The organism is Parendozoicomonas sp. 209JJ7-1 (assembly GCF_058147085.1).
Genome location: NZ_JBYVJU010000019.1, coordinates 1 through 57,671 on the forward strand (window position 1 = coordinate 1; position 57,671 = coordinate 57,671).

Annotated in this window: 52 protein-coding genes and 1 pseudogene (1 of these 53 running past the window's edge); 33 read left to right on the forward strand and 20 right to left on the reverse strand. The window is 50.0% G+C overall.

Annotation, left to right across the window (positions count from 1 at the left end):
- Positions 1-235 precede the first annotated feature (235 nt).
- Positions 236-526 (reverse strand): hypothetical protein, encoded by a 291-nt coding sequence (locus tag ACY2RQ_RS16705; RefSeq protein WP_490114134.1) that lies wholly within the window; start codon positions 524-526, stop codon positions 236-238.
- Positions 527-734: 208 nt separating this feature from the next.
- Between ACY2RQ_RS16705 and ACY2RQ_RS16710 the strand changes: the two are divergent.
- From ACY2RQ_RS16710 to ACY2RQ_RS16725, 4 genes and pseudogenes are all read left to right on the forward strand, one after another.
- Positions 735-1,057 (forward strand): annotated as a pseudogene (locus tag ACY2RQ_RS16710) (DUF808 family protein); the annotation flags it as partial.
- 1,161 nt (positions 1,058-2,218) lie between these two features.
- Positions 2,219-2,725 (forward strand): hypothetical protein, encoded by a 507-nt coding sequence (locus tag ACY2RQ_RS16715; RefSeq protein ID WP_490114135.1) that lies wholly within the window; start codon positions 2,219-2,221, stop codon positions 2,723-2,725.
- Positions 2,726-2,795: 70 nt separating this feature from the next.
- The gene (locus ACY2RQ_RS16720; RefSeq protein ID WP_490114136.1) at positions 2,796-3,749 is read left to right on the forward strand and encodes an AEC family transporter; all 954 of its coding nucleotides are present in this window, start codon (positions 2,796-2,798) and stop codon (positions 3,747-3,749) included.
- Between the two features lie 119 nt (positions 3,750-3,868).
- A complete protein-coding gene (locus ACY2RQ_RS16725; protein ID WP_490114137.1) occupies positions 3,869-4,510 on the forward strand; it encodes a thiol:disulfide interchange protein DsbA/DsbL in 642 nt (213 codons plus the stop codon).
- Positions 4,511-4,584: 74 nt separating this feature from the next.
- Here ACY2RQ_RS16725 and ACY2RQ_RS16730 read toward each other — a convergent pair whose 3' ends face one another.
- The 5 genes from ACY2RQ_RS16730 to lpxL all read right to left on the reverse strand — a co-directional run bounded on the left by ACY2RQ_RS16730 (position 4,585) and on the right by lpxL (position 8,377).
- A complete protein-coding gene (locus tag ACY2RQ_RS16730; protein ID WP_490114138.1) occupies positions 4,585-5,037 on the reverse strand; it encodes an Hsp20 family protein in 453 nt (150 codons plus the stop codon).
- A gap of 142 nt (positions 5,038-5,179) precedes the next feature.
- Positions 5,180-5,689: an 8-oxo-dGTP diphosphatase gene (locus ACY2RQ_RS16735; protein WP_490114139.1), complete on the reverse strand. Its 510-nt coding sequence runs from the start codon at positions 5,687-5,689 to the stop codon at positions 5,180-5,182.
- A 113-nt stretch (positions 5,690-5,802) separates the two neighbouring features.
- Entirely contained in the window at positions 5,803-6,501 is a 699-nt protein-coding gene (locus ACY2RQ_RS16740) for a hypothetical protein (protein WP_490114140.1), read from the reverse strand.
- Between the two features lie 21 nt (positions 6,502-6,522).
- Positions 6,523-7,194 (reverse strand): hypothetical protein, encoded by a 672-nt coding sequence (locus ACY2RQ_RS16745; protein WP_490114141.1) that lies wholly within the window; start codon positions 7,192-7,194, stop codon positions 6,523-6,525.
- 166 nt (positions 7,195-7,360) lie between these two features.
- Entirely contained in the window at positions 7,361-8,377 is a 1,017-nt protein-coding gene (lpxL, locus tag ACY2RQ_RS16750; RefSeq protein WP_490114142.1) for an LpxL/LpxP family Kdo(2)-lipid IV(A) lauroyl/palmitoleoyl acyltransferase, read from the reverse strand.
- Positions 8,378-8,495: 118 nt separating this feature from the next.
- Here lpxL and ACY2RQ_RS16755 point away from each other — a divergent pair, with 118 nt between their 5' ends.
- Positions 8,496-8,651 carry a hypothetical protein gene (locus tag ACY2RQ_RS16755; protein WP_490114143.1) on the forward strand — a complete coding sequence of 52 codons (156 nt, stop codon included), beginning with the start codon at positions 8,496-8,498 and terminating at the stop codon, positions 8,649-8,651.
- Positions 8,652-8,678: 27 nt separating this feature from the next.
- Here ACY2RQ_RS16755 and ACY2RQ_RS16760 read toward each other — a convergent pair whose 3' ends face one another.
- Entirely contained in the window at positions 8,679-9,968 is a 1,290-nt protein-coding gene (locus ACY2RQ_RS16760) for an NCS2 family permease (RefSeq protein ID WP_490114144.1), read from the reverse strand.
- 165 nt (positions 9,969-10,133) lie between these two features.
- Entirely contained in the window at positions 10,134-11,279 is a 1,146-nt protein-coding gene (locus ACY2RQ_RS16765) for a hypothetical protein (protein WP_490114145.1), read from the reverse strand.
- 157 nt (positions 11,280-11,436) lie between these two features.
- Between ACY2RQ_RS16765 and gorA the strand changes: the two genes are divergently transcribed.
- Positions 11,437-12,795, forward strand: coding sequence for a glutathione-disulfide reductase (gorA, locus tag ACY2RQ_RS16770; protein WP_490114146.1), 1,359 nt, complete (start codon positions 11,437-11,439; stop codon positions 12,793-12,795).
- A gap of 68 nt (positions 12,796-12,863) precedes the next feature.
- Here gorA and ACY2RQ_RS16775 read toward each other — a convergent pair whose 3' ends face one another.
- Positions 12,864-13,919, reverse strand: coding sequence for a class I SAM-dependent methyltransferase (locus ACY2RQ_RS16775; protein WP_490114147.1), 1,056 nt, complete (start codon positions 13,917-13,919; stop codon positions 12,864-12,866).
- A 359-nt stretch (positions 13,920-14,278) separates the two neighbouring features.
- Between ACY2RQ_RS16775 and ACY2RQ_RS16780 the strand changes: the two genes are divergently transcribed.
- Positions 14,279-15,298: a LysR family transcriptional regulator gene (locus ACY2RQ_RS16780; RefSeq protein ID WP_490114148.1), complete on the forward strand. Its 1,020-nt coding sequence runs from the start codon at positions 14,279-14,281 to the stop codon at positions 15,296-15,298.
- Between the two features lie 94 nt (positions 15,299-15,392).
- On the opposite strand, the gene ACY2RQ_RS16785 is transcribed toward ACY2RQ_RS16780, so the two are convergent.
- Both ACY2RQ_RS16785 and ACY2RQ_RS16790 read right to left on the reverse strand, forming a co-directional pair.
- On the reverse strand, positions 15,393-15,590 hold the full coding sequence (locus ACY2RQ_RS16785; protein ID WP_490114149.1) for a hypothetical protein: 198 nt from the start codon (positions 15,588-15,590) through the stop codon (positions 15,393-15,395).
- A gap of 134 nt (positions 15,591-15,724) precedes the next feature.
- Positions 15,725-16,807 (reverse strand): hypothetical protein, encoded by a 1,083-nt coding sequence (locus ACY2RQ_RS16790; protein ID WP_490114150.1) that lies wholly within the window; start codon positions 16,805-16,807, stop codon positions 15,725-15,727.
- A gap of 255 nt (positions 16,808-17,062) precedes the next feature.
- Between ACY2RQ_RS16790 and ACY2RQ_RS16795 the strand changes: the two genes are divergently transcribed.
- Complete coding sequence (locus ACY2RQ_RS16795; protein ID WP_490114151.1) at positions 17,063-17,200, forward strand: hypothetical protein; 138 nt, start codon at positions 17,063-17,065, stop codon at positions 17,198-17,200.
- A gap of 71 nt (positions 17,201-17,271) precedes the next feature.
- Positions 17,272-18,096, forward strand: coding sequence for a hypothetical protein (locus ACY2RQ_RS16800; protein ID WP_490114152.1), 825 nt, complete (start codon positions 17,272-17,274; stop codon positions 18,094-18,096).
- A gap of 62 nt (positions 18,097-18,158) precedes the next feature.
- Here the strand turns inward: ACY2RQ_RS16800 and ispB are convergent, their stop codons facing one another.
- Entirely contained in the window at positions 18,159-19,151 is a 993-nt protein-coding gene (ispB, locus tag ACY2RQ_RS16805; RefSeq protein WP_490114153.1) for an octaprenyl diphosphate synthase, read from the reverse strand.
- Between the two features lie 373 nt (positions 19,152-19,524).
- On the opposite strand from ispB, the gene rplU reads away from it, so the two are divergent.
- From rplU to ACY2RQ_RS16830, 5 genes are all read left to right on the forward strand, one after another.
- The gene (rplU, locus tag ACY2RQ_RS16810; protein ID WP_490114154.1) at positions 19,525-19,836 is read left to right on the forward strand and encodes a 50S ribosomal protein L21; all 312 of its coding nucleotides are present in this window, start codon (positions 19,525-19,527) and stop codon (positions 19,834-19,836) included.
- A gap of 32 nt (positions 19,837-19,868) precedes the next feature.
- Positions 19,869-20,126, forward strand: a complete 258-nt coding sequence (gene rpmA / locus ACY2RQ_RS16815) for a 50S ribosomal protein L27 (protein WP_490114155.1) — start codon at positions 19,869-19,871, stop codon at positions 20,124-20,126.
- Positions 20,127-20,210: 84 nt separating this feature from the next.
- On the forward strand, positions 20,211-21,413 hold the full coding sequence (gene cgtA / locus ACY2RQ_RS16820) for an Obg family GTPase CgtA (RefSeq protein ID WP_490114156.1): 1,203 nt from the start codon (positions 20,211-20,213) through the stop codon (positions 21,411-21,413).
- Positions 21,414-21,431: 18 nt separating this feature from the next.
- Positions 21,432-22,574, forward strand: coding sequence for a glutamate 5-kinase (gene proB / locus ACY2RQ_RS16825; protein WP_490114157.1), 1,143 nt, complete (start codon positions 21,432-21,434; stop codon positions 22,572-22,574).
- A 121-nt stretch (positions 22,575-22,695) separates the two neighbouring features.
- Entirely contained in the window at positions 22,696-23,292 is a 597-nt protein-coding gene (locus tag ACY2RQ_RS16830) for a hypothetical protein (RefSeq protein ID WP_490114158.1), read from the forward strand.
- A 173-nt stretch (positions 23,293-23,465) separates the two neighbouring features.
- On the opposite strand, the gene rpsT is transcribed toward ACY2RQ_RS16830, so the two are convergent.
- Positions 23,466-23,732, reverse strand: coding sequence for a 30S ribosomal protein S20 (gene rpsT, locus ACY2RQ_RS16835; protein WP_490114159.1), 267 nt, complete (start codon positions 23,730-23,732; stop codon positions 23,466-23,468).
- Between the two features lie 415 nt (positions 23,733-24,147).
- On the opposite strand from rpsT, the gene ACY2RQ_RS16840 reads away from it, so the two are divergent.
- Both ACY2RQ_RS16840 and murJ read left to right on the forward strand, forming a co-directional pair.
- Positions 24,148-25,302 carry an iron-containing alcohol dehydrogenase gene (locus ACY2RQ_RS16840; protein ID WP_490114160.1) on the forward strand — a complete coding sequence of 385 codons (1,155 nt, stop codon included), beginning with the start codon at positions 24,148-24,150 and terminating at the stop codon, positions 25,300-25,302.
- Between the two features lie 66 nt (positions 25,303-25,368).
- Complete coding sequence (gene murJ / locus ACY2RQ_RS16845; RefSeq protein WP_490114161.1) at positions 25,369-26,946, forward strand: murein biosynthesis integral membrane protein MurJ; 1,578 nt, start codon at positions 25,369-25,371, stop codon at positions 26,944-26,946.
- A gap of 48 nt (positions 26,947-26,994) precedes the next feature.
- Here the strand turns inward: murJ and ACY2RQ_RS16850 are convergent, their stop codons facing one another.
- Together ACY2RQ_RS16850 and ACY2RQ_RS16855 are read right to left on the reverse strand one after the other, a co-directional pair.
- On the reverse strand, positions 26,995-28,101 hold the full coding sequence (locus ACY2RQ_RS16850) for a P-loop NTPase family protein (protein WP_490114162.1): 1,107 nt from the start codon (positions 28,099-28,101) through the stop codon (positions 26,995-26,997).
- Positions 28,102-28,239: 138 nt separating this feature from the next.
- Positions 28,240-28,650 carry a Spy/CpxP family protein refolding chaperone gene (locus ACY2RQ_RS16855; RefSeq protein ID WP_490114163.1) on the reverse strand — a complete coding sequence of 137 codons (411 nt, stop codon included), beginning with the start codon at positions 28,648-28,650 and terminating at the stop codon, positions 28,240-28,242.
- Positions 28,651-28,799: 149 nt separating this feature from the next.
- Here ACY2RQ_RS16855 and ribF point away from each other — a divergent pair, with 149 nt between their 5' ends.
- Positions 28,800-29,732 carry a bifunctional riboflavin kinase/FAD synthetase gene (gene ribF / locus ACY2RQ_RS16860; protein ID WP_490114164.1) on the forward strand — a complete coding sequence of 311 codons (933 nt, stop codon included), beginning with the start codon at positions 28,800-28,802 and terminating at the stop codon, positions 29,730-29,732.
- 108 nt (positions 29,733-29,840) lie between these two features.
- The gene (ileS, locus tag ACY2RQ_RS16865) at positions 29,841-32,705 is read left to right on the forward strand and encodes an isoleucine--tRNA ligase (RefSeq protein WP_490114165.1); all 2,865 of its coding nucleotides are present in this window, start codon (positions 29,841-29,843) and stop codon (positions 32,703-32,705) included.
- 68 nt (positions 32,706-32,773) lie between these two features.
- Here ileS and ACY2RQ_RS16870 read toward each other — a convergent pair whose 3' ends face one another.
- Positions 32,774-33,601, reverse strand: a complete 828-nt coding sequence (locus ACY2RQ_RS16870; RefSeq protein WP_490114166.1) for a hypothetical protein — start codon at positions 33,599-33,601, stop codon at positions 32,774-32,776.
- Positions 33,602-33,793: 192 nt separating this feature from the next.
- Complete coding sequence (locus ACY2RQ_RS16875; RefSeq protein ID WP_490114167.1) at positions 33,794-37,240, reverse strand: hypothetical protein; 3,447 nt, start codon at positions 37,238-37,240, stop codon at positions 33,794-33,796.
- A gap of 139 nt (positions 37,241-37,379) precedes the next feature.
- On the opposite strand from ACY2RQ_RS16875, the gene lspA reads away from it, so the two are divergent.
- From lspA to ACY2RQ_RS16925, 10 genes are all read left to right on the forward strand, one after another.
- On the forward strand, positions 37,380-37,895 hold the full coding sequence (lspA, locus tag ACY2RQ_RS16880; protein WP_490114168.1) for a signal peptidase II: 516 nt from the start codon (positions 37,380-37,382) through the stop codon (positions 37,893-37,895).
- Between the two features lie 24 nt (positions 37,896-37,919).
- Positions 37,920-38,402 (forward strand): FKBP-type peptidyl-prolyl cis-trans isomerase, encoded by a 483-nt coding sequence (locus ACY2RQ_RS16885; RefSeq protein ID WP_490114169.1) that lies wholly within the window; start codon positions 37,920-37,922, stop codon positions 38,400-38,402.
- A gap of 125 nt (positions 38,403-38,527) precedes the next feature.
- Positions 38,528-39,085 carry a GspH/FimT family pseudopilin gene (locus tag ACY2RQ_RS16890; RefSeq protein WP_490114170.1) on the forward strand — a complete coding sequence of 186 codons (558 nt, stop codon included), beginning with the start codon at positions 38,528-38,530 and terminating at the stop codon, positions 39,083-39,085.
- Positions 39,085-39,660, forward strand: coding sequence for a type IV pilus modification protein PilV (gene pilV / locus ACY2RQ_RS16895; RefSeq protein WP_490114171.1), 576 nt, complete (start codon positions 39,085-39,087; stop codon positions 39,658-39,660). The genes ACY2RQ_RS16890 and pilV overlap by 1 nt, the downstream gene beginning before the upstream one ends.
- A gap of 19 nt (positions 39,661-39,679) precedes the next feature.
- A complete protein-coding gene (locus ACY2RQ_RS16900; protein ID WP_490114172.1) occupies positions 39,680-40,825 on the forward strand; it encodes a PilW family protein in 1,146 nt (381 codons plus the stop codon).
- 1 nt (position 40,826) lies between these two features.
- Positions 40,827-41,366 carry a pilus assembly PilX family protein gene (locus ACY2RQ_RS16905; RefSeq protein WP_490114173.1) on the forward strand — a complete coding sequence of 180 codons (540 nt, stop codon included), beginning with the start codon at positions 40,827-40,829 and terminating at the stop codon, positions 41,364-41,366.
- Between the two features lie 676 nt (positions 41,367-42,042).
- Positions 42,043-45,108 carry a pilus assembly protein gene (locus tag ACY2RQ_RS16910; protein WP_490114174.1) on the forward strand — a complete coding sequence of 1,022 codons (3,066 nt, stop codon included), beginning with the start codon at positions 42,043-42,045 and terminating at the stop codon, positions 45,106-45,108.
- Positions 45,109-45,110: 2 nt separating this feature from the next.
- Entirely contained in the window at positions 45,111-45,416 is a 306-nt protein-coding gene (locus tag ACY2RQ_RS16915) for a hypothetical protein (protein ID WP_490114175.1), read from the forward strand.
- Positions 45,417-45,481: 65 nt separating this feature from the next.
- Positions 45,482-45,949, forward strand: coding sequence for a type IV pilin protein (locus ACY2RQ_RS16920; protein ID WP_490114176.1), 468 nt, complete (start codon positions 45,482-45,484; stop codon positions 45,947-45,949).
- A 135-nt stretch (positions 45,950-46,084) separates the two neighbouring features.
- A complete protein-coding gene (locus ACY2RQ_RS16925) occupies positions 46,085-47,698 on the forward strand; it encodes an EAL domain-containing protein (RefSeq protein WP_490114177.1) in 1,614 nt (537 codons plus the stop codon).
- Between the two features lie 32 nt (positions 47,699-47,730).
- Here ACY2RQ_RS16925 and ACY2RQ_RS16930 read toward each other — a convergent pair whose 3' ends face one another.
- Positions 47,731-48,660, reverse strand: coding sequence for a LysR family transcriptional regulator (locus ACY2RQ_RS16930; RefSeq protein ID WP_490114178.1), 930 nt, complete (start codon positions 48,658-48,660; stop codon positions 47,731-47,733).
- Positions 48,661-48,819: 159 nt separating this feature from the next.
- Here ACY2RQ_RS16930 and metE point away from each other — a divergent pair, with 159 nt between their 5' ends.
- Positions 48,820-51,111: a 5-methyltetrahydropteroyltriglutamate--homocysteine S-methyltransferase gene (gene metE / locus ACY2RQ_RS16935; RefSeq protein ID WP_490114179.1), complete on the forward strand. Its 2,292-nt coding sequence runs from the start codon at positions 48,820-48,822 to the stop codon at positions 51,109-51,111.
- Between the two features lie 96 nt (positions 51,112-51,207).
- Here the strand turns inward: metE and ACY2RQ_RS16940 are convergent, their stop codons facing one another.
- Both ACY2RQ_RS16940 and ACY2RQ_RS16945 read right to left on the reverse strand, forming a co-directional pair.
- Positions 51,208-52,281 carry a hypothetical protein gene (locus ACY2RQ_RS16940; protein WP_490114180.1) on the reverse strand — a complete coding sequence of 358 codons (1,074 nt, stop codon included), beginning with the start codon at positions 52,279-52,281 and terminating at the stop codon, positions 51,208-51,210.
- Positions 52,282-52,436: 155 nt separating this feature from the next.
- Entirely contained in the window at positions 52,437-52,892 is a 456-nt protein-coding gene (locus ACY2RQ_RS16945) for a Z-ring associated ZapG family protein (protein ID WP_490114181.1), read from the reverse strand.
- A gap of 256 nt (positions 52,893-53,148) precedes the next feature.
- Between ACY2RQ_RS16945 and zapE the strand changes: the two genes are divergently transcribed.
- The 4 genes from zapE to ACY2RQ_RS16965 form a co-directional block, all read left to right on the forward strand.
- Positions 53,149-54,246, forward strand: a complete 1,098-nt coding sequence (zapE, locus tag ACY2RQ_RS16950; RefSeq protein ID WP_490114182.1) for a cell division protein ZapE — start codon at positions 53,149-53,151, stop codon at positions 54,244-54,246.
- A 67-nt stretch (positions 54,247-54,313) separates the two neighbouring features.
- A complete protein-coding gene (locus ACY2RQ_RS16955; RefSeq protein WP_490114183.1) occupies positions 54,314-54,643 on the forward strand; it encodes an ArsR/SmtB family transcription factor in 330 nt (109 codons plus the stop codon).
- Positions 54,644-54,763: 120 nt separating this feature from the next.
- Positions 54,764-57,076 carry a zinc/cadmium/mercury/lead-transporting ATPase gene (locus ACY2RQ_RS16960; RefSeq protein WP_490114184.1) on the forward strand — a complete coding sequence of 771 codons (2,313 nt, stop codon included), beginning with the start codon at positions 54,764-54,766 and terminating at the stop codon, positions 57,074-57,076.
- Positions 57,077-57,154: 78 nt separating this feature from the next.
- A protein-coding gene (locus tag ACY2RQ_RS16965) for a DsbA family protein (protein WP_490114185.1) crosses the window boundary here: on the forward strand, positions 57,155-57,671 show its 5' portion. 506 nt of this gene lie beyond the right edge of the window; the window shows 517 of its 1,023 coding nt (coding positions 1-517); the start codon lies at positions 57,155-57,157; the stop codon falls past the right edge of the window.

Genomic DNA, 57,671 nt, shown 5'->3' on the forward strand with positions numbered 1-57,671 from the left:
CAGGAATACCTGCCGGGGTTTTATTCTTTTTTGGCTATAGGAATTGTCTGGCAGAACCACCTGAATCACTGACTGAAAGCAGCCTTAACGCAACTTCTCAGAATTTTTAGGCCGGTTGGCTACAGCCCAGTAATATCAGGGATGCTGTTCATGAAATATGCACTTCTGCCTACGAAAAATGAGTAGTTACGCCTTAACTCTCGTTCCCAAACTGGAGCATGGGAACGAGTTATCCTCATGAACTTTCGGGAACACACCAAAGGGTGTCTCCCCAGTTACCCGCTTGCCACTGGCAATCAACGACGCCTGCCGCATAAGTATCGCAGTTTGCGAAGCACTCTTTATCAAACACCGGAGTGAAGACACCCGTGATATAGGCACAGGAAAAACCGACACTCATTTGGCCCCCTCTTTTCTTAATCATCCCATTCATCTCGGCAGCATCCTGGTCACACTGGCCACCGTAACAAACGATTGCGGCTGACGATAAGGCCAGAGAAGCAGCGATCAAGTATCTCTTTTTCACCACAGGACTCCTTCTTTTTTTGAAAATAACGCGAGATAAATGCATGGCTGTCAAAAGCCAACGCTAATGACATAACTCGTATAATCCTAGATTCAGCAGTTGGCCGCTCTGAGGTTTTCCAGAAAATCCGCATCCAACTGCTGAATCTAGGATAATAGCTTGCCTGCCGTGTAACGGCTTAAAAACCGCAGGCAGAATTATCTATAAGCTGAGCAACTTTCACTCTCGTTCCCACGCAGAGTCTGGGAACGAGTTATTAATGACTGATAAAGTCGCGGCTAAGAAGACCGCGGGGGTTCTTGGTGATGACCTGGCGCTGAATGCACAGCAAGTGACTGGTGTCAGCGCAGAACGCGAACTGCCGTTGTCTGGGCGGTGGCGAAAGGCTCTTTCATAAATAAGCTGATTCTTGTGCCGCTGGCGCTTCTGATTAGTGCCTTTATTCCCTGGCTGATTGTACCTTTGCTTTTACTGGGCGGGCTGTATCTCTGCTTTGAAGGGGCGGAGAAAGTGATAGAAAATTTGTTTCATCATGAACAGGGGAAAGGGTTTATGCATAGCCTGTGGCAGGCTGGGGAGTTTCAGGTACGGTTCTGGCAGCTCTTGTTCCAACGCTGGGACAGATGGTTATCGGTGTTGTTTCCGGCCTTATTGTTCTGGGCGCTGTTCACTGTAATTTCAGAGTTACCTGAATTGATCTGTATTCTATATCTGCAGACGCTCAGCAGTGCGCCGTTCCCAGGCATCCTGCCTTTCACGGCATTTGTGCATCATGCACGGCAATGAAGCATCATCGCTGCCTGTTCCGAAGGTGCAGAAGAATAAAAACAATCTAAGCTTGTGTCTCCGGTTCTGCTTTACGGAGGAATGTTATGTGGAAGCAGCTTATAACCTGTTTAGCTACAGTTCCTTTTCTTCTGCTTAGTCATGCTTGTGTGGGAGAGTACAGAAATGTGACGGAAACAGTCACAGTCACTGACGACGCAGATTATGGGAGCGATACTCAGCTATTGCTTGATACCTGTCTTCCGGATGGGGCAAAGTGTGATTACAATGGAGCGCCCCCATGTTCAAACTGTTGTCATAGCTCTAAATTTCATATCGGTACTTTTTCAAGTGAATGCACATCGGATTGTCAGCACGCCACCGGATGCTATTGTCACGGCAGTTCTGAGTGTAATAGCAGGCACTGTTGTGCAGATGGGCATTGCTGTTGAAAATTTATATCCTAAGTGCAAGTGCCTCGCCGTCAAAACTGTGGGGCAATTATAAATTTGTAATTGTGCAGATTAGATCATTCCAGCCCTGTTAATTGCTTAAAAGCTCGTAGTACTGATGATGGGGGGATTATTCTCCCCCGTTCTTTCAACGGACTCAAATAGATGTTTATCGATACTGCTCCGATGTCCAATTATAAATTCGCTATGATCGTTTTTTCCGGGCTATTCCTCGTCTGAGGCAAGACAAGTTCAGGAAATCTCAGGACTGGGGCAGGATATCATACCTTATTCTGGACTGAATCCATGTCCTCCGGCTCGGCGTTATGGCTGGATACTGTTCCCATTTTCTATTCGCCATGAAGCTGGTGCTCAGGGTAAATACCTGATGCATTGCTATATCCAGGCGTAATTTATTTGGGCCGGGTGATCTTGCAGTTTTCCTGATATTAACCCTGTACCAGATGGAGGTTATGTGCTGCTGTTACTTGCCCCTTTGTACAGCGTCTGTTCTCTTACCGTACTGATGTTTATGCCATATTTAGTGCTGGCTGAGGGGCCAGGAGGGGGAGAGTATGATGTGAAATATCTGTTGAGTACCAGTCTTTACACAAGACACTGGAAGCCCTGTCGGGAACATAATAACCATCAAAATCTTATTGGGCTTGAGAGGCAGTCAGGACATTCTTTCTGGGGGATAGCCTTCTTCAAAAATTCATTCAATCAGGATTCCCAGTTTGCTTACTGGGGAAAAGAATTTCATTTTGACAACCTGATTAAGGGATTGCGCTGCAAGGTGGATTTAGGGCTGCTTCATGGTTACAAAGACGAGTACAGGAATAAGATTCCCTTTAACCGTTATGGAATCGCGCCCGTTATTCTTCCGTCCATAGGATTTTCGGCGCGGTATCTTGATGTGGATTTTATCTTTTTGGGGACAAATGCTTTCACTGTCACAGCAGGTCTGCCATTGCGTTTTTGATGCCCGGCAGGACGGAGAGGCGCTATCAGTGCTATAGTGCCGCGCCGTCATCGCCGTCAGATGAGATCATATGCTGGAAACCCTGCTTTATACCGCAAATATTACCCTGCCCGTTTTTATGATGGTTTTTCTCGGGGGGGTACTGAAGCGAACCGGGTTTATTAATGAGGAGTTTGTCGGCGTAGCCTCAAGGCTGGTGTTTAATATCAGCATGCCAGCACTGCTTTTCAGCAGTCTGAGCCGGTTGGATTTGAACTCTGGCTTTCAGCCGGATCTCGTTCTTTTCTCTTTACTGGCGACTTTATTCAGTTTTTTCTGTGCCTGGTTGCTGGCTATTTTTATTGTTAAAGAACGCAGTGATCGGGGCATATTTGCCCAAGGGGCTTTCAGGGGTAACCTGGCGATTACCGGGCTGGCGTTCGCCAGCAGTATGTATGGGCCGGAAGGGCTTGGTATAGCGTCTCTGCTGATCTCTTTTATCGTGATTTGTTACAACATATTGTCCATCGTTGTTCTGGAATTTTATGCTTCTGGTTCAGGTGCATCAAAACTCACTGTGAAAACCCTTCTTCGCAGTATTTTTTCAAACCCTTTGATCCTGGCCATTATGATCAGCATGGCAGTGAATCTGGTTAAGCTGCCCGTGCCTGAGCTGGTGTATAACGTTGCGGGCTATCTTGCCAGTATCGCCTTGCCCCTGGCGTTGCTCAGTGTGGGCGCTACGGTCAGTTTAACAGCCATGCAGCAGGCCAGCTTAGAATCATTTGGTGCAGTGCTCTATAAAATACTTCTGCTGCCACTTGTTGTCACAGTAGCCGCTGTTTTCTGGGGATATCAGGGTAAGGTGCTTGGAGTTCTGTTTGTGCTGTTTGCCAGCCCAACAGCCGCGGCAAGCTTTGTGATGGCAAAAGCTATAGCGGGTAAGGGAATACTGGCGGCAAATATTATCGCCATTACAACCGTAGGTACGGTGTTTACCAGTAGTCTGGGTATTTTTCTGCTGAAGTATTATCAAATGATTTGAGCTTTTCCCTCATAAATTCTTTGTCATAAGGGGGCTGCTTTTCACCCCGTTGCTCTGGGAGCTTCCGGTCATTTCTGACACAATACGGTTTTTCTTGGAGCGAGACTGGAGTGACATTTGTGTTAAAAACTATAAAAGCTATTTTCCTTTTGGCACTTGTTATGCCGATGGCTGCTTTTGCGGCTGACAACTACCAGGAAGGTAAGCACTATTTTTTACTAGATAATCCGGTTCCCACTAAAAGTAAAGACAAAGTCGAGATTGCTGAAGCTTTCTGGTATGGCTGCCCCCACTGTTTTTCGCTGGAACCTGCCATAGAAGCCTGGAAGAAAACTCTGCCGGAGTACTCTTCATTCCGTAAGGTTCCTGCACTGTTCAGTGGTGAATGGAAAACCCATGGACAGCTTTATTTCACTATTGATGCCCTGAAACTGGCGCCATCTGTTCATGACGATGTATTCAATTCTATTCACAAGCAGGGCCGTCGCTTGAATAACCGTAAGGATATGGTGGCGTTTGTGGCTGATTATGGTGTGTCCGAGGAGGCTTTTGATAAGGCATTCAAGTCTTTTGGCGTACGCAACCAGATGCGTCAGGCTAACGCTGTAGTGCGTGGTGCAAAGCTGGTTTCTGTGCCGGCTCTGATTATTAATGGTAAGTACCGGACTTCCGCCAGGGATGCAGGCAGTAATGCCGAGATGTTTAAGGTGGCGGAATTCCTGATGGAGAAAGAACGTAAGCTGATGGCTGACAATAAGTAACAGCTTACCAATCAGTGCTCTTTTTTGACAAAGAGCACTGATTTTCAAAGATCATTCTGATGTCCAGGTACTTATCAGGCTGATTCGTTTTCGATCAGCTTGCCAGTGCTGATATTGATTTTACGGGGCTTCATTGCTTCGGGAACTTCCCGCTCAAGATCAATGTGGAGCAGGCCATTTTCCATGGTAGCGCCAGTTACACGAACATAGTCGGCTAATTGGAAGCGGCGTTCAAAATTACGTTCCGCGATACCCTGGTAAAGGTACTGACGCTCAGTTTTGCCTTCCGCTTTTTTTCCTTTTACCGTCAGCATGTTTTCCTGACTTTCGATATCCAGTTCGCTTTCCTGAAAACCGGCGGCAGCCATGGTGATGCGGTAGCTGTTCTCGCTCATTAGTTCAATATTGTAGGGCGGGTAGCCATTCTGGTTGCCGGAGGTGTTGATGTTTTCCAGCATATTGGCAATACGGTCAAAACCGATGGCGGAGCGATACAGGGGAGACAGGTCGAAATCGATAGTACGCATGTGCATATCCTCAATTGAGCAATATGTTTTAACTATGACCTTCCGAAGACAGGTCGTGTAGAGCGATCCTTTTATAAGCAATCGCCTTCAAGAACTTATATGGGGATGGAATCTTTCATATCAAGAGGGAGCAAAGAAAAATTCAGTTTTTTTCTTTTATCTGATAATCAAGCATTGTGTCACCATCAAAAAGGTAACGGCCAGAAAACTGTTTTCCCGCCAGTACCAGAGGCAGCCAGAGTTTATCATCAGCCCACATTTCTTTATAGGGAATCTGGTCCAAGGGGAACCACAGGGGAACGGCTTCATCGGTTTCTGTAGGTTCTCCCCGGTATTCGCTTGTAGAGTACACATGTACATGCACGGAGTAACCATCGGTAAACTGGAACAGATTTTCTCCATGATAATTAAGTGGTCCGGGGGTGATATGCAGCTCTTCCTGTACTTCCCGTATGGCACACTGTTCAGGTGTTTCTCCCGATTCCAGCTTGCCTCCCGGACCGTTGATTTTGCCTTCGCCCAGTCCGCGTTTTTTGCGAATAAGCAGAATCCGATCATTTTTAATAACAAAAACAAGAGTGGCAGGATCTTTTGCCTGCCAGTTGTTCCAGTTGATATCATCCAGACAGGCAGAGGGTATTGTGACGTTCATAGACATTTTATTTTCTGACGCAAATCTGGAAGATTGACCTTTGTGGGGTGGAATGTCCAGTCACAAGCCGAGAGTCAGAAGCTGTCTGAAAAGTAGAACTGAACGGCTAATGTCTAACCCTGACAAAGTGCCCCGTACCCTAAAGTGCAGCCACAGGTTGCCTGGTCGCTTATCAGAATGTCCTGCATCTTGTCTAAGGGAATCTTATTCCAGGTAAATCGCCATATACCCGGTGAAAAAGGCCCGAAGGATATATGTCTGGTCTGTCCCTCGTAGGTTAATGTTGCATTATTGCCACAAAATCCATTAGTAAAATGCATAGATAACCGGGCAATCAGACACTGTGCTGCGCTGCCGTTACCGGGCTTCGGGTTAATGGTATGCAAAAAAGGTAACTCCAATACTGTTTTATGGGGTTGCCCTCCTGGTAGTATTCCAGCAGTCACGCGCACCTTATCCCAGCCATCGTAAATATAGGAGTCATCAAAACCGGGGATACAACTGACTGTGATATTATATTCACCGGAGGGCAGTGTAATATCTTTTTTATCGTCCCGGGCAATATTAACTGTGGTTGCTTTTGTATTTTTACCTGAAACAGGCGTTAGCGTTACTGTTACTGTATGGGCCCGTGTTTCAGGAAAGGAACGATCTGGCTTTTGGGATACAAAAATAGTAACTTTTCCCATCTCCTGCAATTCGTCATTCTGTAACCCTTCATTGCTATGCCCTTTAACGGGTAACAGGAAGAGAGAACAGAAAAACACCATGTTATAGGACCATAGACGGATATTATCTTGACAGAAGTTCATGGAGTGCAACCATAAGTGTTGTTAATGACATGGACAGGTGTAACCTGAAGAACAGGGAGCCAGCATATTATTAATATTGTCAATTGAGCACGTTTTGCTTAAGGGGTAGGCTTTTTTATCCACATTGTAATTGATATAGCCCCAAGTGCATGTGTGCAGTGGTCCGCAACTTGTATCAGGAAAGGACGCATCTATATTTAACCAGCAATCTTTGTCGGCCTCTGCGTTTAATTTTTCTTTTATACAATTATCCAGCATCCCGCTTAAACCGGCTTCTTCGCGCGTATAGTCACACCAGCTCACAAGTTCAGTACCATGTACGTTGATGGTTATCAGGTCATCTGTCCCCACATGGATGTTTCCGTCACTGTCAAATCCATTTGAACTTCGACAAGTCGCAAAGTTTGCAATTCCGTGGTAAGGGTGAAATTTAAATGACATACCGGCCCTGCCTCCGCAGGCTGCTTTGGTAGAGCTAATCCCGGACAGAGCACTATCTGTTCCGGCTGTTTTTGGTGATGTATCGAAAATTGAGCCGGCTGCAACAACACTTGCACGATTGACGATACAGACATATCCCCCTTCAGCCTTCAAACAGAAAAGCAGCAGTGGCAGTACCAGATATACGGGCGATGTGCCGTTGCAGTTGGTCCAGCAATACAGCACAGCCTTTTTTAAAAGCATAAATAACATGTTCAACCTTGCGTTAGACCGATACAGGAGTATGGAAGTATAGATGAGGGGAGGTGTTATAAGCGTTGCTGCGGAGGAAAAGTAGACGGCTTCCTTCTATGGGAGAGCCTGACTTCCAGAGCGCGATTCTAAAAGCCAGGGGGCAGGATCTGAAACCAGTGAGGTTTTATGGCTTCTTTTTCTTCTTCTTTTTCTTCTGTTTTTTACCGTACAGGGAAGGTTCACCCTCAGGCCGGGTTTTAAAGCGACGGTGCTGCCACAGGTACTGTTCGGGGTGACGGCGAATAAACCCTTCGGCCAGCTGATTGATGCGCAGAGTATCGGCTTTGTTATCGTCTGAAGGGAAATTCTCCAGGGGGTCTGAGAATTCCACCACATAACGATTATCTTCGCCAATGTAATAGTTACCGGTAACTACTATGGACTCTGACAGTTTGGCGAAGTCTGAGGTGCTGGGAATGGTCGCGGCAGGAATGCCAAAAAATGGAAGAAAATAACTGCGTCGACGGCCCAGATCCTGGTCAGGCAGAATAATGCCAATTTCTCCCTGATTGAGGAAGTAGAGCAGGTCTTTCACCTGTTTACGGGGAATAAAACGGCTTTTGTGACGATAGCGATTCCGGCAGACGCCACTGATATATTCGTAAACAGGGTTGTCGTGTACCCGGTACAGGATATTAAAGGCAAAACGTTCGCCGGCAATACGGCAGGCCATTTCCACACAGGTCATATGCAGGCAGGTAATCAGTACGCCCCTGCCGCTGTCGATACACTTCAGTGTCTGGGACCAGCCCATGAAGCGGGTAATTCTTTTGATGCGCTTGCGGGATGAGAACCATGCGACACCGGGTTCCAGCAGGGCAATGCCAATCGCCTCAAAATTTTTCATCAGAAGCTGCTGACGTTCTTTTTCTGTTTTCTCAGGGAAACAAAGCTCCAGATTGCGTTTGGTCACGGCAACCCGGGAGCCGCCCAGTTTGAGAAACTGTCGGCCAATAAAGCGCCCGAGGGCCAGTACCCAGGGGAATGGCAGGCACCCAATCAGGAACAGCATGAACAGCAGAAGCCATAGCGGCCAGTGCTTCGGGTGCAGGTAGGTCAGCTTGAACTGATAAGACGTTGTGTAATCCCGTTCGCTGAACGGAATATTGTGATCAATCTCCGGATTCAAAACTGCACTCAAGTCTGAAAAATCATGAAAAGAACATTATACCGTAAGGATTGTCGTTGAGAGCCGTGAGTTCTGGGGATTTTGTATGTTCGTGTTACCGGTTTACTCTGTATTCCCTGACAGGAAATAGTTGCTCACTCCTTCGGAGAACATGGATACCCCTCCGGCAAAGGCGGAAACAATCATGGGCGGGCATCCGGGCGAAAGGCATGGCGGGAAGAAGGTGCTGGAGGTTGGAAAAGCCAGCCATGGTTCATCCAGAAATATTATTGGAATCTCTGGTTAAACCATGACTGCCAGGGGTCGTGTACTCTTAGACAATCATAAATTTGATAGCGAACAGAACGGACAGAACGATCATTGCCGGGCTGATCTCTTTATGGCGACCGGAGAGCAGTTTAATAGCAGTCCAGGACAGAATACCCAGGGTAATGCCGCTGGCAACGGAGTAAGCCAGGGGCATGGTCAGGGCCGCGACACCAACAGGGGCTACATCGGTGATGTCATCCCAGTTGATGGTCGCCAGACTGTGGGTCATCAGCACAGCCACAAAAATCAGTGCCGGTGCTGTAGCGTAAGCGGGAATAGCCGCGGCCAGGGGAGAGAAGAACAGGGCACAGAGGAACAGTACGCCGACAACAACCGCAGTCAGGCCGGTACGACCACCAACGGCGATACCCGCGCCACTCTCTATATAACTGGTGGTTGTGGAAGTACCCAGCATGGAGCCTGCAACTGTGGCGGTACTGTCAGCCATCAGGGCCTTGCCGATACGGGGCAGAGAACCATCTTCGTTCAGCAGTTTACCTTTCTGGGCGACGGCAATCATAGTGCCCGAGGTGTCGAACATATCCACAAAAAGGAAGGAGAACACGATGGTGATCAGGCCCACATCCAGAGCGCCGGCCAGGTCCAGTTCCATAAAGGTGGGGGCCAGGCTGGGGGGCATGGAAGTGATTCCGTTCAGCTCCACTTTACCGGCGGCAATGCTGATCAGGGCAACGGAGAGAATACCGATCATCACCGAGCCGGTAATGCCGCGGTAGTAGAGCGCGGCAATAATAACAAAGCCGAGACTGGCCATCATCGGGCCCCAGCTGGTCATATCACCCAGGGCCACCATGGTGGCAGGGTTATCCACAACAATACCGGCGTTCTGCAGGCCGAGGAACCCCAGGAACAGGCCGATACCCGCGCCAATACCACCCCGCAGGGAGAGGGGGATGCTGTTGATAATCCATTCCCTGATGCGGAACACGCTCATCAGGAAGAAGCAGATACCGGACAGGAATACCGCGCCCAGGCCAACCTGCCAGCTGTAACCCATCTGGCCAACAACGGTAAAGGCAAAGAAGGCATTCAAACCCATACCCGGGGCCAGGGCTACCGGATAGTTAGCGTAAAGTCCCATAATAAAACAGCCGATAGCGGCCGCCAGACAGGTGGCTACAAACACCGCCCCATGGTCCATCCCGGCAGCGGACAACAGGCTGGGGTTAACAAAAATAATGTACGCCATGGTCAGGAACGTGGTTATACCTGCGATAACTTCTGTTCGGACGTCCGTGCCGTTTTCTTTTAGTTTGAATATTTTTTCCATCATAGTGAGAGAGTTTCTAAGCGAGCCAAAAGATTCCCGGTGGGTGCCGGATTCACAATTCTGTAACTAAGAGAGTGCATAGAAAGAGAGTGTATAGAAGTCGTATATATAATGGTATCTGTTGTTATACCACTTGGTTTTACAGGTTTTTATAATCTGATGCGCTGTTCAGTTTGTGGCAGTGCTTACGGATTGTTCAGGTGTGGTGGGTAAAAACAGTTTTTCGCCAAGGGCAACAGACTGTGAAATAAGGGAATTTCCCAATGCGGAAACGGTGTTGGTTGTTAACCTCCAGCCTGCCATAGTGACCGCGCCCCATTCGGGAGCCGCTTCATCCAGGGACTTTAAAAGCTGCCAGCTGTAGTAGCCAGCTATCCCGGAAAGAACACCACCGGCAAGGGTGTGGGTAAACAGGCTGCGATTCACAATTAACTTGAGGAAAAGATGGCGGCGACTGGCCGGCGGCATAATCCAGTGTCCGACAAATCCAAGCAGCATACCGGTTAGTACATGGCTGACGACAGGGGCCATGCAATCAGGAACAGAAAACTGTTGGCCGGAGTTTAAAATTTCTGCTGCTTTTCCTGTCGAAAATGTATGCAGGCGATGATCCCTGTGAGTAATGTCCTTCTGCATTTTCTGCTCTTCAGACAGGTAGCTTTCCAGCGCGGTTGAGGGAACCATTACAGGTGCGTCTGACTGACGGGTATCCCCCAGCCAGATGTTCTGTGTGTCGTATTCCAGCCCCAGTTTCCGAATACCCTGGGCGGCATCTTTACGTCCGTGGGGGCTGAAAGCCACTGAATGCTGCCCATCAAAGCGGATATAACCCAGACGTTCATCCCGGTAGAGCAGGCTGTAGGGGGACGTGTTCAACTGTTGTTGCTCCAGCCAGTATTTCAGACCACTGTAGCCGGAAAAGCTGGCTACCCCGCACTGCAGATACAACCCGGATTTCAGCGGCAGTGCCGCTTTCAGGCAGGAGAGGGTTTTGCACTGGCTCAGGGTTCTTAACCACAGAGGGTTATCCGGAGGAAGGTAATCGGACAACCCGCCGAGAAATACCAGCAGCACTTTTTGCCAGCGCCTGTTTTTTTCATTGTTACCTTCTTCGGTTTGCGCCCTTTTCAGACTTTTGGCATCTGAAATAATATGTGTGTATGAGACAGTATGACTGTCGGATGCCAGTAGTCGCCTGGCCTCTGGAAGTGTTCTTGCTCCCACACATAATACGGTGGAATATTCCGCAAACCCGGCTGTTACCCAGATTCCTGATATCAGCAGGGCAGCAAGGGCTGTGTAAGCGGATTTCAAGGGAGAGAATCCATACTGGCTTCGGGACAGTAATATATAGGCGATGAATATTTACTCTGCCGACAGACACACCTTGGGGTTACAAAAGAGTATGATTGCAGCCAGAGGGGAAACATACTGTCATTGGTAAATCAGATTAATATCCGGGGGAAAAAGAATGAGTGATTTTGATTTCGACCTTTTTGTGATCGGAGCTGGTTCCGGTGGCGTGCGTGCCAGCCGTATGGCTGCGGCAACAGGTGCAAAGGTAGCTGTTGCGGAAGGTCGTTTTCTGGGTGGAACCTGCGTCAATATTGGTTGTGTACCCAAAAAGCTGTTTGTTTACGGTGCCCACTTTGCTGAAGATTTTGAAGATGCCCGTGGCTATGGCTGGACTGTAGAAGGCACCAGCTTTGACTGGCCCACTCTGCGGGATAACAAAACCAAAGAGATTGAGCGCCTGAACGGCATTTACGACAACCTGCTGAAAAATGCCGACGTGGATCTGATTAACGGCTACGCCAAACTGGTGGATGCCAACACCATTGAGGTTGAAGGCAAGCAATACAGTGCTGAGCGTATTCTGGTGGTGCCCGGTGCGAAACCATTTGTACCTGAATTTCCCGGACGTGAGCATGTGATCACTTCTGATGAAGCTTTCTATCTAGAAACCTTTCCCAGGAAAGTCGTTGTTGTGGGTGGCGGTTATATAGCTGTGGAATTCGCCGGTATTTTCCAGGGTCTGGGGGCGGAGACTGTTCTCTCCTATCGCCGTGATCTGTTCCTCCGTGGTTTTGATAATGATCTTCGGGAAACCCTGCGGGATGAGATGAAGGCCAAGGGTGTTGATCTGCGCTTTAACAGTACTCTAGAGAAGGTAGAAAAGGAGCGTGACGGTTCACTGACTATTGTCTGGGCGGATGGTTCCACCGAAAGTTGTGACACTATTCTGTACGCCACTGGACGTGTACCCAATACCGGCAATCTGGGCCTGGAAGAGCTGGGTGTGGAAATGGCCGGCAATGGCGCGATTAAAGTGAACGATAACTTTCAGACATCCGTACCCAGCGTCTATGCCCTGGGTGATGTGATTGACCGCTTACAGCTGACACCTGTGGCTCTTTCCGAAGGAATGGCTCTGGTGAATCATCTGTATGGTGATAAAGAACCTGTGAATATGGATTATGAGTATATTGCCTCAGCGGTATTCAGCCAGCCCAATATTGGTACTGTTGGCCTGACAGAAGAACAGGCCCGTGAACAGTACGGCAATGTGGTGATCTTCAAATCCCGTTTCCGTCATATGAAGCACACCCTGAGCGGTCGCCAGGAAAAAACCTTTATGAAACTGGTAGTGGATGGTGATACCGACAGGGTTCTGGGCTGTCATATGGTGGGTGCTGAAGCCGGTGAGATTCTGCAGGGGCTGGCCGTGGCCCTGAAGGCCGGTGCTACCAAGAAGATCTTCGACAGCACTATCGGTATTCACCCGACAGCGGCTGAAGAGTTCGTGACTATGCGTACGTCTTCTGCATAATCAACTGTGTTATTAAACGGGCGCAGTCAGTATTTGCTGACTGCGCCCGTTTTGTTTCTCAGATTCAATTAAGGCCGGGCTTCAAAAATCATATTAAATGGTGTTTCCGTAACCCGTTTAAAGCGTGTGAAGCCGGCTTCCATCACCACATCCTTCAATCGCTTTTCTCCCGCCTGAGCCCCCAGCCCCAGGCCCACTTCCTGGCTTAAGGATGCAGGTGTGCACACCAGAGTGGAAAAACAATAAAACAACCGGCTAACCGGGGTTAGATTATTTTCCAGAAAATCTCCGGCCTGGGGTTCAACAATCATCATGGTGCCATCAGTCTTAAGAGCATTAAGGGCGTGGGCTGCGGCACCCACCGGGTCACCCATATCATGGAGACAGTCAAAGAAGGTGATCAGGTCATAACCTTTGTCGGGTACATCTTTGGCGCTGGCAATATTGAAGCGAACATTACAAAGCCCGGATTTCTCTACCAGACGACCCGCTTCCTGTATGGATGGGGCATGCATATCAAAACCGGTAAAGGATGAGCGGGGGAAAGCTCTGGCCATTATCAATGTGGAATAACCATAGCCACAGCCAACGTCAGCGACTTTTGCTCCCCGGTTCAGCTTCCCGACAACCCCATCAAGGGCTGGCAGCCATTCCTGCACAAGGTGCCCTGAATAGCAGTTCCGCAAAAATTTTGCCGTTCCACAAAACAGGCAGTTACTGTGCTCGTTCCAGGGAATGCCGTCACCGGTTTTAAAAGTCTGTTCAGCTCTGTCGGTATCAGACGAGAGAACACTGATATTCTGAAATGCACCGATCATGCAGGTCGGGCTGTTCTCATCGGCAAACACGGCTTCCTGTTCATCGCTCAGGCTGAACATGGCACTTTCCGGATGATAGCTGATATACCCGGAACCAGCTTGGGCCGCGCACCACTCGCGGACATACCGCTCTGTGGTGTCGGTTCTTTGGGCGAGAACATGACTGGTGAGAGGGCCATGCTCCGCCAGGGTTTTGTAAAAGCCCAGTTTATCTCCTAAAACGACCAGGGGGGCGACAGCTGCGGCCCCCAGGTCATTAATCATTCTGTCCGCCAGAGTGTTCTTTTGTTGGTGGTTCTCGGCCATACAGGTACCTCCGGTAATGAGGATTTTCTGTTATCTGATCGTGTAAGATAGTGGCCGCTGAAGAAAGTGCCTGCCTGACGGGGAAATTTATTGTCCGTTGGCGTACAGGGGTCAGTGAACACACTGTGGGAGGCATTATCATCAGAGGTTTTTTGGGGCAGTTTCAGGGTGGATTCGAAAGTCATAACTTCAGCTTGTGCGCCTGATTCCGGATTATTCACCTACATGTTTATATGCTCACATCATTTGGGAGAGTGTCACTATGCGTAGAACTGATACTTATACGGATAGTACGGTGTCCTTATTGATGAATAGAATGAGGGTATACGCCATATTGATGTACGATGACGGAATTTTTTATGAAAACTGCACACAGGGACGCAATGGGTGGTCGAATGCCCCCAACAGACGACACCATAAGTTTGAATCGTCTGAACCTGAACCTGCTCCCAAGCCTTAAGGCGTTACTTGATACCCGCAGTGTGACAGAGGCTGCAAAACTGTTGTGTGTAACCCAGCCAACCATGAGCAGGAACCTGGCTCAACTGCGGGAGAGCCTGTGCGATCCTTTATTAGTCCGTACCGGAAATCGCACAACCCTTTCTGAAATGGCTACTCATATTCAGCCTCGAATTAACCGGCTGGTTATAGAAGCCGCCACTATTTTTGAAAATGCCACTTTTGATCCTGCGACCACCCACAGGCATTTTCGTCTGGCCGGAAACTACGGCTCGGTAGAAAATATTTTCTCGGATGCGATATGTGATCTGCACCGGCAGGCACCGAACTTCACATTTGAGATTGAGCTGCTGAATGAACATGTGATTGACAAGCTCCATAGCGGAGAGGTTGATCTGGCTCTGGGGTATGCCGGTATACCACCTTTGGGGTTGCGCAGTCAGGAATTTTTCCGCTATCGGGTGGCTTGCCTGATGGGTAAAGATCATCCCCTGGCGGACCGGGTATTTACCATGGAGGAGCTGAAAGAGTTCCCGTTCCTGATGCTGACATCCGGTTGTATGATGGCTCCCCAGATTCAGGATTTTCTTGATCGCTGGGGAATCTCTCCCAGGTTGATCAGCCCCAGTATGACTTCGGCCAGATCAATTCTGGCGAACAGTGACTATATTTGTTTGCACTGGTCCTTTAAGCATTTGATAGATGAGAGACTGGTTTTGCGTCAGGTGCCGGATTATGCCCCGGAAGTGGACTGTCGAATGGTTTGGCCGGAATACTGGAATGCCAATCGTTCCCACCGTTGGCTAAGGGACTGTATCTATAAAAGTGTCAGCGAAACCATGAATGGTTTCAAAGATTTTGTTCCAGTTGCAACTCATACCTGGAGCGCGGTAGATCATTATCAAATGGGGATGGTGTAGTCGTTAGATGGTGTAGTCGTTAAAAGACATGTCGGGTGAACAGAAAAAAGCGGGCTTCAAGAATAAAGCTCGCTTTTTTAAATTGAGGGGAGATTTATATTTGCCGGGGCTTGCGAGCCGGGAGTGACTCTTGAAGCTGTTTCATATCGGAAACGACTTTCTGGCAGCGGGCATTCTGTCTGGCCAGGTTTTCTTCAAGCTTAACCATTTGGGCGTTGAGTCGCCCAAGCTCTTTTAGTGCGCATTTTATCTTTTCTGTAGAAGTCAGCGGAGCATCCATACCCGGTTCCATAGCTGAACCCTTTTTCTCTGGCAGTTATTACAGCTTAGACCGGGATTGGATATTGCGGGTTAAAGGAAGGGACTGAACTATCAGGCTGAAGAGTAATATCTGGCAGCCTGACAATATAGAAAAGGCAGGGCTGATTAGTGGTAGTTGGGCTGGGTTTGTACCGGCATAGCGGACACCCGGTTGTTCAATTCACTAAGAAGCTTCTGAATACGGACTTTCTCAGCATTAATAATATCGCTGGTGCGGTTGGCACGGGCCTGCCGGTGACGCTCAACGGCTTTCATAATACGGAGCTCTTTTCCTGAAATAGCTCGGGATACTTCACTGAGGGTTGGTTTGACTTCACCCAGCTCCGACAGGCTTGTGTTGTGAGTGCTGTTGGCTTTGGATGCTGCCTTTTGCTCTTTAGCAGGCTGTTTTACCTGGTGGGGTTGGGCTTCCAGCTGGCTGGCAGCATCTGCATCGCCGGCAAGGACACCATCAACAGCTGCTGTGATGGCGGCCAGCTGGGCATTAATAGTGTCATCAATGCTCAGTTCCAGTTTGACAGTACCGGTTGTGCGGGAAGCTCGTTTACGATCATAGGAAGTGACCTTCTCAATGCTTTTTTGTTTTTCCTCTTTTGTAGCAGCAGTCAGATTGGCGTTGGCTGCGGCAGCTGCATGGATTTTCGTGGTGGTCTTATCGGCAGGCTTCGGTGTCGCTGGCTTGGGAACGGCGGTCTGAGGCCTGGACTCTGCCTTGATAACCTGGCCTTTTTCACCCCTTTTCTCGTTCTTTTCAGTTGACTCTTCCGGTTTACTCTGGGGGGAAGAGGTTGGCGTGTCGATAATGGAGTCATCATCAACATCGTTGTCAGAGGCAAAACCATCCAGTAGAGACAGCAGCTCTTTTTCGCTATCGGATTTACGACGGCGTACCGGTTTTTTCTTTTTAATAACAACGGTACTGGTTTTATGGCCGCGCAGGCTGATGGCGTTCAGGGTCTGAATGGCATCCTGCTCGAGCTCTGCAAGCTCGGCACGGCTTTCAGCCATATCATAGATTTCCCGGGTAAAGGAATCTTCGCCGTTGATGCGAATATCACAGTACAGCGGGTAATCAAGATTCTGTTCGGCAGCAGCCAACATTTTTTCCCATTGGACATCCAGGTCATTGCGGGTGGAGCCGACATAAACCTGGTTGGTAACAGTGTTGGTGACGGTGAAGATAATCAAGAGGCAGCAACCCGTTTTAACTGACAGAGAGACGCGAGCGGAGGAACTCGAGGCGCGACATTATAACGACCTCGCCGGGAGTTGGTAGCGTGGAATTCTTAGTATTTCACGAATTTTTTATCCTGACGCTTTTTGTGTGACTTTGATGCGGTCTGTCGTATAGAAAGTAAAGCGTTATGCAAGAGTGGAAGGGTTCGTTGTGCGACCTGTAGCAGCCAGGGTGACCTGATCTGCAAGGTGGTTGTGGAAACGCCTGTGAAGCTGACTGAGCACCAGAAAAAGCTTCTCAAGGAGCTACAGGGCACTTTCGATAAAAACGATGACAGGCACTCACCGAAGAAACGCAGCTTCTTTGATGGGGTGAAGCAGTTTATTGATTCCATGACTTCCTGAACGCGGCGGGTCTTTATTCAGTACAACAGGTGCCAGTGAGCTTGGTGCCTTTTTTTATGTGTCCCCTATAGGTGCTGTTATCTGGCTCTTTTACACACCAGCTACTATGTATGCCTTATCACTTAGCCTCTGAGTTAATTGATATGAGGTTTTTTTCTTCTATTGCTCTTGTGGTTTTTCTGGGTTTTTCGTCTTGTTCTTATGCGTCTTGGGAGAAAATGGCTGAGGTCATCAGAGGGTTGATTGCAGACGGAAAAAATGTCGCCATTATGACAATCAATATGCTTCGATACCCTCCCGGCCTTTATGAAAACAGCGAGATTAATCAGCGAATGCTTCAGGCCCAAGTGCACCTGATTGAAGCTTTTCATGACAACCCTCATGTGCAGTTTATTAATGTTAATGCCAAGCCTGCTCCCATAGGAGAGGAGCCACCTCTGTCATCTGTTGGAAAGTGGCTCAAGAAAATAGATACCGCCAGAATTTTGTTTACCCGGGGTTATGAAATTAATAACTATACTGAAATTTTTACTGATGTTCTGACTGAGCACGGGCACTTACCGAAAGGTTCAGACATGGAAGTGAAACTGGACGATGTTCTTGTGCCAAAGGATTTGAAGGATATAGTTCTGATGGGGTGCTCGGATAGTGCATGCCGCTCTGTTGCAGTGGATGCACTCATCTTCGATCAAAGCGGAAGACATATTTATGCTGACCCGGAGCTCAATATTTCTCAGACTGTTTTTGATGTCAGGAGAAAAACCCCTGTGCCTAAACGCATGAAAGAGTCGCGAGAAGACTGGGAGTCTCTTGCAAAGGACTACCCTGAACTGACAGTTATAAAAAATTCACAGGGGCCATATGCCACCTACCCTCTGGCCTGTGATCTTGATTAGTTTTTTATCTATTCTATTGTTTTCATTCATTGCATAATGTGGTATTTCGCGCAAAATAAGAGTCAGGACAGGCGGGTCACAGAGTATTCAGCCAGATCAATCAGTGCCTGACGGTGAGCGGAGTCGGGCAGAATCTGGGCAACGGTAATGGCCTTGTCTGCTTCTTCTCTGGCACGTTTTGAAGTGTAATCAAGGGCACCGGAATCTTTAACGGCCGCCATTACGTCATCAATGACATTCAGGCCACCTTTGCGGATGGCTGTGCGAACCAGTGCAGTCTGCTCTTTGGTTCCGTTTGCCATTGTATAAATAAGCGGCAGGGTGGCTTTGCCTTCCGCCAGATCATCGCCGACATTTTTGCCCATGGTCTCGCTGTCGCCGGTGTAGTCCAGCAGGTCATCAACCAGCTGGAAGGCCAACCCCAGATGGTTACCGTAAACCTGCAGGGCTTCGGTTTGCTCTTCTGATGCTTTGGCCAGCAGAGCAGCGGTATGGGTTGAGGCTTCAAACAGCATGGCGGTTTTGCAGCGAATCACTTCCATATAACGCTCTTCGCTGAGATTCGGGTCCCGAATATTCATCAGCTGCATGACTTCGCCCTCCGCAATTACGTTGGTGGCGTTGGCCAGCACAGACATAACGCCCATATCACCGATATCCACCATCATCTGGAAAGCGCGGGAATAAAGGAAGTCTCCCACCAGAATGCTGGGGGCATTGCCCCACTTGGCATTGGCTGTATCGCGGCCACGACGCAGGTCTGAAGAGTCCACAACATCGTCATGTAGCAGGGTCGCAGTATGGAGGAACTCAATAATGGCAGCCAGAGGGATCTGTTTCCTGTTCCCACTGTCCAGTGAGTAGCCACAGGCGCCGGCACTTAGCAGTACCAGCAGGGGGCGCAGACGCTTGCCCCCGGCGTCGATAATATAGTGGCCGATCTTTTCAACCAGCGCGACGTCTGAGTGCAGTTGATCCATAATGCATACGTTTACGGCTTGGAAATCCTTTTTGACCGTATCGTAGATACGTCGGACAGCGTCGTTCTGGGGCATTATTGAGTGTACTTATTGGCGAGTTGGGCGAAATCACTAACTTCGGGCGAATCGTATGGGGTGGTCACAGGGGTGTCAAGGAAATCCCCTATCGAGGGAGCCAGGGTACGGATTTATGGTGACTTATCCCCTTGGGCAGGAGTATGAGGGGGGCGGATGGCTTGTTTCATGGGCTTGCATTCTCTACAATATGCGGCCCGTTCTGAAAGTCCTGATAGTTGCCATTTTGTTATGGTCGGGTACAAGGGGCAGGTATCCCCAGACCCTGAAGGTTCCGGCCATGGGTGCTATCAACAGGAATACAGTCGGTTAACAGAAAACTCCGCACTAGCGGATGCCTTTGACAAAAAGGCCAGGATTTTCGGAGAGAAAAATGTACGCAGTTATTAAAACTGGTGGCAAGCAGTACCGTGTGACCGAGGGTGAAACCCTGAAGGTCGAGAAACTGGAACTTGCTACCGGCGAAACCATCAACTTCGACGAAGTGCTGATGGTTGCTAACGGTGAAGACGTCAAGATTGGTGTTCCTGTTGTTGAAGGTGCCAAGGTTAACGCTGAAGTCGTTGCTCATGGTCGTGGCAAGAAGGTAACTATCGTTAAGTTCCGTCGCCGGAAGCACCACCGCAAGCAGATGGGCCACCGTCAGTGGTTCACTGAAATCAAGATCACTGGCATCAGCGCCTGATACTGTTTGGTTCCTTAAGGGGAGATTGACTCATGGCTCACAAAAAAGCTGGCGGTAGTACTCGTAACGGTCGCGACTCGGAAAGTAAACGTCTTGGCGTTAAGCGTTTCGGTGGTCAGGCCGTTCTGGCTGGTAACATCCTGGTTCGTCAGCGTGGCACCAAATTCCACGCAGGTGAAAACGTTGGTATTGGCAGGGATCATACCCTGTTCGCCAAGGCTGACGGCAAGGTTGTTTTTGAAGTGAAGGGCCCGAAAAATCGCAAGTATGTTCGCATCGAAGCGGCCTAAAGGCACATAGCTTTAAAAAAAAGCCCCGCTTGCGGGGCTTTTCTGTTTATAAGGGGGTTTTAAAACTTCCTCGTGGAGGTAGAGATGAAGTTTGTTGATGAAGCCCATATCCGTGTCGAAGCCGGCAAGGGCGGTAACGGTTGCGTCAGTTTCCGCCGGGAGAAATACATTCCCAAGGGCGGCCCTGATGGTGGCAATGGTGGTGTTGGCGGCAGCCTGTATATGGTTGCAGATAATGACCTGAATACTCTGGTGGATTACCGCTACACCCGTCATTACAAAGCCAAGAACGGCGAACAGGGCCGTGGCGGCAACTGCAGCGGTGCTAAAGGTGAAGACACAATTCTTCGTGTTCCTGTGGGCACAACTGTGGTGGATGAAGACACCCAGGAAGTGATTGGCGATCTGACCAGGGTTGGCCAGAAGCTGCTGGTGGCCAAGGGGGGGCATAACGGTATTGGTAACACCTGCTTTAAATCCAGTACTAACCGTGCCCCCCGTGTCTGTACTCCGGGTAAACCTGGTGAGATTCGCAATATCAAGCTGGAGCTGAAGGTCATTGCCGATGTCGGTCTGCTGGGCATGCCCAATGCCGGTAAATCAACCTTTATTCGCTCAGTGTCCCATGCCAAGCCCAAGGTGGCGGATTATCCCTTTACCACCCTGGTGCCGAACCTGGGTGTGGTGAGTGTGCAGAAACACCGCAGCTTTGTGGTGGCGGATATTCCCGGCCTGATTGAGGGTGCCGCGGAAGGTGCCGGCCTGGGGATTCGCTTCCTTAAGCATCTGGCTCGCTGCCGTATTCTGTTGCACCTGGTGGATGTGGCACCGGTGGATGAGAGTGATCCGGTGGAATCAGCGAAAGCCATTATCCGTGAGCTGGAAGAGTTCAGTGATGCTCTGGCCCAGCGTGAGCGCTGGCTGGTGCTGAACAAGCTGGATCTGATTCCGGAAGACGAGCGGGAAGCCCTCTGTCAGAGTATTGTCGATGAGTTGGACTGGGAAGGGCCGGTTTACCATATTTCCGCAATCAGCAGTGATGGCACCATGAAGCTGTGCCAGAACATTATGACGTATATTGAAGAGCGCAATCTTCAGGAATCCCGGGACGAGAGCTTTGCCGAGGCGGAAGCCGAGCAGCGGGAGCGTATGGAAGAAGAAGCCCGGGTTCGTATTCAGGAGCTGGCGGAAGCCCGCCGTGCCCGTCGCCAGGCTGAAAAACTGGCAGCGATGGAAGATGACGATGATGATGACGATCACGATGTAGAAGTGTTTTACGTGCCCTGATCGGGAGAGGGAAAGGGTTTGAGTTCTCAGGATAAATCTTCGGAAAGAGCCCGTCTGTCCAAAGGCCGGCGCTGGGTGGTGAAAATCGGCAGTGCTCTGTTGACCGATAATGGTCGCGGGCTGAATGAAACCGGCATTCGCAACTGGGTGGCCCAGATGGCTGCCCTGCGGACCGCGGGTATTGAACTGGTGCTGGTGTCCTCCGGTGCTGTGGCCGCCGGTATGAGCCGCCTGGGCTGGAAAGCCCGCCCGTCGGCCATGCATGAGCTGCAGGTTGCCGCTGCCGTTGGTCAGATGGGTTTGGCCCAGACCTGGCAGAGTGCTTTTGCTGCGCATGATATGGAGACCGCCCAGGTTTTGTTGACCCATGCGGATTTATCTAACCGCCAGCGTTACCTCAATGCCCGCAGCGCCCTGACCACCATGCTGGGTCTGGGCGTGGTGCCCATTATCAATGAGAACGATACCGTTGTGACCGACGAAATTCGTTTTGGTGATAACGATACCCTTGGCGCCTTGGCGGCCAACCTGGTGGACGCTGATGTGCTGGTGCTGCTGACAGACCAGGATGGCCTGTTTACCGCCGACCCCCGTACAAACCCCGATGCCACCTTGATTGATGAGCGTCAGGCTTCTGATCCTTCACTGGATGATATGGCCAGTGAAGGAAAAGGCAGCCTGGGACGTGGTGGTATGTTTACCAAGCTGCGGGCGGCCCGTCTGGCAGCCCGTTCCGGTGCTTCCACCGTGATTGTTGGCGGGGCTATCGATGGCGTAATTGAGCGTCTGCATGCTGAGGAGACTTTGGGAACCCTGCTGCTGCCCGATGAGGAGCGTACCCTGGCCCGCAAGCGCTGGCTGGCGGGTCATTTGCAGATGAAAGGCCGTCTGGTGCTGGATGCCGGCGCTGTGCGGGCGCTGCAGAAAAGTGGTTCCAGTTTGCTGCCCGTAGGTGTCCGTAAAGTCGAAGGGCATTTCCAGCGTGGGGAAATGGTGGCCTGTGTGGATGATTCCGGCAGGGAGGTGGCCCGTGGGCTGGTCAATTATTCCTCTCCGGATGTTGGAAAGGTGCTGGGGCAGCCCAGTCATCAAATGGCCTTGATTCTTGGTTTTGCCGGTGAGCCAGAGCTGGTTCACCGGGATAATATGGTGCTGGTTTAGAGGAGCATGAATTGTAATCCGCTGGCAGTGTGCAGAGTGAGAGTGAGAGCGGCAGAGTGAAAGTCCGGAGATGAGGGTTATACTCCCAACCTGTTTGGTCTGTTGTGGAGGTATTGGTATTATGCGTAATAATATGCAGAAGGGTGAAAGGCAGGAAAGGCAGATGATAGTGCAGCGTGTCTCTGTCTTTTTGGCGGCAACCTTGTTTATCTCTGTACAGGTTCATGCAGGTACCGGAGATTATTCACGCCCGTACAGTACACCAACCGGTGTTAATTTTACCTGCGCGTTTGATATACCGGCTAACCCTGACATCACTAATCCTTATCCTGAAAGGGATACTGTTTATAGACATACATGCACCTATAACATAAAGGACAGCCGTCTCAATTATACCGGTCTGAATACCTTTTGGGTCAGCGCTACCTGTATAGGCAATAGAGATTCAGCTGGATTTAAACGGTTGGAGCAGGAGTGTCGCTGGCGTGAACCGGATGCTCGGGATAACGTGAGTGGTATGTTTTCCGTGCCAACATTGTCTTTTGTTGATACCAAGAGTGTGGTGCTTTATACGACGGAGCCTGATAGTAGTGGCCCCTGTCCTAAAGGTATTCCTCATTGTGTTACTGGCACTGTTGGCCAAAGCAGCACGAACTGGAGTGTCAATTACACAACGATTCTTGTGAAGTCAGTGGTCTGTGATGTCATTTGTGGTTGAAAGATTGTATGGCGATAAACAGGACGGGTGGAGTAATATGGCCAGAGTGTCGTAGTTTGTGTACGGGTGTTGCCGCATTGCCTGCTGGGTCTTGGTGGCAGGGGAGTGATGGTAGTAGGGAAACAATAAAAAGGAGCCTTTCGGCTCCTTTTTGGTAAAGCTGGCAGTGGCTATTAAGCAGCCAGAGCTTTTACCCTGGCGTTCAGACGGCTCTTATGGCGAGCAGCCTTGTTCTTGTGGATCAGGCCCTTATCAGCCATGCGGTCGATAACCGGAACAGCAGCAGCGTAAGTAGCCTTGGCAGCTTCAATGTCCTTGGCTTCTATAGCGGCGATTACCTTCTTAATGTAGGTACGAACCATGGAACGCTGGCTGGCGTTGTGCTGACGACGCTTTTCTTGAGTGCGTGCACGCTTCCTGGCGGAGGGAGAGTTGGCCATCTGGGTTGCTCCTCGAAAATTCGGTTTATATGAAAAAACGCGCAAATATGCCGGGCAGGCCGAATATTGTCAATAACTGGCAGCCGCGCCAGTGTATGTATTGAACAATTATCAGACCGAACCAGCTTTTATTGCATCCCGATGACACATTTCGGGAGAGTTTAAACGGGTGCGCGGATTCTGTCACCGGAGTGGGGTTAGGTCAAGTTATCCGGGGCTGGAAGCGGGCAATTCCCGACCGGATGGTGAGAATTACCAAGATTTATCCGGATTGTTTCCCGGCAGGAATAGCGGAAAATGCGGATTAAACGGTTCTGAGTTGTAGCTCTGTGTGGAACGTTCTGATTGAAAGTGGAGCCGGTGGCCGGTATGGGGCCTGTCAGTTGCCCTGTTTTTTTGTTGTTTGGAGTCTGTTGTGAATAATTTCAGTTACCAGAACCCGACCCGTATTCACTTCGGGAAGGGCCAGATTGCCAAAATCGCGGAAGAGATTCCCGCCGATGCCCATGTACTGATCACTTACGGTGGCGGAAGTATTAAAAAGAACGGCACCTATGATCAGGTGATGGCAGCCCTGAAAAACCATAAGGTTATAGCCTTCGGGGGCATTGAGCCCAACCCTTCTTACGAAACCCTGATGGAGGCGGTTGTTACAGCCCGGGCGGAAAAAGTTGACTATCTGCTGGCAGTAGGGGGCGGCTCCGTAATTGATGGCACTAAGTTTATTGCCGCGGCCATTCCTTTTGAGGGAGATCCCTGGACCATTCTCAGTGAAGGCGCAGAGATAAAGAGTGCGGTTCCCGCCGGTAATGTGCTGACTTTGCCGGCAACAGGCTCGGAAAGTAACAGTGGTTCCGTGGTTACAAAAAGGGCCACCAAAGACAAACTGGCCTTTATGAATCCGCTGGTTTTTCCGGTATTTGCGATTCTTGATCCGGAAACCACCTACACACTGCCTGCGGGCCAGAGCGCCAACGGAGTTGTGGATGCCTATGTGCATATTATGGAGCAGTACCTGACCTGCCGGGACAATGCTCAAGTGCAGGATCGTTATGCGGAAGGCTTGCTGCTGACCCTGATCGAGGAAGGCCCGAAAGTTCTGCAGAGCCCCAAAGACTACGATGCCCGTTCCACGGTTATGTGGACGGCCAACCAGGCCCTGAATGGTTTGATAGGGCAAGGCGTTCCCCAGGACTGGGCAACCCATATGATTGGCCATGAGCTGACGGCTATACATAGGCTGGATCATGCCCAGACCCTGGCCATTGTTTTGCCTGCGGTTATGGATGTGGTGCGGGACTATAAGGCTGCAAAGATTATTCAGTACGGGGAGCGGGTCTGGAATATTACCGAGGGCAGTGAGCAGGAACGTATTAATCAGGCCATTCACCAAACCCGTGGGTTCTTTGAAAGTCTGGGGGTTCGTACCCGGCTGGGGGATTACAATATCGGCGAAGGCGATATTGATCTTCTGGTGGAACAGTTAGAAAGGCACGATATGGTGGCCCTGGGTGAGAGCAGGAGTATTACGCCCGATGTCTCCCGGGAGATTTTGCTGCGGGCGCTTTAGTAGCCTAACCGGTCGGCCAGCGGTTAAACTTTCAAAAATTAAGAGTCTTTTGGTTGCTGGTCTTTTATGTCAACTGATATCCAGTCACCGCCTGAGAAACAATCGGGTGGTGGCCTTTTACGTTCTTCCCTTGTGGTCGGGTTTATGACCATGCTCTCCCGCGTACTTGGCCTTGTACGTGATGTTGTTGTGGCTATGTATTTTGGCTCTCAGGCGGAGGCCGATGCTTTTTTTGTTGCCTTTAAAATCCCCAACTTTCTGCGTCGCCTGTTTGCTGAAGGGGCTTTTTCTCAGGCATTTGTACCTGTGCTATCGGAGTACCGTACCAAGCATCCGAGGGAGAGGATTCAGGCCCTTGTTAATAGGGTGGCTGGTACACTGGGTTTAACTCTGGCCCTGGTAACAGTCGTTGCCATGCTGGCTTCGAACTGGTTGATTCTGGTATTTGCTCCCGGTTTTTACCAGGATGCTGCCAAGCTGGTTTTGGCCGGTGATATGCTGCGGATTACCTTTCCTTATTTATTGCTGATTTCTTTAACGGCTTTTGCCGGTTCTGTTCTGAACAGTTACGGCAAGTTCGCGGTTCCGGCTTTTACACCTGTGCTTTTGAATATCAGCCTGATTGGTTCAACCATTCTTTTAACTCCTTATTTTGAAAAGCCGGTTATGGCCCTGGCCTGGGGAGTGGTGATTGCCGGTATTTCCCAGTTGCTGTTGCAGGTGCCGTTCCTGAAACAGATTCAGCTGCTGCCCAAACCCCGGTGGGGATGGAAGGATGAAGGTGTTCAGCGCATTCTGAAATTAATGGCTCCGGCGATGTTTGGTGTGTCCGTCGGGCAGATTAACCTTTTGCTGGATACTGTACTGGCGTCGTTTCTCCAAACCGGCAGCATCTCCTGGCTCTATTATTCGGATCGTTTGATGGAGCTGCCCCTGGGGATTTTTGGTATTGCGATTGCTACGGTGATTCTGCCAAGTCTGTCCCGCCAGCATTCCAGTGAAAGCCCAAAAGAATTTTCTGCCACCCTGGACTGGGCTGTAAGACTGGTACTGCTTATCGGCGTACCGGCGGCAGTGGCCCTGTTCCTGCTGGCGGAACCTTTAATTGCAACACTGTTTTACCATGGTCGTATGGAAGACAGGGATGTGCTGATGGCGGCTATGAGCTTGAGAGCTTACTCAGCCGGCTTGCTCGCTTTTATGCTGGTGAAGATTCTGGCGCCTGGTTATTTCGCCCGGCAGGATACGAAAACCCCGGTAAAAATCGCGATCATGGCCATGATTGCCAATATGGTATTTAACCTGGTGCTGGTGTGGCCTCTGCACCATGCCGGGTTGGCTTTGGCAACATCACTTTCCGCGGCGCTGAATGCGGGTATGCTGTTTTACGGCTTGTGGCGTACTGGCGTGTTTAAATTACAACCGGGTTGGGGACTGTATGGTTTACGGATTCTTCTGGCTAACGGTGTGATGGGCGGAGTGCTGTTCTATCTTTGTGCCGCCGATGAGGTTTGGCTGGACTGGACGCTGTTGCAACGGATTGAAAATCTGGTGGTTCTGGTGGTGGCTGGACTGGCGGCTTACGGGGTGACTCTTGCGGCATCCGGCTTAAGGCCACAGCATTTTCGTCATCGAATAATATAGCAGGGGTTATAGCCCCTGCTGTCGTTTTTATAGGTGTTTCCAAAGAGGTTAACGGCACTGATTAAGCGCGTCCCGTAGAGAACTGCAGTGGCGGGGGTTGTTGGTAATTGTGGCCTGTCCGGATTTCCCGTGGGTCAACAGAACAGGGCATAGGCCGCTGCAGTCTGACAGCACTCTGTTATTGCTGATTTGAATGTCCCCGCCAACCTGGTTCAGGCTGCTCAGGCCGCCTGCACTGCGAAGTTGTGGTGTGCTTTGGATGGTCAGGTTTCCTTCAATGGTGTTGAGTACTTTTGGCCCTCCAAGGCTGGTTAGCTGGTTGGCTCCCTGAATAGTCAGGCTGCCCCCAATGGTGAGTAGTGATGGCAGATCGTCCAGACTGACCAGTGCTGCGGCGTTATCTATTATGAGATCTCCGGAAATGGAGTGAAGGGTGTCCAGCCCGCCTAAGGTTACGAGGTTATTGTTGGGTTCTATCCGTACAGAGCCGTGAATATGTACCAGGCAAAACAGGCCGTATGCGTCTGAATCTGAAAGTTTGCCCAGATTGCTGTAGCAGTCTCCGGGGGTATCACAGGCTTTGATAATCAGGTCGCCATAGAGATTGCTGCACTCTCCGCCTCGGACAAATGCCCGGTTCATATACTCCCGAACGTCTTTACCACTGCTGATAATGTAATCGTCAGAGCCATGGTTGGTGGAAATATGGCCGAATATCAGATCAATATATTGCCCTCCCCGAACGGGTTTTCCCTGATAGAGCAGTGTCGCATCCACAACGGTATGCCCAGTACTGACAGGAAAAACAGCGAGGTTATAGCGATTATTTGAGTAATCAAGGTTGGGGTTTTCGCTGCTGCCATGGAAGGTGACTGTGTAGCTGGAGCTTCCCGGTGATTTGGAGGTCTCCTTTATCTTCAGTATTGCTCCGTTACCGGACAGAGGGTCTGGTCCTGAGCCGGTAACGGCCTGAAACAGGGCTGTGTCACCTGTTTTGTCCTGGTAGGTAAAGGAGAGAGTGACAGTCTGTTGGTTAACGGAAATCCGGGTGACATTCAGGATGCTGGCTGCGGTTTGTCTGGAAAAAGACTCTGCAGGGGAAACCAACAGGCATGCCAGCAGCAGGCAGTGGACAAGCGTCTTACGGGCAGTCATGGGATAGGCTGGGCTGGTGGATATGGGGTGAGTGTAGAAACCGCAGCGGATTTCGCCAGTACCCTTTGCCGGGTAAGAAAGCGCCGACTTGTTTAAGTGCCTGGCAAAGTGCAGGAACACTTATCAGGAAGACTGTATTTACCAGGATGCTTGATTGTACCAGGCGTAAATCCAGTCATCCTGTTTCTGCAGTTCTTTACGCTGGGTCTCGGTTAGCATTTTCTTAAACGTTTGAATAGATTTCAGCGCTAAAAGGGTTTGCTTCTCGCTCAGGTCTCCCCACTCTTCTGCCTGTTGTTTTATATCCGTATCCTTAAGGGTGTTTTGGTACATCAGCTTTTGCAGGGCAATGCCACTGCTGCGCTTTTTCTCTGCCAGCTCGTTATTCTTGTTATAAAAATCTCTTTCTATAGCACGGTATTTTGTACATTGCTGATTGGTCAGTTTAAGACTGTCCAGCCACTGGGGGTAATTGCAGTCGTTCGCCTGAAGACCCGTGGACAGGCTGGCAAGGGTAAAGGCAGCAGCAAGGGAAAGTGATTTCAACATGATGAAAACCCACTGATTACGGAGCACAGGTTGAAAAATAGAACAGGAATTGGAAGGTATTTTGAATCTGACGGTTTTGGTCGCTGACTTTTCGGTGTGTTCCTCTATATAATCGGGCGTTTCATTCTGCTAACTGCGAGCGAGACGGGATGCAGTTGATTCGAGGTCTGAGCGCCATCAGGAAGCGTCACCAAGGCTGCGTCCTGACTATAGGAAACTTTGACGGTGTGCACAAAGGTCACCAGGATATTCTGGCCGAAGTGCGCAGGCAGGCTGCTGCCCATAATACAGCGAGTGCTGTTATGGTCTTTGAACCCCTGCCCAGGGAATATTTCTGTGTACAGAGCAACTATCCTTCCCGGCTGCAGACTTTCCGTGAAAAACTGGAAACCCTCTCAGGGCTGGGTGTAGACCAGCTGATATGCCTGCACTTTAACCGGGCCCTGCGGGGGCTGACCGCCGATGAGTTTATCAAGCAGATACTGGTGGATGGGCTGGCTATTCGTCACCTGATTGTCGGGGACGATTTCCGCTTTGGCCAGGGGCGTACTGGAACCTATGCCACGCTGGAGGCTGCTGGCCGTGAGTATGGCTTTACTGTCGCCAATACCCATTCCGTGATTATGGATGGCAAGCGGGTCAGCAGCACCCTGATTCGGGACTGCCTGAAAGAAGGTGAATTTGCACAGGCGGAACGGTTCCTCGGCAGGCCCTTTATGATCAGTGGCCGGGTTCTCCACGGGCAGAAGCTGGGTCGGCAGTTGGGTGTGCCCACTGCTAACCTCCGCCTTGGCCGTCGCCACAGCCCGGTGCGGGGAGTGTATGCGGTCAGGGTTCGCGGGCTGGATCAGGTATATAACGGCGTGGCCAATGTTGGCCGTCGACCAACTGTGGAAGGCAACGTCGACAGGCTGGAAGTGCACCTTCTGGCTTTTGACGGTGACCTGTACGGTCGCCGTATCGAAGTGGAGTTTGTCGGCTGGATTCGCGACGAGGAGAAGTTTGAAAACCTCAATGCCCTGAAAGCGGCGATCAACAGTGATATGGTCCGGGCAAGGGCTATTCTGGCTGAAAATCCCTGAGAAGACCGGCTGGTATCAATGTGAAACAATTATATGTTGGACAGGCTTTCGGTCCGGTATGGGTTGAAAGCCTGTCCATAGTAGGAAGTTAATTCTGGTAAACGACTGATGAGCGATTATAAGCATACGCTGAACCTGCCGGAAACCGCGTTTCCCATGCGCGGCAATCTGGCCAAACGTGAACCTGATATGCTCAGGCGCTGGCAGGAGATGGATCTCTATGGAAAAATCCGTCAGGTTCGCTCCGGTCGTGACAAGTTTATTCTTCATGATGGCCCTCCCTATGCCAATGGTGATATTCATATCGGCCACGCCGTTAACAAGATTCTGAAAGATATCATCATCAAGTCAAAAAACATGAGCGGTTTTGACGCCCCCTATATTCCCGGCTGGGACTGCCACGGTCTGCCCATTGAGCACAAGGTGGAAACCCAGATCGGCAAGGCCGGCACCAGGGTGGATTACAAAACCTTCCGCCGGAAGTGTCGTGAGTACGCCGCAGGCCAGGTTGATGGCCAGCGTCAGGACTTTATTCGCCTGGGTATTCAGGGTGACTGGTTCAAGCCTTACCTGACCATGGACTTCCAGACCGAAGCCGACACCATCCGTGCCCTGGGCAAGATTGCCGAGAATGGCCATCTGGTCAAAGGTTACAAGCCGGTTTACTGGAGTGTTGTCGGCGCTTCCGCACTGGCGGAAGCGGAAGTGGAATACCAGGACAAAACCTCTACTCAGATTGACGTGCGCTATGCCGCTGCGGATCAGAACGGGCTTCTGGCAGTGTTTGACCGGGAAGAGCAGGGTGAAGGCGAAGTGGCAGTGGTTATCTGGACCACAACCCCCTGGACTCTGCCGTCTTCCCAGGCTGTCACTGTGGGGGAAGGTATTGATTACGCTCTGGTGCAGTGTGACATCAATGGTACGCCTGCACGTCTGGTAATGGCTGAAGCCCTGGTGGAAAGCGCCATGTCCCGCTATGGCGTAGAGGATTACAGGATTATTGGCCGTACCAAGGGCACGGCTCTGGAAAATATCAGGGTTACCCATCCTTTTTATGGCAAAGAGCTGCCGGTCATTCTGGGTGACCATGTGACCCTGGATGCCGGTACTGGCTGTGTACATACGGCACCTGACCATGGTGTGGATGACTTTAATGTCGGCAAAAAGTACGGCATTGGCACTTTGAACTATCTGGACGACAATGGTATTTATCGCCCCCAGGTGGAGCTGTTCGCCGGCGAGCATGTTTACAAGGTTGATCCTAAAGTGGTTGCCGTACTGCAAGAACATGGTCGTGTACTGGCTGAGTCCAGGATGACCCACAGCTACCCCCACTGCTGGCGCACCAAAACGCCGCTGATCTTCCGCGCCACACCCCAGTGGTTTATCAGTATGAATAAAGAAGGTCTTCTGGATACGGCCATGGCTTCCCTGAAGGACGTGAAGTTCACGCCGGACTGGGGCCGTAACCGCATGGAATCCATGCTGGGCCAGAGCCCGGACTGGTGCGTGTCCCGTCAGCGCACCTGGGGTGTGCCCATTACCCTTTTTATCCACACGGATACCGAAGAGCTGCATCCCCAGACCGCAGAGCTGATCGAAAAAGTGGCTGTGCTAGTGGAAAAAGAAGGGATAGACGCCTGGTTTGACCTGAAGCCGGAAGATATTCTGCCCGCCGGTGATGCTGAGCACTATGTGAAGACCACCGATACCCTGGATGTATGGTTTGATTCTGGTGTAACTCATTATTCTGTAGTGAAGCGTCGCGAAGAACTGGGTGATTCTGCGGACCTGTACCTGGAAGGTTCTGACCAGCATCGTGGCTGGTTCCAGTCTTCCCTGAAAACAGGTATCGCCATGAATGGTGAACCTCCCTACAAGCAGCTGCTGACCCACGGCTTTACCGTGGATGCCAACGGTCGCAAGATGTCCAAATCCCTGGGTAACGTGATTCCGCCCCAGAAGGTCGTGAACAGCCTGGGGGCGGATATTCTGCGTCTGTGGGTCTCTTCCAACGATTACAGCGGTGAGATGACTGTTTCTGACGATATTCTCAAGCGTTCAGCAGACAGCTATCGTCGTATTCGTAATACAGCCCGTTTCCTGCTTTCCAACCTGAACGGTTTTGAGCCTGCGACGGATGTTGTGGACTGGGACAAGATGCTGCCCCTGGATCGCTGGGCCGTTGACCGTGCCCTGCAGCTGCAGGAAGAGATCCTGGCCAGTTATGAAGAGTACAACTTTCTGAATATCTATCAGAAAGTTCATAACTTCTGCTCCCTGGATCTGGGTGGTTTCTACCTGGATATCATCAAGGATCGCCAGTATACGACTCAGGCCGACAGCCTGCCCCGTCGCAGCTGCCAGACCGCCATGTTCCATATAATGGAAGCCTTTGTGCGCTGGATAGCACCGATCCTGAGCTATACCGCTGATGAACTCTGGCAGGTGATGCCCGGCAAGCGCAGCGAGACCGTGCATACCGAAGAGTGGTACACCGGTCTTGTAGCTCTGGATAACAGCCAGTTCCCCCGAGGCTCTTTTAATAGGGACTCTTTTAATAGAGATTCTTTTAATAGAGAGTACTGGGAGCAGGTTATGGCTGTGAAGACAGCTGTAAACAAGGCGATGGAAGATGCCCGTAACGTTGGCACCATCGGTGGCAGCCTGCAGGCAGAAGTGACTCTGTATGCTTCTGATGCTCTGAAAGCAGACCTGGAAAAGCTGGGTGATGAACTTCGTTTTGTGCTGATTACTTCCCGTGCTGACCTGGCATCGCTCGCGGATGCGTCTGACGCTGCTTCCACAGATGTGGACGGCCTGAAGATTGCCGTAGCCAAGTCTGCCCACAAGAAGTGCGAGCGCTGCTGGCACCACCGTGAAGATGTTGGCGCAGTGGTTACCCATGCCGACCTGTGTGGCCGGTGTGTGACCAATGTGGACGGTGAAGGTGAGGTGCGCCACTACGCCTGATTCAGCACCCTTTAGCCAGAATAAAAACGCCCGTCATAATAAACGGGCGTTTTTGTTTGAGTTGATAATTACCACTCATGGAGTTGTTCGGGGTGTGGAACCTCTATAGGGGATGCATTTAAATCCAGGGATTTATAACACACCAGATGAGGATGGTTTTTGCCTGTTTTCTGTCTGTATTTTTCATCCGGAAGAATAAAACAATAGGGCACACCTGCAGGAGGGGTGCCTAGTTCTAATTCCTGATGCTTTCCGCTCTCATCGGTATAGGATGCTGTGATGGAGTGGTTTGCTTCTACGCAATCATATCTGTAAAGAACGGAAAAGAACGGCTGTTCATCCTCACTGACACCTTTGAGCTTTAAATCAATATCGGTGAGGTAGGCATTGATAAGAATAAATTCAGGGTGTTTTCCATCACATTTCACCTGCTCATAGCTACCACAATTGTAGAGTGACAGGAGTTCAGAATCTCCTTTGATATAACACCATCCCGATTTCTTTATGGATTGACTGCCAATAATCAGATCCTTTGTCTGATGACTGGTGCCTTCTATCAGATAGGGCCCTTTCGTGAGATCAGCGCAACAATTGTAAGTTTGAGCACAGTTTGAACACAGCGGCGGGCCATTCTTAACATAATGGATATGGCCCTTATCATCTGTTGACTTGGTCGCGGACCAGACATTCACAGGCTCCCTCGCATTGTTCAGGATGTTGAACTTAGACGCTGAATTGCACGCAACAGGAGGTTCCCCCCTGGGAGGCGTTCCCATCGAAGGGAGCGTGTAAGTCAAAAGCACAAATATCAGCGGGATGGTCAGGTTTTGCTTTTTCCGGAGCAGGTAGAAGAGAGTTAACGTTGTTATCTGTGATGCGCACAGTAAAACATTCATAACACTTCACCAGAATAAAATTATGGAGGGAAACGCTTGTATACAGATAAGATTCAGGGCAGGCAGCCGTTTTCAGGCTGGTTTCTATAACAAGCGCAGCGTGGCTTGTTCTTATCCCATAGGGACGAATTCAGTCTAGCAAGTACCCGCACTTTCCTCTGATAGATGATGAAAATAAAAGACAGACAGTATTCAGATAATCCGGCCCTTACGATAAGAAGGACGATAACGGCTTCTGGCCTCTTTCAGGTAGACCTTATGCTGAAGGGTCAGGAATCGTTCAAATGCCTGTATCAGGGGAATGAAATTCTCATCTTTGGGGTTTTCCCGATGGGAACGGAGCATGGCCGGGAACTGACTGATAAACCCGGAGGTGTGTTCAGGGTCTGTGGTATCGATTTGCCCGAGCATTTCCATCACTTCCCGGAACGCGCTCTGGTCGGGGTTGCCCATATTGGCCAGAAGCCTGGATATGGACGACTTATGTCGTAGGGCGTAGTGAAGAAAAGGATTCTCCTCTTCTGAAAGTTTTTTCCAGGAGGGTGTTTTTATCATTTGCCCGGCTTTCCAGCCGTTAAATTTGGCGTAGATATACGTCAGGGTGTTATTGCCTGGCTGTTCCCACCAGTTATGAATATTGGACACTTTTCCGGCCAGGCCTAGTTTGAGTTCTCCGATAGGACCAGTGGGGATGCCGATGTCCGGCGTTGACAGGCCAATTCCATGACTGCCACAGACCCTTGTGTATTGCAGCCTCCAGCCCTTGTGACGTTTTACAAAGTTAAATTCCAGTCGTATTCCGGCTTCAATGGAGGCTCCCAGAATATCTGGCGCTAGTTCCGCCAGGCTGATTTCCGGAAAATTGGAATCTCGCATTCTGACTTTTTTCAAAGCCATTTCCAGCCCTTTGAGTACCAGGGCCGGACTGCTGCCAGCTTGAAGATTAAGGCCGATATTAAAATAGGTACCGTCGTTATCCGGGTTAACGTGTTTACCGATAATGGCGTGTTTGAAATCGGCCTTCAGGCCAATGTCCGTGTATGGGATTTTGAATCCCAGCTCTCCGGCATGGGTGACTTCTGTGCTTTTTGCCACAGATGAGGCCGTCAGGTGGCCCCGGACATGTTTGTCGTCTTTCAGGTGAACTTGGGGCGTTTCCAGTGACGGTTCAATATGTTTCTGGAGTACCTGATGAAAGATGGTATCGTTGATGACTGGGCTTTCACCGGGCTGGAAAGTGAGTTCATAAAGCTGGTACAAATGATGAAAGGAATAAATATGAGCGGCTATATACTGGCCACGGTGAGTGGCACCATAGGGCTTCTGCATACTGTGCTTGGCGTGGTGAAAATGCTCCTGTGGGGCACCTTCCCCAATATGGCCTTCCATGGCATTAACCGTGAAATAGTACATGTCCCTTTCAATGTACTGGTCGACAATCGCTTTTTTAATTTGTTCCCGCAGGGCTAAACGCTTTGTGTCCCACTGTCTCAACTCCTGTGTGGTTTCAGGGGGCTTGTAGTGGAGGTCAGACAATAGTTTTTCAGTGTTATCAAGCCATTCCTTTGCGTCTTCTCCGGAACGGCGAATGGTGATATGTCCGTCTTCCTCCCGATAATTATCAAGCTGATCCATCAGCTCTTCAGAAGGGTCAACATAAATCTGGGCAACCAGTTTTCGATAACGTTTTTCTTCTTCCGGTGATGCCTGAGTCCAGAAGGAGAGGTACTTCCTGTGGGGAGGGTCGGCCTTATCAGGGTTATTACGAAGCATAAACAGCAGATTGGTCTGAGTTGTGAAATGGAAGGCTGAGTTACTTCTGGACAGGGAGCCTTCTACCAAACCACCAAGGGCATCGACTGTGCCGGATGCTTCTACATGATGCTGTTTGAAAGTCGCGTAGTTGGAGGGTTTTCTCTGTTGTACACGGATTTTGTCCCCTGGCTTCAGAACACCAAGCTCAGTCAGTCGCATAGACAACAGGTGACGATCAGCGGTAATGCTTTTCTGTAAATTCTGTGCCCTTTTTACGTCCAGGGTTCCCTTGAGGTTTCCCGGCAGGTTGCTTAGTGATCCCAACAGGGCAGGAACAAAATCATTACTGTGATAGCTGACGAAATCTTCGAGGTTACGAAATACCCTCCCTTTTGAGTTTTTGCTGCCTATGCCCGTACTCGCAGAGGCAATCCGTGAATCGCCACCAGTGATTTTCAGGCATGGCTTGGCAATATGATATTCTCTGATTTTTGTGTCATCGCTGCCGGTGACTTTAAAGGTGTATTCCAGTTTTCCCCCCAGTGTCAATCCTCGAACAGAGGCTGCGGAAAGGGCGAGGCCCACATCAACGGAGAGAGTGAAGGATTTTTCCGCTCCGGGTTTTTCGAGAAACCGCATTTGTCGATAAAGTTCCCGTTCAAACTCTTTGCGGGTGTGATCAATTACCTGGAAATCAAGGTGATCTTGCAGCAGTTCAAGGGTCTGGCGCTCAATGTCGTTACTGCAGTAAGCGGCGGATGTCTTTAGTATTTTACTCAGGCTTTTGAGGTCGCTGCTGGAAAACTTCTCTGGGGACATTTCGCACCCAAGGCTGAGCTGGTATTGGGCCTGCAACGATTGCGCATTGAGCTTTGTCCGGTTAATCCGGGTCACCATGTGGGTGAGGGAGTGACGTATATCCTGTATGGATAACTGTCCGTCTTCCAGCAGGTCCCGCAGTTCAGGATCATTCTTCAGCATCAGGTGTACTTCCGCCAGTGGGTCGGTTGCCGGCAGTTTTCTCAGCTCTGGGCTAGGCATGGGAAGGCGTGACATAAAGCGGGGGAGATGTATGATTCTTGTAAGTCGTGCCGCCAGTGCTTCATCAGCGTGCAGCTGCTGTTCTGCTCTGGCCGTGAGCTTCTCCAGGGTATACCAGGTAATGGAAAGTGTCTGGCGGGGATCTTCCAGATCAATATTTTTTCCCATGTACAGGTTGGCGTATTCAACCAGAGGAACATCTGACAGATAGGCCGGCCGTGCCGTCAGGCGAGCCTGAATCTGGGTAAGGCCAAGAAGGGCTGTATCTTTGTCTTCAGGACTGGGTATCTGGTTACGGTCCATGTTTTCAAACATGACCTGGCCGAAATCCGTGTTCAGGAAGATGGAAACCGCCCGGGAGCCAAAATTTTCGTGAAAGCTGTGCAGTTCCTCGAGATAAAGGGGCGTGTGTTCTCTGCCCCCGCTGGTGGTCGTCAGAACATGGAGTAGTTCATTAAAGGATGATGGGTCTTTGCCCTGTTTTTGTTGTGTTTCTATAAACTGAACCAGGGCGTCATCAGACAGGTCACCAGAGCGTGTAAGCTGCTCGGCCAAGTGTTCAGCCTGCTGGATAATATCTGTATCTTCAATATGTTCCTGGTGCCGGGTGCTTATTCTGTTGTTTCGCGCAAGGTCTTTTATTCGGTTGATTATGCGACCGCCAAGCTGTTGTCGCAGTTCAAGCTGCAGAATCACCGGGTGGCGGGTAAAACGGGGGCGGACAGGAACCTGCTGAACCGAACGTTTATTCGAGGTCAGGCCAATGGAGTTCGCCGGCTTCCGGGAAGGGAGGATGCTTCCGGTTCCGGAAGGGGATTGTCGAATTCTGCCGGTGCCATCCATAGCGCGCAGGTCTGCCTGAGAGTGCTTTTTATAGTATGGTGCAGACTGAGATAAAAAGAGGGCATCACAGAGGGTGATGCCAGAGAGCTGGATGGTTAGAATATTCGGCCAATTGTTCGATAAGGGATAGTACTAATAGATGGCTATGATTCGTGGTAAACGACTGTTTTATTCCTGCTTAACAGTCAGTCTTTTGATCATTCTGGCGGATCAGGCAACCAAGTATTGGTTTAATGCCAATTTTTCCATGTATCAGCAGTGGCCGATAATTCCTGATTTTTTCAGCTTTACCCTGGCCTATAACACCGGGGCGGCTTTCAGTTTCCTCAGCAGTGCCGGTGGCTGGCAGCGCTGGTTTTTTATCGGGATTGCTGTGGCTGTCAGCCTGATACTGATGGTCTGGATGGCAAGGCTGAAGAATGACCAGAAGCTACAGGGAATAGCTCTGGCGTTAGTTCTGGGGGGCGCTCTGGGGAATCTCTGGGATCGTGCGGTGCTGGGCCATGTTGTGGATTTTATCCTTGTCCATTATCAGCAGAGCTGGTTTTTTCCGGCCTTTAATATCGCTGATATGGGCATTACTGCAGGCGCAGGTTTAATGATTCTGGATATGTTTATTAACCCGGAACCGAAATCCGAAAAAGGCTCTGAATAAAGGTAGGCAATAAGAATGACAGATATGAGTAGTACCGCCGCCGGAACACCGGTTATGGTGAGACCGGGAAGCCGGGTGAAGTTGAATTTCGCCCTGCGCCTGTCCAGCGGCGAAACTGTAGACAGTACATTTGATACCCAGCCGGCTGAGCTGGTGGTTGGGGATGGCAATCTTCCGGAAGGGTTTGAACGACATCTTCTGGGTATGTCCGCTGGAGTCCGGCAGGTCTTTACCGTTCCTCCGGAAGAGGCTTTTGGCCAGCACAATGAGAGTAATATCCAGGTTGTGGCCCGGGATAGGTTTGCACCGGATATGGAGCTGGCGGAGGGACTGGTTATGTCCTTTGCGGACCCCGCAGGCGGTGAGCTTCCCGGAGTTGTCAGTGAGTATGATGAGCAGACTGTAACTGTGGATTTCAACCATCCTCTGGCGGGTGAAACCCTGACTTTTGAGGTGGAAATCCTGTCCGTATCTGTCAATGAAGCTGTTGCGGAATCGGCCATTTAACTATCTGAATAACCACTTGTCCTGATAGCAGGGCCGCCTGTCGGCTCTGCCGCTGAAATGCCCTTCTTTTGAACCCCTGACACCTAGGCTTGTACCTGTAGCAGCACTGGTACATGGAGGTGCCCATGCCTGCCCGGGGTTTTACAATTATTGAGCTGTTATGGACTATTGCCCTGTTTGGAATTCTTGTGACTGCAGCGATTCCAAGCATGAACGGGATGATGGCCAAATATAAAGCCGATTCTGATTTCAGTACTTTTCGTAATGTTGTCTCCTATGCCCGGGCTGAAGCGCTGATTCGCAGAAGGGACGTTGTGCTGTGCCCTGCTAAAGTCGATGAACTTCTGTGTTATTCCGGCGGTATATCCTCCGCGTCTCAAGAGTCCACAGTCTGGAAACAGGGCTGGTTGCTATTTGTTGACTGGGGGAATACACCGACATCTATCGATGATGATGAAGGGGATCTTATTCTTAAGGTTTATGAAGCGGCGGATGATGGCCTGACCATAAACAGTTGCGGTAGCAGTTACCTGACTTCAATCACTTTCAATTCCAGAGGGGGCAGTGAACCCAATAGCTTCTCGGTACATTTTTCCGTGGATAAGGGGGGGGAAGATATTTATTCAAAACGCCTGGTGGTGATGAACGGGCGTGTACGAACGGAAGAGGATGGGTGTTCGTAATGGGAATCTTCAGAGCTAAGCAATCAGGTTTTAACCTTATCGAAAACCTGGTCACTCTCTTTATTCTGACAGTCGGCCTGCTGGGTGTGGCGGGTATGCAGGCCGTTGCGCTGAAAACCCATCAAAACAGCCATCACTATGACCAGGCGCTGTCTCTGGCCCAGGAAATGGCGGACAGGGTGCGGGCCAATATGGATGGTGCAGTGCTGGGTTATTACGATATGAAGCTTGAAAATTCTCCAGTTTCCCATGACGAAAACGGTAACTGCTTTTCAGCTGGCGGATGCTCTGCAGCGGATATGGCTGGCCATGATATGTGGGAGTGGAGCCAGTCAGTGAAGCGCAGCCTGCCTGGCGGTCAGGCCTATATCTGCCGGGACAGTGTACCCAGCCTTGATCCTTCGACCTATGCCGGTAATCCACAGACTGTGATGCCAACCAGCTGTGACGGTAATGGTGATATCTACATTATTCATATCGTCTGGGATATGGACCCGTCCCGGGATGGCGTTGTGACTCTGACATCGTCACCAGAAACATCCGATGGCCATTTGATGCTGGTTTTTGAACCCTGAGCCGGGTTATCAGGAGGATATGCGTGTGAGAGGCAGTTTTCAGGGAATAAAATCCAGGGGCGCAGTGATGATTGAAGTGATGGTCTCCGCTTTGATCGGCACGCTGATGCTCTATGGAGCCATGTCTATCATGCTTAACAGCCGCATAACTTACCTGGCCAGGGATGGATTATCCCGTATAGAAGAGCGTGGTCGTCTGGCCCTGGAAATTATCGCGGAAGATATTCGTATGTCCGGTTACCAGGGCTGTGTTTCCGGCGGCAGCCAGCCAGTAGTAAATACCGTCAGTGGCCTGCCCGCATGGATGAAGCCGGAGCTTGGCGTGCGGGGGTGGAATTATACGACCACATCCCTTGATCTCTTTGCCATAGAAGAATCTGCTTTCTCTTCATCTTCCTGGGCCGGTGGCGGGGGTGAGACCGGGAAAAGTACCAGTATTAATATGCTGGAAGAGAGTGATGTGATCGAACTGTGGATGGCTCAACCTTATGTGATGGATATTACCAATATCCCTCCACCTTCCGGTGGGGTGATGACTATGAATACGAATACAGCAACTACTGCAGGCATCTCTGATGTTCTGAATGGGAGCCCTGGAGAAATCCTGATGGTCAGTGACTGTTCAAGAAACCTGTTGATAAAAGCGAGCGCATTGAATGAAACTTCTGGGGTTATCACAGTAGATGTGACTAACAGTAATACTCGGGTGGCGCTGTTGGAGTCAATGGTGCAGCCCCAGGCGGTAATTATTCAGGGAGTTACTTATTTTCTTGCTCTCCGTGTAGATGCGGCCAGGCCAAGCCTGTACAGAAAAGAGATTAAGGCGGATGGAAGTACAAAGAATAAGGTTGAAGTTCTGCCCGGGGTTTTGAATCTTCAATTCTTATATGGAGAAACCACTGACAGCGCCTCCGATGTTGAACGTTATGTTACAGCTCAGGATGTAAGCGACTGGTCCAGGGTGGTGAGTGTCCGTATCTATCTGCTGGTGGAGACAGAAAATAATAATGTTATACCCAAAGGGCAGAATTTTTATTATTTCGGTGAAAATCATACTCCTGAGAATTCAGATGACAGGCGAATACGCAGGCAGTACACGACCACGGTTACTTTAAGAAACCGCTCCCTGGGGCTGGTTGTTTCCAGTACGGAAGCTGGGGACTGATATGAACAATTGCAACAGACAAAGACAGAATGGAGCCGCGCTGATTGTCGCACTGATACTTTTGCTCCTGCTGACTTTATTAGGTACAGACAGCATGAAAAACTCCATGCTGGATATGCACCTGAGCAAAGGTTTCCAGGATTACAGTCATGCCTTTCAATCCGCAGAAACAGGACTGCGTATTGCTGAAGAGATTATTGAAAATGCAGCAAATCCTTCAGCTGTGGGGGGAAATCTGGCAGCAAAGAAAATCTCTTATGAAACAACCCGTGGAAATTACCAGAGTTACAGCTATTGGGCAGGAAGGCATGAATACAACGGCATAAACAACAGCAAGATTGTTGTGCAACCATGGAAGTTTGTGCCGGACAGCCTGGCTCTGAGTGGTGGTGAGCCAACGGGAATTCAGTATTACCGGGTGACAGCCAGGGGAACGGATCAGGCGTATGAAATGTATCTGGAAGATAACGCGGAAGACTATAAAAAGGTCCGTTCGGTTGTAGTGCTGCAGAGTATTTATGCGGTAAGACATAATAATTAATCAGGCTGGCTGTTATGGATGGTGTTATGAATAACAGTCTCTGAAGGAGAGCAGGGATATGCGACTCTTTAAATCTTTTCTTACTGGCTTTCTGGTGTTTTTATCCTGTAACACCGCTGCGCTTAACTTTGCCCAGAAGCCTTTATTTTTGACGAATGCTTCTATTCCCAATGTGATTTTGATGCTGGATGATTCTGGCTCCATGGACTGGGAAATTCTGACGAAATCTCATTTTGATTATTGTGGATATACTGAGGTATCTGATTGTGGTGGTTTGGAAACGGGTGGTTTAACTGAGTCTGATGAAGTTTATCCCGATGGTTACCCTTATTATGGTGAGGAACGATATCCTGCTGGGTATACATATTTCAATTCAACCGCAAATGCGTATCCAACCTCTAGCATATATGGAGGCGTTTTCGAAAATTCTTATGATCCAAGTAACCCACGCAAAGACTGGAGGGTTTTTTCAAGTGCATTAAATGTTATGTATTTTGATCCGGCCCAAACATACACTCCATGGGCTGGTGGCCATACTAATGCTTCATTTACCGCAGCAAGGTCGCACCCAGTATCAACAGAAGCCGGGTACAGTACACGCAGAGATTTAGCCGGTTCATTTTATGTAGTTGCAGAAGATACTGCGGGGTATGCAGGTGACAGGCCAAATAATGTAGTGAGTGACTATACCGCTGGGGCCAGTGGAGTTATTGATGGTTGGGATAATCATACGATTTACCAAATTAATTCTGCATCTATATCCCGCTGGCAGGTCACCTATGCGCCTTCTGGAAGCGTTGTTCAAAGAACTGCTACGCAGTTATCGGATATTACAGACCCGGTTCAGGTTGCCACAATTCAACAGAATTTCGCCAACTGGTATCAGTATTACCGACGTCGTTCTTTTGTGGTGAATGGCGCGGTTGGCAAGTTGCTTCAATCTACCCCTAACTATCGTTACGCTCTGGGGATGATAAATCAGGAGGATGAGGACTCGTTTTTACAGGGTTCCCCCGCAGATAACAGTGCCCTTACAACCCATAACAGTGCCCTTTTAACCAAGCTGTACAGTAAGGATCAGGCTGCTGTAGGTACGCCATTAAGGGAAGGGCTTGATTTTGCTGGAAAGCATTTAAAGAAAACTGCTGCGCCTGCTCCAATAACAGAAAGCTGCCAGCAAAATTTTACGGTGTTGTTTACAGATGGTTTCTGGAATGGTGATTCGGTATCAGGTATTGGCAATGAAGATGGAGACCCTTACCCCATTAATACATCCGATGGCCAGACTGTTGCGGATATTGCAAGGTATTACTACCAGCAGGATTTAAGAACCCTGACCAATAATGTTCCAGCATCCAGTGTTGATCCCGCGACCCATCAGCATATGAGTACATTTACCGTCGCATTTGGTGTGAATGGAAATCTGACAGACAGCACCAATGATGGCTGGCCAGATAATGGTGGCACCAACCTGACGGAGAGCAGTGATTGGGGAAACCCGTTTTCAGGAGCCAATGTCAACGCTCATAAAATCAATGATCTGTGGCATGCAGCATTTAACAGTAAGGGACAGTTCAGTTCCGCAGCTACGCCCAGCGCGGTTTCTGAAGGACTTTCTGAGGCGCTGGCAGAAGTTGACCGTCGTGTAGGTTCAGCGTCGTCTGTAGCTACAAATTCCGGGCGTCTGCAGGATAACAGCCGTCTTTACCAGGCCCGTTTTAACAGCGCGAACTGGACTGGAGATCTTTGGTCCCTGCCAATAGACAGCAGTGGCACGGTAGGTGCGACTCCGGTATGGAAGGCGGCCGATGATCTTGAAAACAGGGATATGAATGAGCGGTTTATTATTGTCGCGGATCAGGTTGGTGGGGGGGATAAAACCCTGGAAGGTAAGTCTTTCCGGGCAGGTGACGGGAATCTTTCTGAGGAGCTTAGAAATAAACTGATTGCCGGGAAAACCGCGTTAGGCGCGACCCAGGAAGATAATGAATTTGTTGCCGCCCTGGTCCGTTATCTTCGGGGAACATCTGCCAGTAGTCTGTCGTCTTATAATTTCCGCAGCCGTGCATCAAGGTTGGGGGATCTGGTTCACTCCGACCCTGTTTATTCCCGGCCTCCCGCCGCTTTTTCTGCTGCTTATACAGACACAGATGAAAATTATCAGGCATTTAAAACCGCCAAAGCTTCCCGGCCGGATATTATTTATGTAGGCGGCAACGACGGTATGCTGCATGGATTTAATGCCTCTACCGGGGATGAGGTGCTCGGATTTATACCCTATTCCGTGACCGATAATCTCTACCATCTCGCGAACCCGGATTACAGTCACCAATATTATGTGGATGGCCAGATAGCCCTGGTTGATGCCTATGGTTTTGGCGATGGAAAAGATGAATGGCGCACCGTTCTGGCTGGAGGGTTAAGAGCCGGCGGTAAGGGTATTTATGCTCTGGATGTCACTGATCCCCAGGATTTTATCTCAGGCTCCTCTGATATAACGGCGGAATCAGAGAAAGCCGCTGAGATTTTTATGTGGGAGTTCAATGCCGAAAGTGATCCGGATATGGGATACAGCTTTGGCAAGCCATTAATAGTCAAACTGGCGACGGGAAACTGGGGCGTTATTGTCGGAAATGGCTATGACAGCAGCTCAGGCAAAGCTGTGCTGTTTATTCTGGATGTGGCTACCGGAGAGCCTTTGTCTGTTGGTGGGAAACTGGATACAAAGGTAACAGGGACAAATGGCTTATCAAGTCCCACGGCAGTTGATACTGACCGGAATGGTACGGCTGATTATATCTATGCCGGTGATTTAAAGGGCAATATCTGGAAGTTTGATATCAGCTCTTCAACCCCTTCAGAATGGCGTGTTGCTTATACCAGTGGCGGCACCGAAATCCCCTTGTTTGCGGCGGGAACCAATAAGCCCATAACTGTTGCCCCTGAAGTTGGCAGGCATCCGACAGAAACCGGATATCTGGTGTATTTTGGTACCGGGAAGTACTTCGAGATTAATGACAACCAGAGTACCGGACAGCCAACACAAAGCTTTTATGGGATATGGGATCAAGGGCTTGCGGACAGTGAATTTAACGCTTCTCTGGTTGAGTCAAGATTTCTTACTCAGACCATTGGGGCAGAAATTACCCTCTATCCCAATGACACCAACGGAGATGGTGTACGCAACAGTCAGGATAAACCATCAACCCTGCGATTTACCTCAAATAACGATATCTGCTGGTCGGATTGCGGAACAGGTGTAACCCCCCATGAAGGCTGGAAAATAGACCTGATATTTAATGGAAATAACCGTGGGGAAAAGCAGGTTACCAAACCAATATTAAGAAATGGACGCATTATTTTCACCACCGTCCAGCCATCCCCTTCAGTATGCGATAAGGGCGGACAGAGCTGGCTGATGGAGCTGGCAGCGGTAGACGGAAGTCGTTTGTCTGAGCCACCTTTTGACTTTAACAATGATGGTAAGTTTGATGATAAGGATCTGGACTTTACCAAGATGACCACAGATCCATTGACGGACCTGTGCCCTTCCGGCGCTTGCCCTACTCCTTCGGGTATCTTGAGTGATGGTATTGTTCAGGCTCCGACCATTATTAACTGTGAAGCCGGCAGGGAATGTAAATACCTGAGTGTTTCCAGCGGCAATATCAACAGGGTTGATGAAAATCCGGGAGCCTCCAGCCTGGGCAGACAGTCCTGGACTGAGCAAAAAGGGAATTGATTATGAAATGGATAGCAGCAGTAATAATTTATCTTATGTCATGCTTTGCCTTGGCCGGAGATACCCGAATAGCCAAAGGCGAAATTGAAAGTGTGAATGGTCGCACCGGCATTGTTCAGATCAAGAAGAATGATACTCAGTATAAACTCACGCCTGATGTCGTAGTTGAGTCATCCTATAAAAGCAGTGGTCGCCTTTTTATTATGCCCGGATTGAGGGTTAGTCTGTATTCAGAGGATGGCGTGAAAGTTTCCCGAATAATTATTCATGGACCATACTCATTGCTACAGGAAATGGAGCAGCATTAAAGGCGGTAAAATTCAGTCATTTCTGCTGTAAAGGATGTAATTTCAATCCATGGATGGAATGAATTATGACACGCTTTAGAATGAGTCGGGTCAGGATGTCTCCAAAAGCCAGGGCCTTTACGCTGACTGAACTCCTGATTGTTATAGGGATACTCAGTATTCTTCTGGCATTTGCCTATCCCTCTTACAAAGGTTATATCGAACGGGCCAGCCGTTCTGACGCACATATTATGATTCAACGGCTGGCGATGGCCCAGGAGCGGGTATATGCGGTTCAGAATGCTTATACCGATAGCATCGCCTCCCTGGGCAGCGGAACCTCCGATGAGGGCTATTACAGTGCCACTGTTTATAAAGATGTGCGGAGCTGCGCAGGTTCCCCACTCGAAAATGTTACGGGTTATACAATCCTTGCAAACCCGGTCGCGGGCAAGTCCCAGGCCAGTGATGGTGAATGCACCTGCATTTCCATGGATAGTCGGGGTGTCAAAGGTTCTGCCGGAGCCCGGGCCAATCCTGAAGACTGTTGGTAGAAGTGATAATTAACCGCCTGCCTGTGATGGACTCACGGTTCTAGAATCAGAGGTGAGTCCTCAATTTATCAGTAAGTAGTATCTATGATGTCTGATAACTCTGTCTGTACGGTTCTTATCCTGGGAAATGGCCAGATGGCTGATCAGCATTCTTCTCTTGAAGCTGATTTGGCTGGTATGCACTGTTCCTGCCTGTTTCCAGAAACGATGGATGAATTCAAGCAGAGCCTTTCTGAGGGAATTGCCAATATTATTATTGTTTATGATGTTTCAGGGGCGGTTATTGAAACCGGTTTGGCTCTTAAGGAATTGAAAGAGAGTAAAACAGGCATACCGCTTATCGTAATTTCCAAAGAAAGAAGTCATGATAACGTCGTTAAGTGGATGTCAGCTGGCGCTTCTGATGTTGTTGCTGATGGTGATTCAGAGCACCTGCAACTGGTATGTAAAAGAGAATTACCCAGAACATCCGGTGAGTCTGTTCAAAATTACCCTGAAGAAAAAGATACCCCTAAACAAAGGCAGGAGCAGTTAGCAAGTATTATCTCTGGCTTGGATGGAAGTGACACGGAACAGGTGTTGTTTGCTCTAGAGATACAGGGCTATTCATCACTGAAACTACAGACAGACAATAAAAACCTGCTGGCGATGAAATCTTCTTTGGTGACAGAAATATCGGGTTGTTTGCAAAAGGCAGATGTACTTTCCGGTTGTGATGACCAGTTTCTCTTTATTATTGATGAAATCACTGAGAGTGAAATTAACAATGTCGTAAAACAGATGATGGCTGGGGCTGAGAAAATATTTATCGACAGCGATAATGGCAGTACTCAGATTTCCGTGGCTATCGTTGCCATTCCTCTGAAATATCCTGTTTCTGATGGCGAAGAGTTGTTTGCTAGAGCCGGTAATCTTCTCTCCCAGGCTGCGGGTAAAGAAAACGATAAATATGTGATCTATTGCCCGGCCAGCGAACAGGAGCGTCAGGCCAGCGAAGGGGATGCCCACGCTCTGGTTCAGCATGCACTGGATAACAGCGGTTTCCGGCTTATGTATCAGCCAATCGCCAGTTTAAAAGGTGATGAGAATGAGCATTACGATGTGTTGCTCAGGGTGTTGAATCCGGAAGGAAAAGAGGTTCGAGCCGGGGATTTTATGGGAGCCATAGATCGAACAGCCCTGGCAGAGAAAATAGATAAGTGGGTCATACTCCAGAGTTTTAAGAAAATGCTGGAGCAGAAGAAAACCGACAGCAACATCCACATATTTATTCACCTGAGCAGCGCGAGTATCCAGGATAATAAGTTCCTGCCATGGGTGTTCCTGCTGCTGAAAAAGTCTGAGGTGAATCCCGGTTTCCTGGTTTTCCAGCTTTCAGAAGAGAATGTTGTTCGGTACCAGAAAGAAGCCCGGCACCTGATGACAGGGTTGAAAAAAATTGGGTGTTTTACCTGTATCTACCAGTTTGGCAGTACCCTGAACCCGATGCGAATTGCCAAGGATTTTGAGAGTGACTATGTCAAGCTGGATGGCAAGATCACGGCGGATGTCGCCGGAAACCCGGATCAGGAAAAACCTGTCCGGGAAATGATTGAAGAACTGCAGGAAATGGGCAGAAAAACTATTGTTCCCCATATTGAAAATCCCAATGTTATGACCCGTGTATGGAGAACAGGCTCGGATTATGTTCAGGGGTATTTTCTGCAGAAGCCCAAGCCCGATATGGATTATGACTTTGGCTCTCTGTAAGTGGATTCCTGTTTGTTTGCCGTCAGAAGCATCTACACCGGTTTAATATTATCCAATCGGGAAAAACAGGTCTCCTTGGCTGTCTCAATAAAATCCTGAATATAAGGTTGCCCGACGTGTTCTGTTCTGACCGCCGCAAACAGTGTGCACCAGAGTCCGTTCTCTCCCAGCTTTACAGCGCTGACATGTTCCCTGTCGAGGTATTCCTTCAGGGCCCAGTTAGGTAATGCTGATACACCCCGCTGACTGGCAACCAGTTGTAGCATCATTAAAGTGAGTTCTACATTGCGGGTAGCTGCTGGTTCCATATTGGCAGGGTCAAGAAAGCCTTTATAAATGGCCAGCCGATCATGCTCTACCGGGTAAGTAATCAGGGTTTCCTGTGTCAGGTTTGCCGGCTCCAGCCATGGTTTTTCGCTCAGGGGGTGTCGTTTACTGACGGCCAGCAGCATTTCATATTGAAACAGGGAAATGTATTCAATCTCAGGGCTGGAAACAGGGTCTGAGGTTATCACAAGATCCAGCTCACCTCTCATCAGTGCGGGCAGCGGGGCAAAATTAAACCCGCTGGCAAAATCCATCTCCACCTTCGGCCAGTGCTCCCGGTATTGGTCAATGGTGGGCATCAGCCATTGATAGCAGCTGTGGCACTCAATGGCCATATGCAGCCTGCCGGACTCACCACCGGCCAGTCTCAGCAAGTCCTGTTCCGCCAACCGTATCTGAGGGAGCAGCTCTTCTGCCAGTTTAAGCAAGCGCAGACCTGCGCTGGTAAAGCGTGGAGGCCGGGTTTTACGGAGGAACAGTTCCATGCCAATACGGGACTCCAGCTCTTTAATCTGATGAGACAGGGCAGACTGGGTCAGGTGTAGAATGCGGGCGGACTCTACCAGACTTCCGGTCTGCTTGAGGGCATGGAGGGTTTTCAGGTGACGAACTTCAAGGCCAATCTGGTTGTTCATGTAAATGTGGCTCTGAGACTTCTGTTTATATTTGTGTTCGGTAAATCCTATTATTAGTTTTATTCATTATCAACTTTAAAATAATGAGATTGATTCACTTTATGGATTTTATAATACTCCGTTCCTGACAATAACCTTACATTTCAGGAGGGAGGGAAAGTGACTCTTTCGCACAGTCTTGGTTTTCCGCGTATCGGTAAAAACCGTGAACTTAAAAAGGCACAGGAAAGTTACTGGAAAGGAAATTTATCCCGGGAACAGCTGTTTGCTGAGGGAAAACGCCTGAGGGCAGAGCACTGGCAGATTCAGAAAGAAAGCGGACTGGACCTGATTCCGGTTGGTGACTTTGCCTGGTACGACCAGATTCTGAATCATTCCCTGATGCTTGGGGCGATACCGGAGCGCTTTCTTCAGGAGGATACCAGCGCCAGTGATATAGATACCCTGTTCCGTATGGCCCGGGGGCGGGCACCTTCAGGCCAGCCCGCCGCTGCCTGTGAAATGACCAAGTGGTTTGATACCAACTATCACTACATCGTTCCTGAACTGCATATGGGGCAGAGTTTCCAACTCTCGACGGATGTTCTGTTTAACGAGGTTCAGGAAGCCCTTGAACTGGGGCATAACATTAAGCCTGTTCTGGTTGGCCCTTTAACCTGGCTTTGGCTGGGCAAAATCAAGGGGCAGGACTTTGATCGTCTTGAGTTGCTGGAAAGTGTGCTCAATGTTTACGGTGAAGTACTGCACAGGCTTTCTGAGCAGGGCGTGGAATGGGTACAGGTGGATGAACCCATACTGGTTCTTGATCTGCCTTCTCAGTGGTTGCAGGCCTTTGAAACGGCTTACAACCGTTTGCAGTCCGCAAAGGTCAAGATTCTACTGGCGACTTACTTTGGCAGTCTGAATGGGCATACGGCACTTGTCGGTAGTTTGCCTGTTGCGGGGGTTCATATTGATGTTGTTCGAGCACCAGAGCAGCTGATCCCAACAGTGGATGCTATTGCCCTTTCTCCTTATAAAGTGCTCTCCCTTGGTGCTGTTAACGGACGTAATATCTGGCGGGCGGATCTCGGAAAAATCGTAGAAGAATTGCAGCTTGCCAAGCAGCGACTGGGTGACAGGCTCTGGGTTGCGCCCAGTTGCTCTTTACTGCATACGCCTGTTGATCTGGATTCGGAGCAGAATTTGAACAGTGAAATTCTGTCCTGGCTGGCATTTTCCAGACAGAAGTGTGAGGAAGTCGCGGCACTTTCTGCGCTGTTTAATGGCGATGAAGATGAGCGGGCTCAACAACTGCTGGCTGCGTCCGATAAAGCCGTAGCCAGTAAACAGGCTTCTTCACGGGTTCATAATCCAGACGTTAAGCAAAGAGTTAATGACATCAATGCCAACATGGATCAACGTCACTCATCCTATAAAGTAAGGGCTGAAAAGCAACAGAAGTTGTATAACCTGCCCCTTTATCCGACGACAACCATTGGCTCTTTTCCCCAGACTGCGGATATCAGAAAAGCCCGCCGGCGATTCCGCAGGCAGGAAATAAGTGAGCAGGCTTATAAAGCGTTGATGAAAGCGGAAATTAATCAGGTTGTTAAGCGTCAGGAAGCGTTGGGGTTGGATGTTCTGGTCCATGGTGAGGCAGAACGAAATGATATGGTCGAGTATTTTGGTGAGCAGCTGGATGGATTTGCGTTCACATCCAATGGCTGGGTACAGAGTTATGGTAGCCGCTGTGTAAAACCGCCGGTAATTGTGGGTGATATCTCCCGCCCCAAAACCATGACCGTAGACTGGAGCCGGTATGCCCAGAGCCTGACACCAAAACCAGTGAAAGGCATGCTGACAGGGCCGGTTACCATCTTGTGCTGGTCATTCCCCCGTGAAGATATTGATCGCAGTGAATCCTGCCTGCAGCTGGCGCTGGCTATTCGGGATGAAGTGGTGGATCTGGAAGCAGCTGGAATTGGCATTATTCAGATAGATGAGCCGGCCATTCGGGAAGGTCTACCACTGAAACAGAGGGAATGGCCTCAATACCTGGACTGGGCGACAAAAAGCTTTCGAATAGCCGCCTGTGGCGTAAAGGATGAAACCCAGATTCATACCCATATGTGCTACAGCGAATTTAACGACATTATTGAATATATTGCGTCGATGGATGCAGATGTTATCACTATCGAAACATCTCGCTCTGATATGACCTTGCTGGATGTGTTTGAAAGGTTTGACTATCCCAATGCCATTGGCCCGGGGGTATACGACATTCATTCTCCAAATGTCCCGGAGAAGGAGTGGATGAAGCAGCTTATTTTAAAAGCTGCTGAAAAAATCCCGGCAGAACGCCTGTGGATGAATCCTGACTGCGGCCTGAAAACAAGGGATTGGCCGGAAGTGGAAGCTGCGCTTTCGACTATGGTTGAGGCTGCAAGGGATTTACGCCCCCGGCTTTGAGCGTATCCTGGTCAATGATAATCAGCACATCGGAATGTCTGTTCCCAGGGGTTCCGATGTGCTGTTGTCCTGATTCCGGTTATTCCGTAAATCCGGTTAGTCCGTAGATTGTGCGAGAAAACGATCAAGGGCGAATATCGCTCCGAGGGCTCTGCCACCATCAACAAAGTTGATGGACGCTACTGGATAATCAAAGGCATAAAACTTGTAGACGGAACCATCAGGTGATGTTTTCTTGTCCGGTATTTTGATAGACAGATGTCGGGTTTCACCGTGGGTAAATACAATATCCAGCTCGAAGGGCGCGTCACCTGGCGTTCCCGTAAGGCCTATGCCGACACCCATGACCGCTTCCGTATTCTGCATATTCAGTAAGGCAAAGCCGGGATTTCCGGCTGGCACAGGTAATGTCTCATAGGTTATGCCGTGATTTTGAGCCAGCTTAAGAAAGGTGGGCCGATTGGCTCGGTTTAAGGGGGGAGGTGAGTAAACATCAACCGTTGGGAAGAAGGCTGCTCCACTTCCTTCTACTGAAATTGCGACGGACTTGATGGCAAATCCAGAATTGAATAAATAAGTTCCGGCATTCAGATTATCGTTCAGCCGCAAAGGAGGGTAATGGCTGATTGTGGTTGAGAAAGTCTCTGTCTTGCCATTAAACTGGGTGATGGTGGCATGAACCTTTCTGGGCACAAGGCCACCGGCATCCATGGTTGAAAATCCCACGGCTAACACCGGTGTACCGGAGAAAACATCTGGTAACCCACTGACAGTTGTCGTAATTCCTGCGGCTTCGCCAAGCCCCAGTGCCTTTCCGTTATAACTCACCATTTTTTTGCAGGTTGAATCAATGCAGAACTTGCAGTGGTCACAGAGGCGGGCGACTGTTTTCGAATCAAAACCGCTTATCTGATACGTTAACTTGTTGATAACCTGATGATCCCAGGGCAATACACCGTTGTTGTCGACTTTATCAAGCTTGGTTGTCAGGGAGCTAAATGTTTCCGTAAATATCGGTTTGTAGGGAAATGGCTGGCGGGAGGCCCAACTTAGAACATCCTTCCTGTTTCCGGATTGTGCTGGAGGCTGTTTGGCCAGGCTGTTGGCGGCAAGGGTAACCAGCACTGGCAGGCAACAGGACATAAGTATGTGGTGTGTAAAGTATTTCATGGTGGGAACACTGCCTGAGGATAAACCGAAGCGAGGATTACACAGGCTAGCATAGCTTTGCGGTGGCGATTGAAAGATCGCTCGCAAAAAGAAAACCCACGGTGACGTGGATTTTCTTTGCGGGAAAGGTGTTTTGGCAGCAGGTCAGGTGGCGTTTACGCTGAATCTGTTCCGGTTTCTTTATGCTCACTGGCCACCCGGAAGTTTTCAGACAGGGTACCTTCATCAGCCGCGGCTTTGGGAGCATAGTCTTTAGGCTGTTCAAGGTTGGCAGCCTGGGTTTTGCTATTCAGGGCCTGGGTGCTCAGAAGGGAGTCATTCAAGCGATGACGGGTCAGCTCATCATTGCACAGTTCATTGGCGCTGGTGGCCAGATGTTCATGGACATCCCGGTAGGTTTCTGTCAGGCGATTAACAAGGTGAGCGCTGGTGCTGAAGTGGTCGCTCACCTTGTTTTTGTAATCTTTCAGTTCGGCTTCCAGTTCGGCGACCCGGCCACGGGAACCGACAGGGCTGTTACCACTCAGGAAATGATACAGCACAACACCGATGACCAGACCGGTAAAAAACGCCACTCCACCTGTGATCCAAAGCAGGTTCGATATCTCCACAATCCAGCCTCAGGTTATTCAGTCTACGATAGGGTTATACCCTCAGGGTGCCGGCCCGGCCTGTAATGTGCTTACATAGCCAAGAATCCATGGGCCAACAGCCCTAACTTATAATCTTTTCCTGTCACTGTATAGCGGTTCCGGGTTACCAAGTGTTGTTCTTCGGTTCGGGTAGAGAGCTGTTCGGCTGGAGAGCAGGAGTGGTTCAGGGTAGAGTATGGCCCCCTGAACCGTGCGGGATAAGAACGAGAAAGTTATGACGCCGAGTGAGCATTACCGGCTGGATCTGCAGCAGGAAGGATTCGTCCACGACAAGGCCCAGGAAAACGCAGTTAACCATCTGCAGCGCCTGTTTGATGACCTGCTGGAAGCTGAATCCCACAACAGTGGCCTGAGAAGCCTGTTTCGTTTGGGGAAGAAGCGTGAGCCTTGCCAGGGGCTGTATTTCTGGGGCGGTGTAGGCCGGGGCAAGACCTATCTGGTGGATACTTTCTACGACTGCCTGCCTTTTAAGCAGAAAATGCGTACCCACTTCCACCGTTTTATGAAGCGGGTGCATGCCGAACTGAAAACCCTCGAAGGCCATAAAAACCCGCTGGTCACCGTAGCCCAGAGGCTGGCGGATGAGGCCCGGGTTATCTGCTTTGATGAATTCTTTGTTTCTGATATCACCGATGCCATGATTCTCGCCGGGCTGTTGGAAGAGCTGTTTAAAAACGGCGTAACACTTGTGGCTACCAGTAATATTGTTCCCGCCGGTTTATACAGGGATGGTCTGCAACGCAGCAAGTTCCTGCCGGCTATCGCGCTGTTGGAAAGGTACACCGATGTGGTGAATGTAGACAGCGGCGTGGACTACCGGTTGCGGGTTCTGGAGCAGGCCAGTCTGTATCATCATCCCCTGGATGATGTGGCTTTTGCCCGGATGGAAAAGAACTTCGTCGACCTGCTGCCGGGTACGGACCACAAGGTGGAACTGGACGGCACTATCGATATTGAAGGACGGCCCATTTCTTACAACAAGATGTGTGAAGATGTGGCCTGGTTTACCTATGATGCCCTGTGTGACGGTCCCCGCAGCCAGAATGATTACATTGAACTGGGGCGGGAGTTTCATACAGTACTGCTCTCCGACGTTCCTCAGATGGGCGCTGCGGTGGATGATCAGACCCGCCGTTTTATCAATCTTGTTGATGAGTTTTATGACCGGGGCGTTAAACTGATTATGTCCGGTGAGACGCCGTTGCATGAACTGTATACAGAGGGCAAGCTGAACTTTGAGTTCCAGCGCACCCTGAGTCGCTTACAGGAGATGCAGTCCCGGGAATACCTTTCCCGGGAACACAAGCCGTAGGTTTAACTGACGCTCCCGCAGTACAGAATACGGGCGTTGTGAATTTGCCCCCGAGTGAGAGAATTTTATGGATGATGGGATAGCCCCCAAGATGCGGCCTTTGAATGACAGTGAATACACAACACTGTCAAAAATATTCAAGGTTCTGGGGGATGAGGGGCGCCTGCGCATGGTGCTGGCCTGCATGGATGAGCCCCGGGCGGTCTGCTGCCTTTCCGAAGTGGCAGGCCTGTCCCAGTCTCTTACCAGCCATCATCTGCGGTCTTTGCGCGACATGCGTATTCTTCGCTCCACCCGGCGTGGCCGGCAGGTGTTTTATGAGTTGGATGATGATCATATCCGCCATGTATTGCAGGATCTGATCACCCACGTACGTGAGCCCCATAGCTGCATCTGATTCCCTTTACTGATTTTTACGTTATCTGAGGATATTTCTTCCTCTGAAGCTTGCTTATTCAAACACATGAAATTATATTCATATGTATGGATTTTCATATGCTGGATGACGGAGGTTTCCATGAGTTCCTGCTGTAAGAGTTCCCATGACACGAGTCGTGGATGCAACACCACCCACTTCCATGACCACAACCACGAGGTGACTGCGGCAACCGCTACGGCCTCTGTTTCTGCCGGCAATGCGCAGTGCAGCGGTGAAAGCGATGATGACTGCTGCTCGTCGGGGGATGATGGTGACGGAGAGTCGGAGTCCTTAACCGGTAATAATCTTCACGTCTGGCATATTTCCGGCATGGACTGTCCCGCCTGTGTTCGCAAAGTTGAAAACGCGCTCTCCAAAATTCCCGATGTCATGAAAGCCCATGTTTCTTTCTCGACCATGCGCTTGCAGGTGCAGTTTGCTAATGGGAAGGATAATCCGCAGGCTGTTCAGGAGGTTGTCGATGGGCTGGGTTATAACCTTGCAGAGACCGGTGAAGAACTGCCTGCCCAGAAAGAACCGGGTTTCTTTAAGAAATACAGCACCCTCCTGATACTTGCCGTCCTGATGGGGGCAGGTGCAGTGATTAACTACTTTTCCCCGGCGGCCGGTTCAGTTGCCTTGACCATGGCAACCGTCTGGGGCCTGATTCCCATCGGGAAAAAGGCATTTACCCAGGCGCGCTCAGGCACACCTTTCGGCATTGAAACACTTATGACCGTCGCTGCGCTCGGTGCTCTGGCTTTGGGGGAAACCCTGGAAGCCGGTATGGTTTTGCTGTTGTTTCTGATCGGTGAAGAGCTGGAAGGACTGGCAGCCAGACGGGCCCGTAAAGGTGTGGAAAGCCTGATGGCGCTGACGCCGGACAAGGCAGTCAAAATCCTTTTTGGCACTAATGGGGAAGAGACTAAAAAGACTACCCTGGCCGCAAAGCTGGTTCCGGGAGATGTGATTGAAGTTCTTCCCGGTGACCGTCTGCCGGTGGACGGTGAACTGATTACCGAAAGCGTCAGCTTTGATGAAAGTGCTCTGACGGGGGAATCTGTTCCCGTTGACCGTATGGCCGGTGAAACAGTAATGGCCGGCAGTCTCTCCGCAGACCGTGTGGCCCGTCTGAAGGTGGTCTCCGAACCGGGCAACAGCGCCATTGACCGTATTGTTCGGTTGATTGAGGAAGCGGAAGAGCGCAAGGCTCCGATTGAACGTTTTATTGATCGCTTCAGCCGCTGGTATACCCCGCTGATGATGGTGGTATCGGCTCTGGTTGTACTGATACCGCCCTTGTTTCTGGGGGGAGAATGGAGTACCTGGATTTACCGTGGCCTTGCCATGCTGTTGATTGCCTGTCCCTGTGCTTTGGTTATTTCTACACCAGCAGCAGTCACTTCCGGCCTGGCCCGTGCGGCACGACAGGGGATTCTGATTAAAGGCGGTATTGCCCTTGAACAGCTGGGCTCTGTACGACAGGTGGCCTTTGATAAAACCGGTACCCTGACCGAAGGTCGCCCGGAAGTGGTTGAAGTTGTCGCTTACAAAAACGACAGCAACCATTTGTTAGCTCTGGCCGCTGCTGTTGAGACCGGTTCCCGGCACCCTCTGGCTCAGGCTGTTGTTCGTCGGGCTGAAAAGGATGGCGTTGTCGTCAGTGAGGCTTCTGATGTCAGTGTCCAGGCCGGTAAAGGTGTTACTGGCAGGGTGCACGATAGAATTGTGACTATAGGCTCTCCGGTTCATCTGCAGAAAGAAATTGCAATAGTCCCCAATGCTGAAAGTCGCATTACCGAACTGGAAGAACAGGGATGTACAGTTGTTGGTGTTGTTTATGATGGTCAGCTGCAGGGACTGCTGGCTCTCAGTGATACCCTCCGTGAAGATGCCGCTCAGGCTGTTTCTGACCTGAAAGCACTGGGCGTTAACAGCATTATACTGACCGGAGATAACCCCCGGGCCGCTGCTGCTATCGCTGTCCGTACCGGCATGGATTTCCGTGCCAGCCTGCTGCCGGAAGACAAAATGACGGTAGTGGCAGAGTTGGAGAAGCAGGCTCCTGTAGCCATGGTCGGCGATGGTATTAATGATGCGCCAGCAATGAAACAGGCCCATGTAGGCATCGCGATGGGCAAGGGTACAGATGTGGCGCTGGAAACCGCAGATGCGGCCCTGACCCATGAGCGGATCACCGATATTGCAGCTATGATTGATCTGTCCCGGGCCACACTGAAGATTGTGCGACAGAATGTGATTTTTGCTGTTGGACTGAAAGCGGTGTTCCTGGTTACCAGTCTGTTCGGAATAACCGGCCTGATGCTGGCGGTTATGGCCGATAGCGGAGCTACTGCTCTGGTAACATTAAATGCTTTACGGCTGTTACGGCGAAATAGCCGGCGAGAATAGAGCAATAATGGATTTGCGGGAGCGATTTACTGACTCCCTTCCCTGTTTCTTTGGAATTCTGAGACTTTTTTGAAAACCATGTTGAAAAAAATAGCTAATGTTTCGGCGGCACTGGTCATGTCCGCATCGGCTGTAGCTGTGCAGAATGTAGCTGCGCAGAATATAGCTGCGAAGGGTGCCCCCTTGTTTACTTACGGCGGAAAAGATTACCGACTGAAGGACCTGCAGCCCGATCTTCAACAGCGTTACTTTGAGAATCTGAATGAAGCCCGGGTGAAGAACTTGAATATTCTCGACCAGGCGGTGCTGGATATTTATGTGAATAAGCTGGCTGCAAGCCAGAATCGCTCCGTCACGGAAACCCGCGCAGAATTAATGAAGGTTGCTCCTGTAACTGATGCCGATGTGGAAGCCCTGTATAACCAATATAAGGACCAGATTGGTATGCCCTTTGAGCAGGTAAAAGAACCCCTGCGTCAGCGCATCAGCGGTATGCGTACGCAGGAGCGTTTTCTGGAGCTGGTGGCGAAGGCCAAGAAAGAGAATGGCTTTGAACCAAAAATTCCTGAAGTGGAACCCCCCACCTTCACCATGG

Excerpts from the sequence above, each read along its gene's own strand:
- ACY2RQ_RS16760 (WP_490114144.1), bottom strand. The coding sequence starts at position 9,968 with ATGATGGAAAAAATATTCAAACTAAAAGAAAACGGCACGGACGTCCGA.
- rplU (WP_490114154.1), top strand. The coding sequence starts at position 19,525 with ATGTACGCAGTTATTAAAACTGGTGGCAAGCAGTACCGTGTGACCGAG.
- rpmA (WP_490114155.1), top strand. The coding sequence starts at position 19,869 with ATGGCTCACAAAAAAGCTGGCGGTAGTACTCGTAACGGTCGCGACTCG.
- ACY2RQ_RS16780 (WP_490114148.1), top strand. The coding sequence starts at position 14,279 with ATGAAAACTGCACACAGGGACGCAATGGGTGGTCGAATGCCCCCAACA.
- ispB (WP_490114153.1), bottom strand. The coding sequence starts at position 19,151 with ATGCCCCAGAACGACGCTGTCCGACGTATCTACGATACGGTCAAAAAG.
- ACY2RQ_RS16915 (WP_490114175.1), top strand. The coding sequence starts at position 45,111 with ATGAAATGGATAGCAGCAGTAATAATTTATCTTATGTCATGCTTTGCC.
- murJ (WP_490114161.1), top strand. The coding sequence starts at position 25,369 with ATGTCAACTGATATCCAGTCACCGCCTGAGAAACAATCGGGTGGTGGC.
- ACY2RQ_RS16745 (WP_490114141.1), bottom strand. The coding sequence starts at position 7,194 with ATGTTATTTATGCTTTTAAAAAAGGCTGTGCTGTATTGCTGGACCAAC.
- pilV (WP_490114171.1), top strand. The coding sequence starts at position 39,085 with ATGGGAATCTTCAGAGCTAAGCAATCAGGTTTTAACCTTATCGAAAAC.
- ribF (WP_490114164.1), top strand. The coding sequence starts at position 28,800 with ATGCAGTTGATTCGAGGTCTGAGCGCCATCAGGAAGCGTCACCAAGGC.
- ACY2RQ_RS16900 (WP_490114172.1), top strand. The coding sequence starts at position 39,680 with ATGCGTGTGAGAGGCAGTTTTCAGGGAATAAAATCCAGGGGCGCAGTG.
- ACY2RQ_RS16925 (WP_490114177.1), top strand. The coding sequence starts at position 46,085 with ATGGCTGATCAGCATTCTTCTCTTGAAGCTGATTTGGCTGGTATGCAC.
- ACY2RQ_RS16775 (WP_490114147.1), bottom strand. The coding sequence starts at position 13,919 with ATGGCCGAGAACCACCAACAAAAGAACACTCTGGCGGACAGAATGATT.
- cgtA (WP_490114156.1), top strand. The coding sequence starts at position 20,211 with ATGAAGTTTGTTGATGAAGCCCATATCCGTGTCGAAGCCGGCAAGGGC.
- ACY2RQ_RS16955 (WP_490114183.1), top strand. The coding sequence starts at position 54,314 with ATGGATGATGGGATAGCCCCCAAGATGCGGCCTTTGAATGACAGTGAA.
- ACY2RQ_RS16885 (WP_490114169.1), top strand. The coding sequence starts at position 37,920 with ATGAGTAGTACCGCCGCCGGAACACCGGTTATGGTGAGACCGGGAAGC.
- ACY2RQ_RS16875 (WP_490114167.1), bottom strand. The coding sequence starts at position 37,240 with ATGGATGGCACCGGCAGAATTCGACAATCCCCTTCCGGAACCGGAAGC.
- ACY2RQ_RS16890 (WP_490114170.1), top strand. The coding sequence starts at position 38,528 with ATGCCTGCCCGGGGTTTTACAATTATTGAGCTGTTATGGACTATTGCC.
- ACY2RQ_RS16940 (WP_490114180.1), bottom strand. The coding sequence starts at position 52,281 with ATGAAATACTTTACACACCACATACTTATGTCCTGTTGCCTGCCAGTG.
- ACY2RQ_RS16830 (WP_490114158.1), top strand. The coding sequence starts at position 22,696 with ATGCGTAATAATATGCAGAAGGGTGAAAGGCAGGAAAGGCAGATGATA.
- ACY2RQ_RS16720 (WP_490114136.1), top strand. The coding sequence starts at position 2,796 with ATGCTGGAAACCCTGCTTTATACCGCAAATATTACCCTGCCCGTTTTT.
- ACY2RQ_RS16785 (WP_490114149.1), bottom strand. The coding sequence starts at position 15,590 with ATGGAACCGGGTATGGATGCTCCGCTGACTTCTACAGAAAAGATAAAA.
- ACY2RQ_RS16850 (WP_490114162.1), bottom strand. The coding sequence starts at position 28,101 with ATGACTGCCCGTAAGACGCTTGTCCACTGCCTGCTGCTGGCATGCCTG.
- ACY2RQ_RS16740 (WP_490114140.1), bottom strand. The coding sequence starts at position 6,501 with ATGAACTTCTGTCAAGATAATATCCGTCTATGGTCCTATAACATGGTG.
- ACY2RQ_RS16920 (WP_490114176.1), top strand. The coding sequence starts at position 45,482 with ATGACACGCTTTAGAATGAGTCGGGTCAGGATGTCTCCAAAAGCCAGG.
- ACY2RQ_RS16730 (WP_490114138.1), bottom strand. The coding sequence starts at position 5,037 with ATGCGTACTATCGATTTCGACCTGTCTCCCCTGTATCGCTCCGCCATC.
- ACY2RQ_RS16960 (WP_490114184.1), top strand. The coding sequence starts at position 54,764 with ATGAGTTCCTGCTGTAAGAGTTCCCATGACACGAGTCGTGGATGCAAC.
- lspA (WP_490114168.1), top strand. The coding sequence starts at position 37,380 with ATGGCTATGATTCGTGGTAAACGACTGTTTTATTCCTGCTTAACAGTC.
- ACY2RQ_RS16930 (WP_490114178.1), bottom strand. The coding sequence starts at position 48,660 with ATGAACAACCAGATTGGCCTTGAAGTTCGTCACCTGAAAACCCTCCAT.
- ileS (WP_490114165.1), top strand. The coding sequence starts at position 29,841 with ATGAGCGATTATAAGCATACGCTGAACCTGCCGGAAACCGCGTTTCCC.
- ACY2RQ_RS16905 (WP_490114173.1), top strand. The coding sequence starts at position 40,827 with ATGAACAATTGCAACAGACAAAGACAGAATGGAGCCGCGCTGATTGTC.
- rpsT (WP_490114159.1), bottom strand. The coding sequence starts at position 23,732 with ATGGCCAACTCTCCCTCCGCCAGGAAGCGTGCACGCACTCAAGAAAAG.
- ACY2RQ_RS16735 (WP_490114139.1), bottom strand. The coding sequence starts at position 5,689 with ATGAACGTCACAATACCCTCTGCCTGTCTGGATGATATCAACTGGAAC.
- gorA (WP_490114146.1), top strand. The coding sequence starts at position 11,437 with ATGAGTGATTTTGATTTCGACCTTTTTGTGATCGGAGCTGGTTCCGGT.
- ACY2RQ_RS16855 (WP_490114163.1), bottom strand. The coding sequence starts at position 28,650 with ATGTTGAAATCACTTTCCCTTGCTGCTGCCTTTACCCTTGCCAGCCTG.
- zapE (WP_490114182.1), top strand. The coding sequence starts at position 53,149 with ATGACGCCGAGTGAGCATTACCGGCTGGATCTGCAGCAGGAAGGATTC.
- ACY2RQ_RS16870 (WP_490114166.1), bottom strand. The coding sequence starts at position 33,601 with ATGAATGTTTTACTGTGCGCATCACAGATAACAACGTTAACTCTCTTC.